Source organism: Falsochrobactrum tianjinense, assembly GCF_019100495.1.
In the GTDB taxonomy this organism is placed as follows: Bacteria; Pseudomonadota; Alphaproteobacteria; order Rhizobiales; family Rhizobiaceae; genus Brucella; species Brucella tianjinense.
The window spans coordinates 684,346-740,217 of the sequence record NZ_JAHRVA010000001.1; the positions used below are offsets into that span (position 1 = coordinate 684,346).

The following is a 55,872-nucleotide window of genomic DNA, read 5'->3' on the forward strand; positions in this document are numbered from 1 at the left end:
TGTGGTCGATGAAAGCGACCTGCGGCGCGGCAAAAGCACTGCGCGCATGATCTGGGGTAATCAGGCCAGCGTGCTGGTCGGCGATTTCCTTCTCGGCCAGGCTTTCAAGATGATGGTTGATGTTGGCTCGCTCGCAGCCCTCGACGTTCTGGCGACCTCGGCTTCGGTGATCGCCGAAGGCGAAGTGATGCAGCTCGCCGCCGCCAAGAATATGGAAACCACTGAAGACGAATATCTCGCCGTCATCAAGGCCAAGACCGCAGCGCTCTTTTCGGCTGCCGCCGAAGTCGGACCGATTATAGCCGATGCGCGGCGCTCCGACCGCGAGGCTCTGCGTGATTACGGCCTCAATCTTGGCCTTGCCTTCCAGCTTGTCGACGATGCACTCGATTATGGCGGCTCGGCTGCGGATTTAGGCAAGAATACCGGCGATGATTTCCGCGAAGGCAAGATCACCCTGCCGGTTATTCTCAGCTATAGCCGCGGCAGCGATGACGAGCGCGCTTTCTGGAAACATGCCATTGAGGATGGCGCGAGCGATGATGCTTCGCTACAAAAGGCCATTGGAATCATGACGCGCCATGGCGCGATTGCCGATACAGTGCAGCGCGCCCGCGATTTTGGCGAGATGGCGCGCAATGCTCTTGCGCCGCTCGAAGCAAGCCCGCAGAAGGATGCACTCATCGAGGTCATCGATTTCTGCATCAGCCGCGTTAATTAATGCGTTTTCCGCTTTGCCATCCCACAAACGCCATGCTTGGGGTGCCTTGTTCCAGTGGAGGAAAGCGATGCCCGTTGGGGTCGCCAAAGGAATAGAAGGAAGGACAGGCTTTATGCGGCAAGGATCGAAATATCGCTCCATTTACGGTTTGCTGCTCGCGCTTGCGGCAGGGATGGCGCTGCCGTCAGGTGGGGCGCAGGCGAAAACCGCAGCCGAGCCTGCAATGCAGGTGCGCGCTGGTTCTTTCGCCGGGGCCTATCTCGCGGCACGGACTGCCGAATCCGGGAATGACCTTGAGGCGGCCGTGGATTTCTACCGTCAGGCCATGGCTTTCGATCCGAACAACAGCACGATCCGGCAAAATCTGCTGCTGGCACTGCTCACCGAAGGCCGTTTCAAGGACGCATTGCCGCTGGCCGAGGAACTCAGGAACGATCCTGAAATCGAACGCTTTTCGCGTGTGGCGCTTGCTATCAACGCCATTTCCCATAAGCAGTACCGCAAGGTCGGCCCGCTTCTCATGCTCTCGCTTCAATCCGACATGGACATGCTGGCGACCTCCCTGATGAAAGCATGGGTCAAGGTCGGGCAGGGCAATCCCAAACAGGCACTGGCCGATGTGCGTCGCATTGATGGGCCGGAATGGTACGGCTTGTTTCGTACCTATAATGCCGCTTTGATCGCCGATATCGCGGGTGACAAGCAGAATGCGCGCAATTTCTACCAGCAAGCCATTGATGACCGCCCCGGCGGCGGGGCCGCGCCCGACACTTACGAGCGCATCGTCATGGCCTATGCGTCTTTCAAGCTGCGGCAGGGCGACAAGGATGGCGCGATCAGCCTTCTCGAGCAAGCCGAGGAACTGCTCAACGGTCGCATGACGATTACCGAAATGCGCGAAAAGATCGAAGCCGGCCAGAAATTCGGACGCCTGGTCGAAACCGCGCAGCAGGGCGTGGCCGAAGCGCTTTATACGCTGGGTACTGCGATCAATCGCGGCGGGGCGGAGGCTTTCGCCAAGCTTTACTTGCAGATGTCGATGCCGTTGCGTCCCGATTACGACGCGACCCTCTACCAGCTTGGCGATATTTCCGCGAAACTGCGCCAGCCGGAAAAAGCCATCGAATATTATGGCCAGGTACCTGAAAAATCGCCCTATCGGCGCGATGCGGAAATGCAGCGCGCGCTGAACCTTGCGGACAGTGAGCAGACGGAAAAGGCGATTGCGCAGCTCAAGACCCTGCTCGAACGCGACAAGACCGACATGCGTGCCTATCTGGCGCTGGGCGGCGTCTATGCGCAGGACAAGAATTTCGCCGAAGCAGCGAAGGTCTATGATGCGGCGGTAGGGCAGATTGCGACGCCCGAACGCAAGGATTGGCCGCTTTTCTACCAGCGCGGCATCGCCCATGAACGGCTGAAGGAATGGGACCAGGCGGAGCCCAGTTTCAAGAAGGCGCTGGAGCTTTATCCCGATCAGCCGCAGGTGCTCAACTATCTGGGCTATTCCTGGGTCGATATGGGCATCAATCTCGATGAAGCGCTCGACATGATTCGCAAGGCGGTGGAGCTGCGCCCGCAGGACGGCTATATCGTCGATTCGCTGGGCTGGGCCTATTACAGGCTCGGACGTTATGACGACGCGGTGGTGGAACTGGAAAAAGCGGTGAAGCTGCGCCCGGAAGATCCCACCATCAACGATCATCTGGGCGACGCTTATTGGCGCACCGACCGGCAGCTTGAGGCGACCTTCCAATGGAATCACGCCATTGCCGGCAAACCGGAGCCGGAAGAACTCGCGAAGATCGAGGAAAAGCTCAAAAAGGGTCTTGCGCCTGAACCTGCGCCGACAAAGGCCGAGGCGGTCAAGCCAGATACGAACTGAACGGGCCGATCATGAGCGGATTTTACCGCCTTCCATGGCTCCGCGCTTGACCCTGCGGGGCTGACAAATTAGACCGGGCCATCATTTCAATTACGAGGCCCGCACGGTGTCCAGTTTGTCCAGCACGTTGCCAGCGCATATGCATCCCACCCGTTCCTTTCAGGGTCTTATCCTGACGCTCCATAATTACTGGGCGGAACGAGGTTGCGCGATCCTGCAACCTTACGACATGGAAGTGGGTGCGGGGACTTTCCACCCGGCAACGACGCTGCGCTCGCTGGGGCCGCGCCCGTGGAAAGCTGCCTATGTGCAGCCTTCGCGCCGCCCGACGGACGGGCGCTATGGCGAAAACCCCAATCGCTTGCAGCATTATTACCAGTATCAGGTGATCCTCAAACCGTCGCCGCCCAACCTTCAGGATCTTTATCTCGGCTCGCTGCGCGCCATCGGTCTCGATCCGACGCTGCACGATGTGCGTTTTGTGGAAGACGACTGGGAAAGCCCGACGCTTGGCGCATGGGGTCTTGGCTGGGAATGCTGGTGCGATGGCATGGAAGTCTCGCAATTCACCTATTTCCAGCAGGTCTGCGGCATTGAATGCTCGCCCGTCGCAGGAGAGCTGACCTATGGTCTGGAACGCCTCGCCATGTATGTGCAGGGCGTGGATAATGTCTATGACCTCAATTTCAACGGGCTGGAAGGCGACGAGAAAGTCACCTATGGCGATGTGTTCCTGCAAGCTGAACAGGAATATTCGCGTTACAATTTCGAGATGGCGAACACCGATATTCTGCATCAGCATTTCATCGATGCCGAACGCGAATGCGAGGCCATCCTGAAAGCAGGCGGCACCGGCGAAAACTCACTCCATAAATGTGTCCTGCCTGCCTATGACCAGTGCATCAAGGCCAGTCACGTCTTCAATCTGATGGATGCGCGCGGCGTCATCTCCGTGACCGAGCGCCAGAGCTATATCCTGCGCGTTCGCAATCTCGCGCGCCAATGCGGCGAGGCGTTTTTGCTCACCGATGCTGGTGGTTTTAATTATAAAAACGAGGCTGTGTAATGCCCGATTTATTGCTTGAACTTTTCTCCGAGGAAATCCCGGCCCTGCCGTCCGACCGCAGCGAAGCGAGGACGGACAAAGTAAATAATGTGCATGCGGAAGGCGTACGCTGATGCCCGATTTATTGCTCGAACTTTTTTCCGAGGAAATCCCGGCCCGCATGCAAAGGAAGGCTGCAGGTGATCTCAAAAAGATGATTGCCGATGGTCTGGTCGATGCAGGCCTCACCTATGAAGCCGCGACCGCTTACTGGACGCCGCGTCGTCTGACGCTTGATATTCGCGGCCTGACGGTACGCTCGAAAGACGTGCATGAAGACATCAAGGGTCCGTCGGTCTCGGCCCCCGAACAGGCCATTGCAGGCTTCTTGCGCAAGGCGGGCCTCACGGATGTTTCTCAGGCCCATGTGCATTCCGACCCCAAAAAGGGTGATTTCTACGTCGCCCATCTGACGAAGCCGGGCCGGGCTGCGGAAGAGATTGTTGCCGAACTGGTGCCGCAGGCGATCCGCAATTTTCCATGGCCGAAATCCATGCGCTGGGGTGCTGCTTCCGCAAAGCCGAGCGCATTGCGTTGGGTGCGCCCGCTGCAATCTATCCTGTGCACCTTCGGTCCTGAAACCGAAGAAACGCAGGTCATCGACTTCGACGTCGATGGTGTCAGATCGGGCAATATCACCTATGGCCACCGTTTCCTGAGCAACGGCGAGCCGATCAAAATCCGCCGTTTCGAGGATTATGTCGCAAAGCTTGAAAAAGCTTTCGTCGTGCTCGATGCCGAGCGCCGCAAGGAAATGATCTTACAGGACGCGCGTAATCTCGCTTTCGCATCCGGCCTTGAACTGGTCGAGGATGCGGGGCTGCTGGAAGAGGTTTCCGGCCTTGTCGAATGGCCGGTGGTGCTGATGGGCGAATTCGAGGAAGAATTCCTTGAAATCCCGCCGGAAGTCATCCGCCTGACTATCCGCGCCAACCAGAAATGCTTCGTCACCCGCAAGCAGGGCGAGGCGGAAGCGCTTTCAAACAAGTTCATTCTGGTGTCGAATATCGCCGCGCGCGATGACGGCGCGGAAATCGCTTATGGCAATGGCAAGGTGGTGCGCGCGCGCCTTTCCGACGCGCTTTATTTCTGGCACACCGATCAGGGCGATCTGCCCGATCTTAACCGGCTTGATGCTTCTGCGAAAAAATTCAGCCTCGATCTGAAAAAACCGCTCGATCAGCGCATGGCCCGTCTGGATGCATTGAACGTCACCTTCCACGCCAAGCTTGGAACGCAGGGCGCGCGCGTTGAGCGCATTCGCTTGCTTGCAGAGCAGATTGCGTCGCTGGTCGGTGCCGATCCGAAACTTGCCGCGCGTGCTGCCGTGCTTGCCAAGGCCGATCTGACCACTGAAGTTGTGGGCGAGTTCCCCGAGCTTCAGGGTGCGATGGGCCGCAAATATGCGCTTTTGCAGGGCGAAGATGAATCCGTTGCGGCAGCGCTGGAAGAACATTACAAGCCGCAGGGCCCGTCTGATTTCGTGCCCAAAAACCCGGTTTCGGTTGCGGTCGCGCTGGCTGACAAGCTCGATACGCTGGTCGGTTTCTGGGCGATTGATGAAAAGCCGACCGGCTCGAAAGACCCTTATGCGCTGCGCCGTGCGGCTCTTGGCGTCATTCGGTTGCTGCTTGAGAATGATGTTCGTGTGCGACTAGGCCATGTCTGCTTTATTGCGATGAACAATTATGCGCAGATAAGCAGCGCAGAGAAACGCGAAGAAATTTTCGGCGACCTGCTTTCCTTCCTCCACGACCGTTTCAAGGTCTATCTGAAAGACGAAGGCGCGCGCTATGACGCCATCGATGCGGTGCTGACGCCGGAAGCGGATAATCTGCTGCTGGTCGCTCGCCGTCTTGAGGCGCTGATCGTCTTTATCAATGAGGAAGACGGCAAGAACCTGCTGGCCGGAACCAGGCGCGCCGCCAATATTTTGGCTGCCGAAGAAAAGAAGGGCACGAAGGTTGCGGAAAGTGTCGATGTTTCTCTTCTGAAGCTCGATGAGGAAAAGGCGCTGTTTGAAGCCGCAACTGTGGCCTCCAAAGAGACCGAGGAGGCTATCGCCCGCGAGGATTTCCACGGTGCCATGCTGGCGCTCGCCAAGCTGCGCGGCCCGGTCGATACTTTCTTTGAACAGGTGCTGGTCAATGACGAGGATGAGAATATCCGCGCCAATCGCCTGGCGCTGCTCGATCGTATCCGCGCTGCCACCAGCAAGGTAGCCGATTTCTCGAAGCTCGCGGGTTAGGACGGACAAAACCTTTGACGCAGATCGTCAAATTCGATGACAATGCCGTTGCGGGCGCAGTCGAAATCCTGCGGCGCGGCGGGCTTGTCGCGATCCCGACCGAAACGGTCTATGGCCTCGCTGCCGATGCTTCCCATGGCGAGGGGGTGGCTGGTATTTTCGCCGCCAAGGGCCGTCCGCAGTTCAATCCTCTCATCGCTCATGTCGCAAACATCGATATGGCGGAACGCTATGTGAATTTCGATCCGCTCTCGCGCAAGCTGGCCGAAACCTTCTGGCCAGGGCCGCTGACCCTCGTGCTGCCGCTAAAAGAAAAGCAGGGTACGGATCGCCCCATCCACCCGCTTGTGACGGCTGGGCTTGATACTCTGGCCATCCGCATGCCGCATGGCCGCGTGCGTGATGTTATTAAGGTTCTCGACAGTCCCGTTGCGGCTCCAAGCGCCAATAGGTCGGGCCGTATCAGCCCCACGAGCGCTCAAGCCGTTTATGACGGTCTGGGCGGCAGGATCGATATGATACTTGATGCCGGGCCCTGCGGCGTCGGCGTCGAATCCACCATCGTCAAGGTCGAAGGCGACACCTTGCGTCTGCTGCGCCCCGGCGGGCTTGCAGCGGAAGAGATCGAAACCGCTATCGGCGCAAGGCTCGAACGTACTGCCCATGCCGCTGCCATTCAGGCGCCTGGTATGATGGCTTCGCATTATGCGCCCGATGCCGCCATGCGGCTCGATGTGCGTGAAGTGAGGCCGGGCGAGGCGCTGCTGGCTTTTGGCCCGGATCGTGTGCGCGGGGCCGGCAAAGCGAAAGCGCTACTCAATCTGAGCGCGACAGGCAATCTGCGCGAGGCGGCGAGCAATCTTTTCGACTTTATGCGCAAGCTGGATGCGGCAGGGGCTGCGACCATTGCCGTTGAACCCATTCCCTCCGGCGGCCTCGGCGAGGCCATCAATGATCGCCTGAAACGCGCAGCCGCTCCCCGTGACGAATATTCCTGAATGAGATTGAAGAGAAGCACATGCTGGACAAAACACTGATCGAACGTTTTAGCGCCATTGTGGGCGAGAAGAACGCCCTGACTGCGCCCGATGATATCGCGCCCTATCTCGTCGAGCCGCGCGACCTTTATCAGGGTCGCTCGGCCTTGGTCCTGCGCCCCGGCTCGACGGAAGAAGTCTCGGCCATCATGAAGCTGGCACATGAAACCGGAACGTCAGTGGTGCCGCAAGGCGGCAATACAGGCCTTGTCGGCGCGCAAACGCCCGATGAAAGCGGCGCGACCATCGTGCTTGCCCTTGGTCGCATGAACAAGATCCGCTCGCTCGATCCGGTCGGCAATCTGGTGACGGTCGAGGCGGGTGTCATTCTCAAGAACTTGCAGGACGAGGCGGAAAAGGCAGGCCGTCTGTTCCCGCTTTCGCTGGGGGCGGAAGGCTCTTGCCAGATCGGGGGCAATCTGGGTTCCAATGCGGGCGGCACGGCGGTGCTGGCCTATGGCAATATGCGCGAGCTTTGCCTCGGCCTCGAAGTGGTGTTGCCCGATGGCAAAGTCCTCGATGATCTTCGCTATCTGAAAAAGGACAATACCGGCTACGACCTCAAGGACCTGTTCATTGGTTCGGAAGGCACGCTTGGCATCATCACGGCTGCGGTGCTGAAAATCTTCCCGCAGCCCAAAGGCAAGGGCGTGGCCTATGCGGGTCTGAAAAGCCCCGAAGATGCGCTGCGCCTGTTTCAGCTTGCCAGCGAACATGCAGGCCCGTCGCTGACCGGCTTCGAGCTGATGCCGCGTATGGGCGTGGAATTTACCGTGCGTCACGTCGATGGTGCGCGCGACCCGCTGGAAAGCCCGCATGACTGGTATGTGCTGATCGATATTTCTTCCGCGCGCTCGGAAGAAGATGCCCGCACCACGCTCGAAACCATTCTGGGCGAGGCTTTTGAAGCCGATATTCTTCAGGATGCCGCCATTGCCGAAAGCGTGGCGCAGGCCCAGTCCTTCTGGAGAATGCGCGAGGAAATGTCCTGGGCGCAAAAGCCCGAAGGCGGCTCGATCAAGCACGATATTTCGGTGCCGGTCGCTTCGATCCCGGCCTTCATTCGGGAAGCGGATAAGGCGGTTCTGGAAATGATTCCCGGCTCGCGCATTGTCTGTTTCGGCCATATTGGCGACGGCAACCTGCACTATAATATCTCGCAGCCGGTGGATGCCGACAAGCAGGCTTTCCTTGCACGCTGGGACGAGATGAACCATCGCATTCACACAATCGTCGCAAGTTATGGTGGCTCCATTTCCGCCGAGCATGGCATTGGTCGCCTCAAGCGTGACGAACTGGTCCATTTCAAGCAGGCGCTCGCGCTGGATCTGATGCGCCGCATCAAATCGGCCTTTGATCCGAAGGGCATCATGAACCCTGGTAAGATGCTGTAGTTTAAGCTATTTGCAGACTTTAAAGGCGGATAGGAAACTGTCCGCCTTTTGCATTAGTAAATACAAATTTAGAAGAATTGCCGAAACCTTACACCCGGTTGCAATCTGATAACCAAATGAAAAAGCAGGGAAAAGTTAACCCAACTCATTAAGGTGGTCGGTAAGGATCTGCGCCTATTCTCTGTCTCAACAAGAGCAAGCATGCTCGCAAAGAGAAGCCGGATAACCGGCTCTTTAAAGAGACAGAGGCGTTGAAAATGATGAACAAGGAACTGAAAAAGCCCGAATGGGCTGGCCGTGAATTGCGGCTTGATCCGTTTCACTTCCCACAGGTCGTAACCTATGCCGCAGATGACGGGCGGACAGACATCACTTTTACGATCAACGAACGCGGCGCAGTGATCCGGCAGGTTCTGCCCTCAAGTGGCCTGCCTATGTCGATTGCTTTGCCGATCAATGCGTTCGTCGGCGTCACGGCCCGCGCGGTCGAGGACGAATATGGCGAAATCACTGTCACGCTGGAACTGATGCATAAGGATGCCCAGCTTTCCGTGCCGCTGCTTGTGGCGCACGACCTGACCGATGTTGCCGCCGACTGGCGGGCATGGGCGCAAGCCTTCAATCTGCCGATGATGCTGGTGGAAGAGGACGGCATAGCCCGTCCGCTTTATGAAAGCACTGGCCCGGTGCGCACGGGAGAGCCGCAGGCGCGCCGTCAGGGGCAGGAGCCGCGTCGCCGTCGCCCGCGCTTTCTCGCCCGTCGCAAGACCGGAACGCTGGGCGTGCGCATGGTGATCGAAGGGAAGGAAATCATCGCCAGGAATTGACAAGAGAGGGTCGCCAGTTACTGGCAGCCCCGTAAAGAATTCGGCTGACCTCCAAAAAGCCCCCGGATGTTTCACAACATCCGGGTTTATTTTTTGCGCGTCAGAAATGCCATCACGGCTTGGCGCGCTTCATCGGATTTGAGCTGCTCACCGAACTGTCTGGCCTCGCGCATGATCCGCTCGGACACCTTTTCAGCAGGCATACGCATCAGGCTACGTGCGATCTGCATGGCTTGCGGCGGCTTCGAGGCGATTTCGTCGGCGGCTTTCATCACTTCCGCCTCAAGTTCCGCACTTTCGACGATTCGATAAACAAGCCCCGCTTCAAGTGCGGCTTCGGCATTAAAGCCATGGCCCAGCGCCAGCAGTGCGAACGCTTTCTGATGGCCCATCAGCGGCGGGGCAAGCAGGCTGGACGCTGCTTCCGGCACCAGCCCGAGATCGACGAACGGTGTGCGGAACAGCGCGTGGCTCGTGGCGAATGTCAGGTCGCAATGCAGATGGATGGTCGTGCCGATGCCGATAGCCAGCCCGTCCACGCCGGAAACGATCGGCTTCTTCGCGTCCGAAAGTGCGCCGAGAAAATCGAGGATTTCCTGTCCAAGATTGCCGCCCGTTGCCGCAACCATGAAATCCTGCATGTCGTTGCCGGAGGAAAAAGCGCCCGGATGTCCGAGGAATACATGCACGCGCACCGCTTCGTCCGCGTCGCCGTCACGCAAGGCCGCAGCCATGGCAGCATACATGGCGCGGGTGATGGCGTTCTTTTTCTCGGGCCGGTTGAGGCGGATGATCTGCGCCGCGCCTCCCTGAATGTTTTGGGGGCGCTCGATGAGAATATGCTCGCTCATGTTCACGCCTCCAGCGCTGATTTTGCAGCCGCAAGGCTGGATGCGCCGGTGACGACGGTGTCCTTCAGCGCAGTAACTTCCGCCAGCATGTTTTCGGCATAGAAACGGCAGAGCGCGGAGCGGCCTGCATCCTCGCCCGCAAGCGCTGCGCGGGCAAGATAAGCGCCGCCGGAAACGAGCGACAGCAGCCGCTGGTAAGGCGTGGCGCCTGAAAGCGCGTCTTCTGTGCGGCCGTCGGCAACGGTCTTTTGCAGCCAGTCGCTCGCCTCGCAGGCGTCCGCGATAGCCTTCGCAAGGCGGCTGCCGGTCTCGCCCAGTTCCGGGCGGTTGGAGGCGGAAGCCTTGTCGGCGTCCTGATGCAATTCTGCAAGAAAGCCCTTGATATGCTCGCCATTTCCAAGCGGCAGCTTGCGCATCACAAGGTCGATGGCCTGAATGCCGTTCGTGCCTTCGTAGATCGGGGTGATGCGGGCATCGCGCAGCAATTGCGCCGCACCCGTTTCCTCGATGAAACCCATGCCGCCGTGGACCTGCACGCCCAGCGAAGCAACGTCCACGCCCGCATCGGTGGCAAAACTCTTGGCAAGCGGGGTCAAAAGGCCGGCGCGGTCCGTCCAGAACTGTGCGTCAGCGCCTTCGCTCACATGGCTCATGTCGATGGCGTGGGCGCAGGCATAGGTGATGGAACGGGCAACCTGCGTCAGCGCCTTCATGGTCAAAAGCATGCGCTGCACATCGGGATGCTCGATGATCGGACTCATCGTTTCTTTCGCCCCGATAGCGCGGCCCTGCTTGCGCTCCTTGGCATAGGCAAGTGCCTGTTGGTAGGCGGCTTCCGCCACACCGACGCCCTGAATGCCGACGAGAAGGCGGGCATTGTTCATCATGGTGAACATGCAGGCGAGACCGCGATTTTCCTCGCCGATCAGATAGCCGACAGCACCCTGTTCCTCGCCCTTCACGAAACCGTCGCCATAGATCATGGTGCAGGTGGGGGAGGCGTGAATGCCCATCTTGTGCTCAAGGCTGGAGCAGAAAAGATCATTGCGACGACCGAGCGAACCATCCGCATTGACGAGAAATTTCGGTACCAGAAACAGCGAAATGCCCTTGGTACCGGGAGGTGCATCGGGCAGACGCGCCAGCACCAGATGCACGATATTGTCGGTCAGGTCGTGTTCGCCATAGGTGATGAAAATCTTCTGGCCGAAAATGCGATAGGTGCCGTCGTCGCGGCGTTCGGCGCGTGACCGCAGCGCCCCCAGATCGGACCCCGCCTGCGGCTCGGTCAGGTTCATCGTGCCCATCCACTCGCCGGAAATGAGCTTTTCGAGATAGATGTCTTTCAGCTCTTTCGAGGCGTGCCTTTCCAGTGCTTCGACAGCGCCCATAGTGAGCGTCGGTGCAATGGCAAACGCCAGCGTGCCGGAATTCCACATTTCGTTCACCGCCACCGACATCATGGTCGGCAGGCCTTGGCCGCCATAGTCCGGCGTGCCTGTGAGCGAATTCCATCCGCCTGCGATCCAGTCGCGGTAAAGCTCTTTCCAGCCCGGCGCGGTGGTGACGATGCCGTCCCTGACAGTTGCGCCCTGTCGGTCGCCGGTGATGCGCAAAGGCTCGACGCGCTCGGCGGCAAACTTGCCCGCTTCTTCGAGAATGGCCTCAGCCAGATCGGCAGAAAATTCCGGGAAACGGTTGTCATCGAGCGCTTTTTCAAGCCCCGCAACCTTCATCAGTGTGTGGGAAATTTCAGAAACCGGCGCGCGATACATCTTTCCTCCTCAGGCCTCTCCCGGACCGTCTTCTTTTGCTCCGCGCTGCATCTGCCTGCAACTTTCAGCGGAGGCAGAAGAATGCCTCGATACAGAGCTATCGACTTATTACGTAAACGTCAATATTTCATGTCTGTTTCACATTCACTTATTCCATCGGACACGTTAACGATATTAGAGACTGCTTAACGAAATTTTTTCCGCACGATGATATGCTTCGCGATGGCTGGGGGGTTGTTCGCTCATGATGCTTGTGTCGTTTTTTCTGACGGTTCATCTGACGATAGCGTGTCTTTTTGTGCTGACTTTCGCTTTCGTGTCTCTTCAGGAGCCAAGCCATCAGGCACCGCGCTGGTTCACGCTTGCCTTCGCCAGCTCCGCGACCATGCCGCTTCTGGGGTTCTGGATACCCGTCGCCGCCTATCCGCGTCTCATTGTTCTGGCGTCTTTCGCTGCCATCATGATGGCCCTCACATCAATGGTGATCGGCCTGCACAAGACCTATAAGCAACCGCCGAACTGGCCCTTGCTCGGCGTGCTTTTCGCGGGGGCGATCCTCTGCAACGCGCTGATCTTTGAACTGCCGAGGGCGTCGTTCCTGCATCGTTTTCTCTATCAGTTGCCGCTTTGCCTGGTAGAGCTTCTGGTCATCCGCGTGATCTACCGTTCCGGTATGCCGCGCCTGGTGGACAAGCTGCTGATGGTGCTGGCGGTGCTCAGTTTTGTCCATTTCTTCTCGAAAACATTCCTGATCGTCTGGCCCGGTGCGGATGTGCGTCCGCAAGACCACAGCGATGGCGAGCATTTGCTCTTTTCGCTTTCCACAGGCGTTTTCATTCACGTAGCCACGGGGCTGCTTTTGCTGCTGCGCACATTGTCGCGTCTGGTGGGCGACGCCAGCGAACAGTCCGAGATCGACGCTTTATCACAGATTTATAACAGACGCGGTTTTGACCGCCATGTTGCGCGCATTCTTGCGCGCAACGGGCCTTCCATACCCTTCGCCGTGATCATGAGCGATCTGGATTATTTCAAGCGTGTCAACGATACCTATGGCCATGATGGCGGCGACCGCGTGATCGCGGCCTTCGGTGGATTGCTCAAAGCGCATCTGCCCAAATCGACGATCGCTGCACGCATGGGTGGCGAGGAGTTCGTGGCTTTCCTGCCCGGTGCGGATATGCACGACGCGCATCATCTGGCGCAGACCTTGCGCACTGCCATGGGGACACTCGGTTTTGTGGTCGGCGATTCTGACTGGAGACCGACGGCCAGTTTCGGCGTGGCCGAGAAAATCGCCGGTGAAAGCCTTTATGAAACCATGCGCCGCGCCGATTGCGCGCTTTACGATGCCAAGAAGGCGGGACGCAATCGCGTCCACACGTCGGAAGGTCAGGAACCGGATTCCTCGCGCTCGACCGCTCTCCAGCCGATATCTGACCGATAGAAACCTTCCGGCCAGTCGATCTTTTTCACGGCGTCATAGGCCTTGGCCTGTGCTTCGGCGACGGTCCTGGCGATGGCCGTGACATTGAGTACCCGCCCGCCATTGGCGACAAGCTCCCCGTCCTTTTGCGCCGTACCCGCATGGAAGATCTTTACGCCTTCGACGTCTGCGAGCTTGTCGATGCCGCGAATGATGCTGCCCTTCTTCACATTGGTCGGATAGCCATCGGCAGCCATCACCACCGTCAGCGCGGGCTGGTCTTTCCAGTCGATGGAAATTTCGTCGAGCCTGCCATCGACGGCGGCATTGATGATTTCGAGCAGGTCGCTTTCCATACGCATCATCAGCACCTGGCATTCCGGGTCGCCAAAACGGGTGTTGTATTCGATGAGTTTTGGACCGTCCTTGCCGATCATCAGGCCGAGGAACAGGATGCCGGAGAAGGGAGCACCGATTTCGGCCATGCCGCGCATCGTGGGTTCGATCAGCTCGCGCATGGTACGTTCTACCATTTCCGCCGTCATGACTGGGGCAGGGGCATAGGCCCCCATGCCGCCCGTGTTGGGGCCGGTATCCCCATCGCCGACGCGCTTGTGATCCTGCGCGGAACCGAGCGGCAGCGCCGTTTTGCCATCGCAGATGCAGAAGAAGCTTGCTTCCTCGCCATCGAGAAATTCTTCCACCACCACTTCCGCGCCAGCCGAACCGAACGCGCCTTCAAAGCAGGCATCCACCGCATCGAGCGCCTCTTCCAGCGTCATGGCGACGACCACGCCCTTGCCGGCGGCCAGACCGTCGGCCTTGACGACAATCGGCGCGCCATGCTGGCGGATATAGGCCTTGGCCTTGGGCGCATTGTTGAAGCGGCCATAGGCGCCGGTCGGAATGTCAAAGCGTGCGCAAAGGTCTTTGGTGAAGCCTTTCGAGCCTTCAAGCTGGGCTGCGGCTTTCGAGGGGCCGAACACGCGGATATTTTCAGCGCGCAGATCGTCGGCAAGGCCCGCCACGAGCGGCGCTTCCGGGCCGACAATGACTAGATCGATCGCCTTTTCGTTGCAAAAAGCGATGACGGCCCGGTGGTCGCTGACATCAAGCGTAACAAGCTCGGCTGCTTCCGCAATGCCCGGATTGCCGGGCGCACAGTAAAGTTTTGTGAGCGAAGGCGAGGCCGTCAGTTTCCATGCAAGCGCGTGCTCGCGGCCGCCCGAACCGATCAACAGGACTTTCATGCCTTGCTCCCTGCGCGTGATATAAGTAAATGTTTATTCAACTTGGGTCTCTATTGCCCATCGTCCGTACGGGCAAGGGTGCGTCCGCGATTTTTTCATGGAAAGCGGGCAGAACCGGATCATTTTCAAGAAAGCAGACGGTCATGCAGCAATCTCATTCCAACACCGGGGCCAACACCGGGGCCAATTCGGATGTCCAGTCGCGCGATACGCGCGGACGGGTGAAGGATGCGCCCTCCGGCCATTGGGTCTATCGCATTTTGCCGCAGTCGCTCTGGCCCTATGCGCAGCTTGCGCGCTGGGACCGCCCCATTGGCTGGCAATTGCTTCTGTGGCCCTGCTGGTGGTCGGCGGCGCTGGTTGCAGGCGCAGGCGCAAAGCCCGGCGACGGCGTATGGTCGATCATGCCTTCCCTGTGGCATCTGCTGCTGTTTTTCATCGGTGCCGTCGCCATGCGCGGCGTAGGCTGCACCTATAATGATCTGGTCGATCAGGATATTGACGATAAGGTGGATCGCACCCGTTCGCGCCCGCTGCCTTCTGGGCAGGTCACACGCGCGCAGGCGAAGCTCTTTCTTGTCTTACAGTCGCTGGTCGGCCTTGCGGTGGTTCTGCAATTCAACTGGTTTTCGATTGCTCTGGGCATCGCCTCGCTGCTGGTCGTCGCGGCCTATCCTTTCATGAAGCGTATTACCGACTGGCCGCAATTCGTGCTGGGCCTCGCTTTTTCGTGGGGTGCGCTGATGGGCTGGGCGGCCGTGGAAGGCTCGCTCTCGCTCCCTCCCGTGCTGCTTTATATCGGCGCGATCATGTGGACGATTGGCTATGACACGATCTATGCGCATCAGGACAAGGAAGATGACGCATTGGTCGGCGTGCGCTCGACGGCGCGGCTGTTCGGGCGCCACACCAAAACCGCGCTGTTGGTTCTGTATGGCGGTGCACTTGGCTGCTTTGCGGCTGCTTTCGCGGTCGCTCAGGTGCCAATGCCCGCACTGGCTGGCCTGCTGGCGGCGGGTGCGCATATGTATCGCCAGATTCTGGTGCTCGATATCGACAACCCCGACCAGTGCCTGCGGCTTTTCAAGTCCAACAGCTTTGTCGGTCTGCTGATCTTCCTCGGCCTTGTGCTTGGAAGCCTCTGGGTGGCGGTCAAGCCGCTGGTCTGATGAATCTTTACGGGTACAGCCGCTCTTTATTCCAGTCTCCGTCCGGCGTGGGGCGGGTGAAAAGCACCCGGTCATGCAGGCGGAAAGGGCGGTCGTGCCAGAACTCGATCGATATCGGCCGAATGCGGAAACCCGACCAGTAGGGTGGCCGCGGAATATCGCCGATGACGTGTTTCGCGGTATATTCGGCCACGGCCTTTTCCAGTGCGAAACGGCTTTCAAGCGGGCGCGACTGTTTGGAGGCCCATGCGCCGATACGGCTGCCGCGTGAACGCGAGGCATAATAAGCATCGGCTTCGGCGTCGCTGACCTTCTCGACAGGACCGCGTACGCGCACCTGGCGGCGCAGCGATTTCCAGTGAAAGCACATCGCAGCCTTTCCGGCAGACAGGATTTCCTGCCCCTTCCGGCTTTCATAATTGGTGTAGAAAACGAAGCCCTGCTCGTCGAAATCTTTCAGCAGCACCATGCGCACATTGGGCAGACCGTCAGGATCGACGGTGGCGAGCGCCAGCGCACTGGGATCATTGGGCTCGCTCTTGCCGGCATCATCGAGCCATTGCGCGAAGAGCCTGAACGGTTCGGTGCTTTGGGTGAAGTCGTCGTTGGTATCTGTCATTACCGCTATTTTCAATTCTGTACAGGAAACTTTATGCGAAACGGAGCTTCTTCCAATTCGCCGATTTTGTCCATGCCCGCCCGGTCCGGTTCATGCTGCAATCCCAAAGCTGAGGGAAGTACTTTGCAGGCATTGTGCTGCAATAATGATTTGTTTACCTTGCCGACACACCGCTTGTTAACTTCACTTCGCCATAATCCTTGCATCCATAGCGTGTATATTAAGGGATGAACGTTGGCCGCCGAAACTGCTCGCCGCGAAACACATGATCTGACGTTGAAATCTGGCACTGCGCTGCTGCGCGGAGCGATGGTTGGCGCGGTTATTCTTTCGCTTGCCGGATGCGCGATGGGTGGTTTCAGCCTCGAAAAGGCTGTGCCTGACTCGTCCACTATCACCGGTTCGGTGAAGCCGGTTCATAAGACCGAAATCGATACAGGCAAGCTTTCTGACCAGTCGGCGATCAAAAGTATTGTTTCAGCGCTCGATTTCACCCAATGGGGCAAGAATCCGGTGCCATGGGCCAACCCGGATACCGGCAGTCAGGGCACGATCACCACGATTGCGGAAACCAAGTCCGAGGACGTACTGTGCCGTCAGTTTGAAACCTCGCGCGAAGCCTTCGACGGGGTTTCCATCTATCGCGGCGAGACCTGTATGCAGCGCGGCGGCAACTGGACACTCACCTCTTTCGCGCCGATCTGATTGTTTTTCATACAACTCTGGAACTTTTCCGTTTCCGTGCGCATATTAGGGTCAACGAGTCTTACGGCTGATAGTACAGTCAAATTTCCTGAATGAGGATTATATGCGCGATCCCTATAGCGTGCTGGGCGTCGCCAAAACGGCGAAGCCAGAAGAAATAAAATCGGCTTTCCGCAAGCTGGCCAAGAAGCATCATCCGGACCAGAACAAGGACGATGCGAAAGCGCAGGAGCGCTTTTCCGAGCTTAACCAGGCCTATGAGATCATCGGTGACAAGGACCGCCGCGCGCAATTCGACCGTGGCGAGATCGATGCCGAGGGCAAGCCGCTGTTTCAGGGCTTCCCGGGGGGCGGTGCTCACGGCGACCCGTTTGCAGGTTTTCGGCAGGGCGGCGCCAATAGCCATTTTGAGTTCCGCACCGGCCCCGGCGGCGGCCATCAGGGCGGCTTTGGCGGCGCGGAAGATATTCTCAACGATCTTTTTGGCGGCGCTTTCGGCGGCGCGCGCGCCGGTGCGCGCCAGCGCGGGCCAGCCAAGGGGGCCGATCTGGCTGCTTCCATCACCATCAGCCTTTCGCAGGCGGTGGGCGCGGAAAAGGTCGAGGCTATTTTCCCGAATGGCAAGCATCTCAAGATCAAGTTGCCCAAATATGTCGAGGACGGTCAGACGATTCGTCTCAAGGGGCAGGGCGAGCATCTTGTCGGCGGAACTCCCGGCGATGCGCTGGTGACGATCCGTTTCAAGCCCAGCGCCCGTTTCCGCCTTGAGGGACGCGATGTGCATGTCGATCTGCCGGTCGAGCTTGCCGATGCGGTGCTCGGCGGCAAGCAGGAGGTGGAAACGCTCGATGGCCGCATCGCCATCAAGGTTCCGGCCTGGTCGAGTTCCGACCGCATTCTGCGTCTCAAAGAGAAGGGCCTGCCGCTGAAAGCCGGTGGCCGTGCCGATCTCTATGTGCATATCCGCATCATGCTCCCCGAAGGCGGCGATACGGAACTGGAGGAATTCCTGCGCAACCGCACTGGTGGCTGAGCCCTTTATGGTTGGCCGCAATTGCCCTGTTGCGTCAGGAAAGTGACAATACCCCCGCTTTTTGTCGCCTATTGCTTGAAGGGAATGCAAGCCTGTGCGATAGGGCAACAAGCTGATTATTTTCAATGAGGACCCTTAATGACCGCAAAGTCAGGTTTGTTGCAGGGCAAGCGCGGATTGATTCTGGGCGTAGCCAATAACCGTTCCATCGCCTGGGGTATTGCCAAAGCCGCACATGAAGCCGGTGCCGAACTCGCATTCACCTATCAGGGTGAAGCAATGAAGAAGCGCGTCGAGCCGCTGGCTGAAGAGCTGGGCGCCTTCGTTGCCGGACATTGCGATGTCACCGATGACGCAAGCATGGATGCCGTTTTTGCGGCGCTTGAGCAGAAATGGGGCAAGCTCGACTTCCTCGTTCATGCGATCGGCTTCTCCGACAAGGATGAACTGACCGGACGCTATGTCGATACGTCGGCGGAAAACTTCTCCAATACGATGCTGATCTCGGTCTATTCGCTGACGGCGGTTGCCCGGCGCGCCGAAAAGCTGATGGATGGCGGCGGCTCGATCCTGACCCTGACCTATTACGGTGCCGAGAAGGTCATGCCGAACTACAATGTCATGGGCGTCGCCAAGGCGGCTCTCGAAGCCAGTGTCAAATATCTCGCCGTCGATCTGGGACCGCAGAATATCCGTGTCAACGCGATTTCCGCAGGCCCGATCAAGACGCTCGCAGCGTCTGGCATTGGCGATTTCCGCTATATTCTCAAGTGGAACGAATATAATGCGCCGCTGCGCCGCACCGTCACCATCGATGAGGTGGGTGATGTCGGCCTTTACATGCTTTCCGACCTGTCGCGCTCGGTCACGGGCGAAGTCCACCATGCCGATAGCGGCTATCATGTCATCGGCATGAAAGCGGTGGACGCGCCGGATATTTCGGTCGTCAAGGACTGAGGAAAGATTGTGGCACGGGAAATCATCTACTTCTCGCGTCACGGCGAGACGGACTGGAATGTTTCGCAGCGTATTCAGGGGCAGCTTGATATCGACATCAACGCCCATGGTCGCACGCAGGCGGATCGCAATGGCGATCTGCTCAAATCGCTGATCGGTGAAGGTGCGGGCTTCGACTTTGTCGCAAGCCCGCTGCGCCGAACCCGCGAAACCATGGAGCGCATCCGTTTGCGCATGGGACTGGACCCTTATGATTTCCGCACCGATCCGCAATTGATGGAACTCAATTTCGGTGACTGGCAGGGCTTCATGCTCGAAGACATCGCGCGAGAAGGCGAGGTGCTGGTCAAGGCGCGCGCCCACGACAAGTGGAATTTCGTGCCGCCGGGCGCTTCCGCCGAAAGCTATATGGCGCTTTCGCACCGCATCGGTCGCTGGGTGGAAGCGGTCGAATGGCCCACTGTCTGCGTGACCCATGGCGGCTGTATGCGCACGCTGTTCTATCTTTATGGCGATATGGACGGCCACGATGCCGCCAATCTCTCCATCCCGCAGGACAAGATTCTCAAATTCGCAAATGGCAGGCTTGAGTGGATTTAGAGCATTTCCAGCAAAAGTGTGAAACGGTTTTGCGTCAGGATAATGCGTAAAACGTTTTAACCTCCCTTTCGCGTCATTATTTGCCATTTGGCATAAAGATGATATTATCTTGCCAGAAAGCGAGGTGCAGGATGGAGCTTCAGCCCATTATTGCCACGCCAGCAGGTGAGCGGACCGCGATCAGCGATGAAGAAGCGGGCGCACTGGCGCGGACTACCGTCAATCTGTTCAGGGCATGGAAATTGTCCGATGCGGAAGCCTGCACATTGCTGGGCGGCATGTCGCCGCGAACCTGGGCACGCTGGAAAGAAGGCGAGATCGGCCGCACCGACCGCGATCTGCGTATGCGCATGGCCCATCTGATGGGCATCCACAAGGGGCTGCGCTACCTGTTTCGCGATGCGGCGCGCGGCTATGCCTGGATAAGAAAACCCAATGCGGCCTTTGGCGGCCTGTCGGCGCTCGATCTGATGCTGCGCGGCGAAATTGCCGATCTTGCCGTCATGCGTGACTGGCTCAATGCGGAGCGGGGCGCGTGGTGAGCGCCCTCCGGCGCGGCGTGCGCTGGCCGCAGACTTATCGCATCATCCGTTCCATTCATCCGCCGATCGACCTGTTCGAGGATATTGCCGATCCGCGCGACTGGGAAGCGCTCGCAGCGATCGAGGAAAAGACCAACCCGCGCATTCGTTTTGAAATCGGCGATCTTGGCAAGGTGCCAGCCCACAGGCGGGTGTCGGGGCAGGGCGCGAGCTATGTGATGGCGCCTTTTGTGCATTGTTCGCCGCTCAGGCCGGGTCGTTTTTCCGATGGCAGTTACGGCATCTATTATGCGGGCGACCGCGAAGAGGTGGCCTTGGCCGAAACCATCCATCATCACGCAAAATTCATGCGCGCCACGCAGGAAGAACCGGGCTGGACCTCGGATTTTCGCGTGCTGGTCGGAAGCATCGACCGGGACTTGCACGATGTGCGCGCCATGTCCGGTGTGCTCGATCCCGATGATTATACGGCCTCGCAGATTGCGGGTCGCGAATTGCGCGCCGCGGGCAGCGATGGGCTTTTATGGCCCAGCGTGCGTATGCGGGGCCGCTTGTGCATCGGCATATTCTGGCCGGATGTTATAACGATTCCTATTCAGGGGCGGCATTACAGCTATCACTGGAACGGAAGCCGTGTCGATTTCGTCCGCCAATATGATACGGGCAAAGTTCTTTCGGTAAGTTGAGCCTGTATTACGGGGCTTCCTGAATATCGGTGACAAAGCGGGTATTGTCGGCCACATCATAGAGAATAAGAACCTTCATGCCCTTGTCGATGGCCGAATAATCGAATTCGCCCGGCAATTTATAGACGCTGCCGTCGTCAAGCGTGATTGTTTCCTCATCCGGGTTGATGCCGGTAATCTTGCCTTCGGCATCGCCCGCCATGGCGACGGTCGAGAAAAGCGAAGCAATGATGAAGAGCAGTCCCACCAGATAATGCATGGCTGTCTTCCTTCTTCCTGATTCGACATGTTTGACTGTTGCCGAGCATTTGCGGCAACGCGATTGTAAGGTTATTTAGCGGGTGGAATGTGTCAAAAAGAATACGGGAACCGGGTCATCCGAAGGAAATTCCGTGAACCCGCAAGCCTTGATTTGACCATGGCCGAAAAGCCCAATAAAACCAGCCATTATCCTGCCTGAAAAGGCGCATCCGTAATCGGGTCTGGCAATGTCTCATAATAGTTTCGGTCACTTGTTCCGCGTAACCACCTGGGGTGAAAGCCATGGTCTGGCGCTTGGTTGCGTGGTGGATGGCTGTCCGCCGGGTATCACCTTCACTGAAGCCGAAATTCAGGCCTATCTCGACAAGCGCAAGCCCGGCCAGTCGAAATATACTACCCAGCGCCGCGAGCCCGATCAGGTGCGCGTGCTTTCGGGCGTGCTTCTCGGTGATGACGGCGTGACCATGACCACCACCGGCACGCCCATCTCGATGATGATCGAGAACACCGACCAGCGCTCCAAGGATTATGGCGACATCGCCCGGCAATACCGCCCCGGCCATGCCGATTACGCCTATGACATCAAATACGGCATCCGCGACTATCGCGGCGGCGGGCGCTCTTCCGCGCGCGAAACGGCGGCGCGCGTGGCCGCAGGCGCCATTGCGCGCAAGGTGGTTCCCGGGCTGGAAGTGCGCGGCGCGCTGGTGGGCATGGGAATCCATGACATCGACCGCAGCCGCTGGAACTGGGATGAAGTGGACAACAATCCATTTTTCACGCCCGATGCCGGTTCGGTGGAACTCTTTGCCGGCTATCTCGACGGCATCCGCAAGAACGGCTCGTCCGTTGGCGCGATCATCGAGATTGTGGCGGAAGGTGTGCCGGCGGGCATCGGCGCTCCGATTTATGGCAAGCTGGATCAGGATATTGCCAGCTATCTTATGTCGATCAACGCTGTGAAGGGCGTGGAAATCGGCAACGGATTTGAAGCTGCGCGCCTCACCGGCGAGGAAAACGCCGATGAAATGCGTATGGGTAATGACGGCAAACCCTTCTTCCTGTCGAACCATGCGGGCGGGGTGCTGGGTGGCATTGCGACAGGCGCGCCGGTCGTGGCGCGCTTCGCGGTCAAGCCCACATCGTCGATCCTGACCCCACGCCGTTCCATCGACAAGGACGGCAAGGAAGTCGATGTGATGACCAAGGGCCGTCATGATCCTTGCGTGGGCATCCGTGCCGTGCCGATTGGTGAGGCGATGGTTGCTTGCGCAATCGCAGATCATTATTTGCGGCACCGTGGCCAGACTGGAAGAGGCTAGGAATAGATGAGCTATAATCAGAAACAGGTTGTCGATGCGCTGCGTGCTTTCGAGCGTGGCGAAATCGTCGTGGTCATGGATGATGACGGGCGCGAAAACGAGGGCGACCTGATCGTCGCAGCCGTCCATTGTACGCCGGAAAAGATGGCCTTCATCGTACGCCATACTTCGGGCATCGTCTGCACGCCCATGACGCGCGAGGAAGCAAAGCGCCTCAACCTCGCCCCGATGGTCGCCGAAAACGAATCCGCGCATACGACAGCCTTTACAGTCACCGTCGATTATCGCCACGGCACCACCACCGGCATCTCGGCGGAAGACCGCACGCTGACGGTGCGCAATCTTGCCAATCCGAACGCAGGTGCTGCGGATTTCGTCCGCCCCGGTCATATTTTCCCGCTGGTGGCGCGCGAGGGCGGCGTGCTGATGCGTTCCGGCCATACGGAAGCCGCAGTCGACCTTTGCAAGCTTGCCAACCTGCCGCCCATCGGCGTGATCTGTGAACTGGTCAATGATAACGGCTCGGTCATGCGCGGTCCGGACGTAAAGGCCTTTGCAGAAACGCACAAGCTGCACCGTGTCACGGTTGCCGATCTCATTGCCTATCGTCAGCGCAAGGAAACGCTGGTCAGACGCGTCGGCGATGCGCCGGTCAAGACCTGCGCCGGTCCGGCCCATGCCTATACCTATGAGTTGCCATGGGAGCCGATGCAGCACGTGGCGGTTGTCTTCGGCGATATTCGCGACGGCGAGAACGTGCCGGTGCGCCTGCATCGTGAAGATGTGCTCAACGATGTGTTCGGAAAAGGCGGCAGCAATCTCGATGCCATCATGGAGCGCATGGGCAAGGAAGGTCGCGGTGTTCTGGTCTATTTGCGTGAAGGCTCGGTCGGCGTGCGCGCCGATCACCACGACACGCGCAGCCGCGATGCGATCCAGCCCGATCATGAGGCTCATGCGGAAGCTGTCGCGCGCGAGGAAGAGTGGCGCCAGATCGGACTTGGCGCCCAGATCCTGAAGGATCTGGGCATTTCGTCCATCGTGCTGCTTGCCTCGCGTGAGCGCCATTATGTCGGGCTTGAGGGCTTCGGTATCGGCATTGCCCGCACCGAGATTATCTGACGGTTCTGGCGCGAAGGTGCTATAGAGACGGCATGACGACACGGCTTTACTGGCATCCGATCTACCTCGAACATCTCGTGCCGCCGGGGCATCCCGAGCGGCCCGATCGCATCCGCGCACTGATGAGCGAGCTGGAAGGGCCGGATTTCTACCGGCTCGACCGCGTGGAAGCACCCCGCGCTGATGAATCCGCCATCCTGCTCGCCCATCCGGAAGAGCATCTGCAAGCAGTGCGTGCCCGTTTGCCGGACCCTGTGGACGATGAGGAGGCGCCCCAGCCCATCGTCAAGTTTGACGGCGATACTTATCTAAGCCCGAAAAGCTGGGATGCGGCGCTGACCGCCATCGGCGCTGCGACCGCCGCAGTGGACGATGTGTTTTCAGGTGATGCCCACAATGTGTTCATCGCCGCCCGCCCACCCGGCCATCATGCAGAACGCAACGTGGCGATGGGCTTTTGCCTGTTTAACACTATCGCCATTGCCGCGCGTCACGCACAGCAAAAACACGGTGTCGAGCGTGTGGCGATCGTGGACTGGGACGTGCATCATGGAAACGGCACGCAGGATATTTTTGAGCGCGATGAGAGCGTTCTTTTCTGCTCGACGCACCAGTTTCCGCTTTATCCGGGCACGGGAGCAAGGGATGAAACCGGCGTCGGCAACATCGTCAACGCGCCGCTTTCCCCCAATACCGGAAGCCGTGAGTTCCGCGAGGCGTTTATTAGTCGTGTATTGCCCGCTTTGGACAACTTCCGGCCAGATTTGATCCTTATTTCGGCTGGCTTCGACGCTCACCACCGCGACCCGCTCGCCGAGCTTAATCTCGACGAGGCGGATTTCGATTGGGCGACGGGCAAGCTTATGGAACGGGCGGAACGGTTCTGCGATCACCGTTTGGTGAGTGTGCTTGAGGGTGGATATGATCTTGAGGGCTTGTCGCAGTCCGCGTCTGCGCATATTACGCGGCTGTTGAAAGGATAAATTATGGTAAGTGAACCGTCCAACGCCGACATTGCAGTCATGAGCTTCGAGGAAGCGCTGAAGCAGCTTGAGAAGATCGTCGATGATCTGGAACGCGGCGACGTGGCTCTGGAAGAATCCATCCGTATCTATGAGCGCGGCGAAGCGCTGAAAAAGCATTGTGACGCTCTTTTGAAGTCGGCGGAAGACAAGGTCGAAAAAATCCGCATCGGTCGCGACGGCCAGCCGGCCGGTACCGAGCCGCTCGACGCGGAGTAATTCATAACAGCAATGATTTGAGGTGGGCAGCATAAGGCGCAAGCACGCCGCTCAGCATATAGGGGCCAAGGCCCCAGACGAGTGTCCATCCGGCAGCGCCTACAAGATTTGCGCCAAGAAAATGGAGCGGGTTCATTTTCATCGAACCCGCGATGATGCCGTTGAGTTGGCGCAGAAGCACGACAAAGCGCGCTGTGGCGACGACATAAATGCCCTTTCTGTCGAAAAGTTTTTCGAAATGGTCCAGCCGTGCCGGCGTCAGCTTGACCAGATGACCATAGCGCAGGATCAGCCTGCGCCCGCCGTAGCGCCCGATCAGATAGCCGGTGCAGTCGCCAAGTACCGCGCCGATGAACACCGCCAGCAGAACCGCTTCGATATGCAATGTGCCATGCAGCGCCAGAAACGAGCTTGCGATAAGCGCGCTTTCGCCAGGAAGCGGCGCGCCGAAGGATTCGAAATAGACTATGACGAAAAGCGCCATCGCGCCATAGGCTGCAATATAAGGTGCGATAAACCCCATTGAAATAACGCCGCTTTCTGCCGGCCACGAAAAAGCTCCGGCGCGAACCGGAGCTTTATCCTGTATATATTTTATCAGCCAATGGAACGTTTTCCGGTAATGGCGTGGTAAAGCCACAACACGACAATCGAACCGATTATGGCGACGATCAGGCTATAGATATTCAGCCCAGTCACACCGCTTGCACCGAAGAAAGTGAAAATGACGCCACCGATAATGGCGCCCACAATGCCGAGTGCAATATCGATGAACATGCCCTGGCCGCTTTTATTGACGATCTTGCTGCCGATGAAGCCAGCAATAAGGCCAAGGATAATCCAGCTTATAACAGACATCTAATATCTCCTATCGCGCAAATAAAATTTTGCATCAGGCGATTAGAAAATTTTCACAATAGTTTCGATTTGGCAAGGTATAATGCTTGTCAAAACCGGAAATCTATTTAACTTTGACTTATTGCATGAGGAAAGACCCAGCGAACAACAGGGAGTATCGCGCTATGGGAAGCTTTGACGATAACTCGGGTAACTCGCCGATCCCCGGCGGCAGCCTTGCCAAGCCGATCATGATTGCGCTCGGCGCATTGCTGGTCGGAAAAATGTTGAAGGGCCACAGCGATGAGCCTGCCGAGACGCAGACGCAGCCCGTGCCCGATCAGTCGGCTGGAGGTGGTCTTCTGGGAAGTGTTCTTGGCGGTCTCGGTGGCCTTCTCGGCGGAGCCGCAGCGGGCAATGCATCAGCCGCGCCGGCGCCCGGTCCGCTCAGCGGCGGCCTTGGTGGTCTTCTGGAACAACTGACGCAGGCCGGCCACGGCGACAAGGTCGATTCCTGGGTCGGACAGGGTAACAATACGCCCATCGAGCCGGGCCAGCTTGGCGACGCCATCGGCCAGAAGTCGCTCAGCGAAATCGCCCAGCATGCCGGTATCGACCAGCAGGAGTTGCTCAACCAGCTTTCGCAGGTTTTGCCCGGACTGGTGGACAAGCTCACGGCAAGCGGCAAGGTGCCCGATGCCAGTGAATTGTCCAAGCTGTTGCAGAACCGCTGACCGGGCATCATATTAGCGCATAAGGGTTGCACCGGCGGGTTGCCCGCCGGTGCGCTTTCATTTGAAGGCGGTGTGTCCCCAAGGCGGAGTATCCGATGAGTTTCTTTCCATGCCCCGATCCCATTCTTGGTGACAAGACGACCGTGGATGCCATTGAAACTTTGGTCATTCCGCGCACCAGCGATATTGGCGGGCTGGAAGTGCGCCGCGCCCTGCCGACCGTGCGCCGCCGTCTGGTTGGGCCGTTCATCTTCTTCGACCGCATGGGACCGGCGATACTGCGCGACGGTGAGGCGTTGGATGTACGCCCGCATCCGCATATCGGTCTTTCGACCGTGACCTATCTCTTTGATGGGCACATCCGTCATCGCGACAGCCTCGGCACGGAAATGGTCATCAGGCCCGGCGACGTGAACCTGATGACGGCTGGTCGCGGTATCGTGCATTCCGAGCGTTCGCCGGAAGAGGAGCGCAATGGTCCGTTATCGATCTCCGGCGTGCAGACCTGGCTGGCGCTTCCCGAACCGCTTGAGGAAATCAATCCGGAATTCTTTCACACCAATGCGCCTGATCTGCCCCTGATGGAGGACCGCGATTTTTCCGGTCGCCTGATCATCGGTTCGATGTACGGCGTGTCGTCGCCGGTCGTCCAGCACGCCGAAACGCTCTACGCGGATATTCGCATCAATCCGAACGGACGTTTTCACATTCCGCCCACCACGGAAGAACGTGCGATCTATACGCTGAGTGGCAATGTCGGCATTGCTGGCGAGGTGTTTCCGCCGGACCGCCTTCTGGCTTTCCGCCCCGGTGACGATATTGTAGTGCAGGCTGGCCCTGAAGGCGCGCATATCATGCTTTTTGGCGGCGCAGCACTTGGCTCGAAACGCTATATCTGGTGGAACTTTGTCTCATCATCCCGGGAGCGTATAGAACAGGCCAAGGAAGAATGGCGCACGGGCCGCTTCGATATTGTGCCCGGCGACGAGAACGATTTCATACCTTTGCCGGAATAGACTTCTATTCCAGCGAAAGCACATTGGCTTCCGTGTGCCGTTTCCGCAAAATCGGTCCCCGCTTTTGCGAGGCATGCGTTAGGCTTGATCTCGGCCCCCAGATTGTTATAGGGCCTTTCATACCGCATTTGGTTTCAGTCCCAATAAAACAGATAGGCTATTGCGATGTCCCGCCCCTCAACTCCACTGCTCGACAAGGCGCCGACCCCGGATCGCCTGCGCGCATTGCCGGAATCGGACCTGCCGCAGCTGACTCAGGAATTGCGCGCCGAACTGGTGGATGCCGTATCGACCACCGGCGGGCATCTGGGCGCGGGGCTTGGTGTGGTTGAACTGACGGTTGCGTTGCATCACGTCTTCGATACGCCGCATGACCGCATCATCTGGGATGTCGGCCATCAGGCCTATCCGCACAAGATTCTGACCGGCCGCCGCGACCGCATCCGCACGCTTCGGCAGGAAGGGGGGCTTTCGGGCTTCACCAAGCGCGCGGAAAGCGAATATGACCCGTTTGGCGCGGCGCACTCTTCCACGTCCATTTCCGCCGGTCTCGGCATGGCGGTGGCCAGCGACCTTTCCGGCGAAAAACGCAATGTGATCGCCGTCATCGGCGATGGTTCCATGTCGGCGGGCATGGCCTATGAGGCGATGAACAATGCCGGAGCGCTGGATGCGCGGCTGATCGTGATCCTCAACGACAATGATATGTCCATAGCGCCGCCAACCGGCGCGATGAGCGCCTATCTGGCGCGCCTCGTTTCTGGCCGCACTTATCGCAGTGTGCGCGAAGCCGCCAAGCAGGTGGCGCAGAAACTGCCGAAATTCCTTCAGGACAAGGCTCGCAAGTCGGAAGAATATGCCCGCGCTTTCTTCACTGGCGGCACGCTGTTCGAAGAGCTGGGCTTTTATTATGTCGGCCCTATCGACGGGCACAATCTCGACCATCTTCTGCCAGTGCTCAAAAATGTTCGCGATACGCAGAAAGGCCCGGTGCTGATCCATGTCGTGACGCAGAAGGGCAAGGGCTATGCTCCCGCCGAAGCTGCTGCGGACAAATACCACGGCGTCAACAAGTTCGACGTCATCACCGGCAAGCAGGCCAAACCGCCTGCGAATGCACCGAGTTACACCAAGATATTCGGCACCAGCCTGATCGAGGAAGCACGCCACGACGACAAGATCGTCGCCGTCACCGCCGCCATGCCCACAGGCACCGGGCTTGATCTTTTCGGTGAAGTGTTCCCGAAGCGTACGTTCGATGTGGGCATTGCCGAGCAGCACGCCGTCACCTTTGCCGCCGGCCTTGCCAGCGAGGGGTTCAAGCCGTTCTGCGCCATCTACTCGACCTTTTTGCAGCGCGGTTACGATCAGGTCGTGCATGATGTGTCGATCCAGAATCTGCCCGTGCGCTTCCCCATCGACCGCGCCGGTCTGGTGGGCGCCGATGGCCCGACCCATGCTGGTTCGTTTGATACGGGCTTTCTCGCAGCCCTGCCGGGCTTTGTGGTTATGGCCGCTTCCGACGAGGCGGAGCTGCGCCATATGGTGCGCACTGCTGCCGAATATGACGAAGGCCCGATCTCGTTTCGCTATCCGCGCGGAGACGGGGTAGGCGTCGATCTGCCGGAGCGCGGATCGCTGCTTGAAATCGGCAAGGGCCGCATCGTGCGCGAAGGCACAAAGGTTGCGCTGCTGTCGTTTGGCACCCGATTGCAGGAATGTCTTGCCGCAGCGGAAGAATTGGGCGCTGCCGGTCTTTCCACCACGGTTGCGGACGCCCGCTTCGCCAAGCCGCTCGATCACGATCTGATCCGCCGTCTGGCGCGCGAGCATGAAGTGCTCGTCACCATCGAGGAGGGCGCAGTCGGCGGCTTCGCTTCGCATGTGCTGCAATTCCTCAGCTCTGACGGTCTTCTGGATCGCGGCCTGAAAGTGCGCGCGCTGACCTTGCCTGATACCTATCAGGATCACGGCAAGCCCGACGCCATGTATGCCGGCGCCGGCCTGGATCGTGCCGGTATTGTGCATACGGTTTTTGCCGCTCTCGGACGCGAGGAAATCGCGGCGCCGTTCCGCGCCTGATTTCATGAACGGCCAGTCCGCCGATAAAAGCCCGCGCCTTGACCAGTTGCTGGTGGAGCGCGGCCTGTTTGCGACGCGCTCCCGCGCCCGCGATGCGATCCAGCGCGGCACGGTCAAGGTGGATGGCAAGGCTGTCACCAAGCCGGGGCAGACGGTGGCGCGTGATTGCGCGCTTGCCGTGGATGACCCGGCGAGCGCTTATGTATCGCGGGCCGCGCTGAAGCTTATTGCAGCGCTCGATCATTTCAATCTTGACGTTGAGGGCCGCACGGCGCTCGATATTGGCGCGTCAACGGGCGGCTTCACACAGGTGCTGCTGGAGCGCGGCGCAAAGCATGTACTCGCCATCGACGTCGGTCACGACCAGTTGCATGAAAGCCTGCGCAGCGACAATCGCGTGACCAACAGGGAAGGCGTCAATGCCCGCGCGCTGGAGTTTGTCCACCTTGATGGGCGTGATGTCGATTGCGTGGTGTCGGATGTCAGCTTCATCTCGCTGAAGCTCGCGCTGCCCCCGGCATTGGCCTTCGCGCAAAAAGGTGCTATCTGCGCGCTTCTCGTAAAGCCGCAATTCGAGGCCGGACGTGAGGCCATCGGCAAAGGCGGCATTCTGCGTGATCCCGCGCAGGGCGAACGCATTGCAGAAGAACTGAAATCATGGCTTGAGACGCAGCCTGGCTGGTGCGCTTTGGGTCTGTGTCCGTCGCCCATCGAAGGCGGTGACGGCAACCGCGAATATCTCCTGGCAGGAAAGAAGAACAAATGACGACGCCAAAGATGGTGCAAACAACAATCCGCTCGATAGGTGCGGGCGGCGATGGCGTCGCCAATCTCCCGGACGGCCAGATTTATGTGCCTTTCACGCTGCCCGGTGAACGGGCCAATGTGGCGCGCGAGAAAAACCGTGCGACGCTGATGGCGCTGCTGGAGTCCTCGCCCGAGCGGCAGGCCGCCGCTTGCGAGCATTTCGAAGCCTGCGGCGGCTGCGCCCTGCAACATTGGCAGGACGAGCCCTATCGTCTGTGGAAGCGTGAACTGGTGGTCTCGGCGCTCAAGGGCAGGGGCCTCGATGTGGAGGTGGACCCGCTGCTGGCCTGCGCGCCGCGCTCGCGCCGCCGTGCCGTATTTGCCGTCCGCAAGACCGAGCGCGGCATGCTGCTCGGCTTCAACCGGCATTTGAGCCATGAAATCATCGATATCGTCGAATGCCCCGTCACGGTGCCGGAGATCATCTCGCGGCTGGACGATCTGCGGGATGTGGGTGCCCTGCTCGCGCCCGGTTCCAAACCGTTCAAACTGGCCGCCACGCTGACGGAATCCGGCCTCGACCTTGCAGCGAGTGATTGCGGCAAGCTCACCGACGAGCAGCGCCGCGCCCTGACGGCGCTGGTCATCAAGAAGGGTTTTGCACGCCTCTCACATGAGGGCGAAATCATCGTTGAGCCGAAAAAGCCGCTGATCCATTTCGGCAAGGTTCCGGTTCCAGTTCCGCCCGGCTGCTTCCTGCAGGCGACCGCCGACGCCGAAGAGGCGATGGTTGCGCTGGTGCTCGCTCACACGGGCAAAGCCAAGCGCGTGGCCGATCTTTTCTGCGGCGTCGGCACTTTCGCGCTGCGCATTGCGGAAAAGAGCGCTGTTCATGCGATTGAAAACGATGCACCGGCTCTTGCCGCGCTTGATCGCGGCATTCGGCATGTGCAGGGCCTGAAGCCGGTCTCGGTCGAACGGCGCGACCTGTTTCGCCGTCCGTTGCTGCCGCGCGAGCTGACACCTTACAACGCGGTCGTGTTCGACCCGCCGCGTGCCGGTGCTGAGGAGCAGGCATTGGAGCTCGCCAAATCCAAGGTCGAGAAGGTTGTCGCGATTTCGTGCAATCCGGTGACGCTTGCCCGCGACCTTTCCATTCTGGTGAAGGGCGGCTACCGCATCACGCGCGTCACGCCGATTGACCAGTTCCTCTGGTCTCCGCATGTCGAAGCGGTGGTGACGTTGGTAAAGAAGTAGCCCTTTTACCTGCCAACCTCACATCTTCTCGATAATCGCCTGGTCGCCTTCATGCGCCCTGCCATTGGCGGCGAGAATGGCGGGGACGATGTCTTCCGCCTTGTCGATTACCAGCGGCTGAACCTGATGCGCGGTGTGAAGGAAGCCTTCCGCGCGCATATGGTCGAGCAGGGACAGCATAGGCTGCCAGAAATTGTTGATATTGGCGAAGACCATCGGCTTTCGATGCTTGCCGAGCTGTGCCCAGGTCATCATTTCCACGATTTCTTCCACCGTGCCGATGCCGCCGGGCAGCGTGACGAATGCATCCGACTTCTCGAACATCAGATGCTTGCGCTCGTGCATGTCGTCAACCACAATCAGCTCGGTCAGCTGTTCGGCCTTTTCGAGGCTGGCTTCCTTGTCGAGCAGGAAGGTCGGGATGATGCCGGTGACTTCGCCTCCGGCCTCCATCACGCCTTGCGCGACCGCGCCCATGATGCCACGCGTACCGCCGCCGTAGACAAGGCGCACGCCGTGTTCGGCAATGGAGCGACCAAGCGCCACGCCAGCTTCACGATAAATGGGGTTCAGGCCCGTTGAAGAGCCGCAGTAAACACAAATGGATCGAATCTGGGACATGTTGTTTTTTTGAGCCTTTAGCGCGCAAGCGTCAAGCATCCAGAAGCCGCAAAAGCATGGTTTGCGGGTGGACATTCCGGCTGGGCCGTATATCTGGAGAAGCAGGAATTTGATAGGGAGTGGAACGTCTCATGAAAAAATGGATTTTGCTGCTGGGGCTTTCATTGGCCACTTCGACGGCTGCGGCGGGAGAAATCACCATTGCACTGCCGGACGATGTGGAGGTGACCGTCAATTCAGTTCTCTATCAATGCGGCGAGCAGAATATCGCCGCGACCTATCACAATGCAGGCGATATTTCGCTGGTGGAACTGGAAATGGAAGACCAGACGATTGTTGCGGCCAATGTGATTTCGGGTTCGGGTGCGCGATATGCGGGCGGAATTTACATCTGGTGGACCAAAGGCGAAACCGCCGATCTTTATAACCTGATCGAAGATCCAGAACAGGAAAAGCCTGTAAGCTGCGTAGAAGAATAACTTTCCAGCAGATTTCTTGTCGGTTGAAGAAAAAACAGATAAAGCCGATAATATAATAATCTGATGTGGATTTCGAAGCGAAATGCAAAAGTACAGCTATGGGTTGCTCGGCTTTCTGCTCGTCCTCGTTCTGGGCGGCGGGGCGCTATATTGGTCTTCGCTGATGCCGCCGGCTGAAACGCCGAAGCCGGACGCAGCATCTGTGGCCACGCCCCAGCAACCCGTAGAGGAAAAGCCTGCCGAACCACAGGAACCTCTCGCATCTCAGCAGCCCGTGCAGGCCGAGGCGGAGCCGCAAAATGCCGATGCGCAGGCGCAGGCTGCAAACGAGGCGCCTGACACAGCAATCGACACGGCAACTGGCACGGCAACAGTTCCCGCCTTCGATATTCTGCGCGTCGAGCCGGACGGCTCGGTCGTGATTGCCGGGCGTGCGGCCCCCAATGCCGATGTCGATGTGGTCGCCGGTTCCAAAGTGCTGGGCACGACCACGGCCGGTGAAAACGGAGATTTCGCCGTTGTTCTCGATCGCGCCCTGAAGCCGGGCGATCACCAGCTTGTGCTGCGCGCCAGCGGCGCGGGGGCAAATGTTGCCACCTCCTCGCAGACAGCGATCGTATCCGTGCCGGAAAATTCCGGCGGTCAGGTACTTGCCCTGGTGGAAGAACCTGGACAGGCGAGCCGCCTCATCACAAGACCGGAAGGCGAAACGCAACCGGCACCAGCGCCTGCAACCGGCGCGCAAACGCCATTGACGCCCGGCGCGGCTGAACAGGCAAAGCCCGAGCCGCAGGCTTCATCTGTTGCCGATATTCCCATTGCCATTGAAGCTGTCGAGATTGAAGGCCAATCAGTCTTTGTGGCGGGCAGCGCCAAAGGCGCGAAGGGCGACGGCAATAGCGTGACCGTGAAGGCCAATGAAATCCTGCTTGGCTCCAGCACGGTTTCACCCGAAGGCCGCTTTCTGGTGCAAAGCCAGAAGCTGCTGGCCGTGGGCGATTACATCATCCGCGCTGATCTGCTGGACGCTAGCGGTCGGGTGATCGCAACGGCGCGCGTGCCCTTCCGGCGCGTGGCAGGCGAGAATATCTCGGCAATAGCGTCGGGGGTAAGCGGACAGGCCGAAGAGGTACAGGATCCTGCGTCTCCTGCCGCACTGCAAAAGGTCGAGGGCTCGGTCATTATCCGCCGCGGCGACAATCTCTGGACCATTTCCAAGCGCACCTATGGCAAGGGCACGCGCTACACGACGATCTATCTTGCCAATCGCGATCAGATTCGCAATCCAGACCTGATCTGGCCGGGACAGGTTTTCGTTATGCCACAGGAGCCGCTGCCGGACGCGGAAGTGCAGCGCCGCTTGCACGAATCCGTAAACTGACAGGCTGGTTTTTTTCTGAAACATGGGTTGCGAGAAAAATTCTCCGCCATATGTTGATGTCACGGGAACAATCGTATATCGTCGATATACGATGAATGTTTCAGTTGAGAAGCAATCCGAGGTCCTTGAAAAGGAGCGCGGTGTGGCGATAGACGATGATGATGCCGCGCGCATTTATGCAGCGCTGGGTCATCCCGTGCGCGTCGCCATTCTCAGGCAGTTGATTTTGGAAGAAGCTTGCTGCTGCAAGGATATTGTTGGTCGGCTTGATCTGGCTCAGTCTACCGTTTCGCAGCATCTCAAAGTGCTGGTGCAGACGGGGCTTATCGACTATCGACCGGAGCGTCAGACCTCTCGTTATAGCGTCAACCGGCCTCAGCTCCATGCTATTTGCGACCATTTGACTGCGCTCACGACCAATTGCTGTAGCGCTGTTTGACTTGAAAGAACATAACTATGAGTTCCCCCAAGACGGTTTCTGCTGATTCCGGCGAGACGCTTAGAACATTGCGCAATTTATGGCCCTATATGTGGCCGTCCGACCGCCCCGATCTGCGCATGCGGGTCGTATGGGCGACGGTGTTTCTGGTCTTTTCGAAGATCGTTCTGATCCTCGTTCCCTATTTCTTCAAATGGGTGACGAATGCGCTCAATGGGCAGCTTGATGCGCCCGATTACATACCGCTGTTCCTCATTGGCGCGGTCATGCTGGTACTGGCCTATAATGGCGCCAAGATCGTGCAGGCGGGCCTCAATCAGTTGCGAGATGCGCTTTTTGCCAGCGTTGGCCAATATGCCGTGCGCCAGCTCGCCTATCGCACCTTCGTGCACATGCACCAGCTTTCGCTACGCTTTCATCTGGAAAGACGCACTGGTGGGCTTTCGCGGGTTATAGAGCGCGGTACCAAGGGCATTGAAACCATTGTCCGTTTCACCATTCTTAACACGCTGCCGACCATTCTGGAATTCGCGCTGACCGCGATCATCTTCGCTTTCGCCTATGGAATATCCTATCTCCTGGTGGTGGCGGCGACGGTGTGGGCCTATACGTGGTTCACCATCAAGGCGAGCGACTGGCGTATCAATATTCGCCGCGAGATGAACGATTCCGATACCGACGCCAATACCAAGGCCATCGATTCGCTGCTCAATTTCGAGACGGTCAAATATTTCGGCAACGAGGCCATGGAGGCTCGGCGCTTCGACGGGGCGATGGCGCGTTACGAAAAGGCCGCGACGCAGACCTGGACTTCGCTTGGCTGGCTCAATTTCGGGCAGGCCGTGATTTTCGGCGTCGGCATGGCCGCCGTCATGGTCATGTCGGCGCTGGAAGTACAGAAAGGTACGCAGACCCTTGGTGACTTCGTTTTCATCAACGCGCTTTTGATGCAGCTTTCGATCCCGCTCAATTTCATTGGCTTCATCTATCGTGAAATCCGGCAGGGTCTCACCGATATCGAACAAATGTTTGACCTGCTCGATGTCAAGCAGGAAGTCGTGGACAGGCCGGGTGCACAGGACCTGCGAGTGGACAAGGGTGCGATCCGCTTTGAGGACGTGCATTTCGCCTATGATCCCAGCCGCCCGATCCTTAAAGGCATAAGCTTTGACGTTCCGGCTGGCCATACGGTGGCTATTGTCGGTCCGTCAGGCGCGGGAAAATCGACTATCTCGCGGCTGCTTTTCCGTTTCTATGATATCCAGTCGGGCTCGATCACCATTGACGGGCAGGACCTGCGCGGCGTTCGCCAGGAAAGCCTGCGCAAGGTGATCGGCATGGTGCCGCAGGATACGGTGCTGTTCAACGACACTATCTCCTATAATATCCGTTATGGCCGCACCGATGCGAGCGAAGAGGATGTGGAAAGGGCAGCCGAGCTGGCGCAGATTTCCGGCTTCATCAGCCATCTGCCCGAGGGCTACCAGTCGATGGTCGGCGAGCGCGGCCTGAAACTTTCCGGCGGCGAGAAGCAGCGCGTGGCCATAGCCCGCACCATCCTCAAGGCGCCGCCGATCCTGATCCTCGACGAGGCAACTTCGGCGCTCGATACCGCGACCGAACAGGAAATCCAGTCGGCACTCGATATTGTCAGCCGCGGCCGCACCACATTGGTGATCGCTCACCGGCTATCAACAGTGATTGGTGTCGATGAGATCATCGTGCTGAAAGACGGTATGATTGCCGAACGCGGCAACCATAGAGAGCTCCTGCGACATGGTGGGCTTTATGCTTCGATGTGGGATCGCCAGCGTGAAGCCAGCGAGGCCGAAGAGCGCCTGCGCAAGGTGCGTGAAAATGATGATATGGGTGTGGTCCTGCGCGGCACACCTGCGGCTGAATAATCAAATCCAACTGTAGTCACATCCAAAAGTCTAACAGTATACCTTGCTCGTAAAGGTAGTATATTTGAGCTTTTGGAGGTGATGATGCTTTTACATTATAATTTTCCATTTGGGCCTGTCCCGGAATCTCTTTTTGAGGGCCTGTTAAACCAACGACGGCAGATGTTGAACATGGGGTTGGATGATAGTCCAACAATGCTTGAACGCGGGCCACAAATTTTTATAGCGGATAATGTTGAGCGCGCGACGTGGCGTGGTAGACAGGGCTTCTACACAAAAAGATATATTGAAAACGTAAGGAGCGGGTTTAATGGGGCGTCTAATATAAAAATTGGGAGTTTTGATGAGGTTGGTGTAACAAAGTCATTTACGTTTTATGATGAATATCATGGGGCCCCACGATTTAATATAGTCGCGCATGGCTCTCCTGGTGGCGGTCGAATATGGTTTGACGGCATCCCGTACGATGCACAAAAACCTATCGAAATTGCTACTGCCGCTAAACAAGAAAGAGATTTTTCCTCCATACGACTTCTCACTTGCTATGGCGGGGAGGGTGGAGAAGAGTCCTTGGCCTTCAAAATATCACAGCATATGCATACTCCTGTAAAAGCTTACAAGGGAAAGGTCTTGGGCAGCGCTCTCAGAGCGAACCCGAAGGACATTCAGGAAAAGGGTGCCGTCAAAGCGGCCACAGCATTAGAAAGAACCGCAGAGGGGATGACTCTGGGGCGGGTTAAGATCGTCAAGGAAATTGAAAATGGGCAATTCATGGCTAACGACGAAGGATCAGTCCTCGTAGGTGCAGAATTTTTTGATCTTTGAGACAGGAATTGCCTATGGCGCAGAGGTTAGTTGAAGAAGATCAGCGCTCACACATGCCGTTATGTGCTTGATCGCCGCTGACAGCCGTGAATAAACTGCGAAACTGTTTCTGATTTCGGGCGGGATGGGGTAAATACGGCGAAACGCGAGGAATATGCGATGAGCCTGTCTGATACTATCCGTAATACGTTCGTGCCGATCCACCGGGAAGGCTATCCTTTCATAGCGGCGTTTTTCGTGGTTTCGCTCATTCTGGGCTGGCTGTGGGAACCGCTGTTCTGGATCGGCTTGGTTCTGACCGTATGGTGCATCTATTTTTACCGCGACCCCGAGCGCATTACTCCGATTGATGACGATCTCGTCATCAGCCCTGCCGATGGCAAAGTGTCCTTTGTCGGGTTTGCCGTGCCTCCCGCAGAGCTCGATTTGGGGGCCGAACCCCTGATGCGCGTTTCGGTGTTTATGAACGTATTTTCCGTGCATATCAACCGTGCCCCGGTGCGTGGGCGTATCGAAAAGATCGTGCACCGCCCCGGCAAATTCCTCAATGCCGAGCTTGACAAGGCCAGCACCGATAATGAGCGCAACAGTGTCCTGCTTGACACTACGCATGGCAAGGTCGGTGTAGTGCAGATTGCAGGTCTGGTGGCGCGCCGCATCGTCTGCTGGTCGCGCGAAAGCGATAGCCTTTCGGTGGGCGAGCGCTTCGGGCTCATTCGCTTCGGTTCGCGGGTGGATGTCTATCTGCCTGCCGGTGCTGCAGTGCGGGTCGCCGTTGGCCAGACGGCGATTGCGGGCGAAACTGTGCTTGCCGAATTCGGCAACGTGCGCGCCGAACCTGTCGTGCGGGTTGCCTGAACCGATGGAAACACCTTTCCCGCCCTTTGAGCCGAATGGCCGCGCGGATTCCTCGCGCGGCCCCAAGCTTTCGCAGATACCGCTGCGTATCGTTATTCCCAATGTCATCACCGTCCTTGCGATCTGCGCCGGCCTGACCGGGGTTCGCCTTGCGTTCGAGCATCGTTTCGAGATGGCCGTGGTGATGGTGCTGGTCGCAGCCTTCCTCGACGGTGTTGACGGGCGTGTCGCACGCATGATGAAAGGCTCGTCCAAATTCGGTGAGCAGATGGATTCGTTGGCCGATATCGTCAATTTCGGCGTCGCCCCGGCGCTGGTTCTCTATGCCTTTGTGCTTGATGAGGCGCGTTCCTTTGGCTGGATTGCAGCCCTTCTTTACGCTATTGCCTGCTGCCTGCGTCTGGCGCGCTTCAATGTGATGCTGGAAGATGCCAACCGCCCGACATGGCAGAACAACTATTTCATCGGCGTTCCCGCACCGGCGGGAGCCATGCTGGTTCTGTTGCCGGTCTATCTTGGTTTTCTGGGGCTTACGCCAGGCAAGTGGCTGGCTTACGGCGTCGCGGTCTATACCGTCGCCATCGGCTTTCTTCTGGTCAGCCGCCTACCGGTCTATAATGGAAAGACCGCCGGAAGCCTGATCCGCCGCGATTTCGTGGTGCCGCTGATCCTGCTCGTCGTCGCCTATGTGGCCTTCTTGATGAGCTTTACCTGGTACACGCTCACCCTTACGGCGCTGGCCTATGTGGCCCTTCTGCCCGTCAGCCTGATGGCGTGGAACCGCCGCGATGCGGCGGATCGCAAGGCGGCACAAGAGGCCGAAACGTCCTCAGACAAAAACTGACGGCAGCCGATCTTCGATGAAATCGACGCGCTTCTTGACCGATGACTTCGGCAGGAGCGCGACTTCATATCCAAACCGGCGATAGGTCTTTTCCATCGCCTCGAAGGTTCGTACGGCTTCATCGAAATTCTGTTTGCGCTCGGCATCCTGCGCGAAAATCTCCGCCCATGGCGGGGCGAGAAATACCGTTCTGTTATATCGAATCCGGCTCGCTGCTTCCTCTATATGCGAGGGCACCGGTAGTCCGCACAGTGTCAGATAGCCGATGACGTCAGGCACGCCGCGGTCGAAAAACACAGGCCCTTCAAGATGCTGCGCAAGCATGTGCGACCGCATTTCCCATGAGAGCATCAGCTCGGCAAAAAGCGCACGGTCGGCCCAGGGCAGGGCGGGGCCGTTGATGGCGACCTGATCCTGTATGATGGCGCGCCCTGCTTCTTGCGTGCGTGCGAAACCTTTGCGTTCCAAAGCGTCGATCAGCGTACTTTTGCCCGATCCGGGCCCGCCGCTGACGACAATAAAGCGCTGGTGATTTTTGGTCATAAGGCATCCAATGGCAAAGTGAAATGCGCGCCAAACCAGTCAGCGCGTGATGAATAGTTCTGAAAGGGGAGAAGGGACGCTGAAAAAATGAGCCGCAAGACGGCAACAGCATCAGCCCGAAAATCGTAATTGATTTTCGGAAAGCACGCACGGCGCTCTACGCGGGAAGATCAATCAATAAATAGAACCGGCCCTGCTTATAGGCAAGGCCGGAAGAAATAAATCAGCTTGGCAAGTGGTAGTCGAGGAAGCGGTCCTGACGCACATCGAACAGCTTTCCGGTGACACCGAGCGCCGGATCGGCGAGCTTTACGATCTTTTCTGCGACCGATTGCGGCGTGGGCAGGGTATCGGGGTCTTCGCCCGGCATCGCCTGCGCGCGCATGGCGGTGCGGGTTGCGCCCGGATTGACCGAATTGACTCTGAGCTTCATCTGCTTTGTTTCTTCGGCCCAGCTTCGCGCCATCACTTCCACCGCAGCCTTGGAAGCTGCATAGGGCGCCCAGAAAGCACGGCAGGAATGGGCAACACCCGATGAAAGCAGGATTGCGCGGCCCGCATCGGAGGCGCGCAGCAGCGGGTCGGTCGAGCGGATCAGCCGCCAAACGCTGGTGACATTGACATTCATGACCTTTTCGAAGGTCTTGGCTTCGACATGGCCGATGGGCGAGATCGTGCCCAGTACGCCCGCATTGGCGACCATGATGTCGAGCTTGCCCCAGCGCTCATGAATGGAGCCGCCCAGACGGTCGATGGCTTCCATATCGGTGATGTCGAGTGGCACGAGCGTGGCATTGCCGCCGATCTTGCGGATATCGTCGTCAAGTTCTTCCAAGCCCCCGACCGTGCGCGCAACCGCGATCACATGCGCGCCGCGCTTGGCGAGTTCGAGCGAAAGGAAATAGCCAATACCGCGCGATGCGCCCGTTACCAAAGCCAGCCGGCCTGTAAGGTCGATAGTCATTTCTGTCCCCGGATTACCTGTTGAAAAAGGCGAGGCGGCCTTTGGGGCCGCCTGCGTGAATGATGACGATCAGCCGTTGGAGGCGAGAAGCGACAATGTATGCACATTGCTTTCGCCTGCCTGATCAAGAAGGCGGGTCGGATATTCACCCGTGAAATAATGGTCAGTGAAGGCGGGAGCCTTCGGATCACGCGGCTTCCCGCCCACGGCCCGGTAAAGCCCGTCAATGGAAAGGAAGGCCAGCGAATCCGCGCCGATGTAGCGGCACATGGATTCGAGATTTTCGTGCTGGTTGGCCAGCAGCTTGTCGGCGTGAGGCGTATCGATGCCGTAAAAATCCGGATGATAGATCATCGGGCTTGCAACACGAATATGCACTTCCTTCGCGCCCGCATCGCGGATCATCTGCACGATCTTGACAGAGGTCGTGCCGCGCACGATGGAATCATCCACCAGCACCACGCGCTTGCCTTCGATCATGGCGCGATTGGCCGAATGCTTGAGCTTCACGCCAAGCGCGCGAATCTGCTGCGTCGGCTCGATGAAGGTGCGGCCCACATAGTGATTGCGGATGATGCCATATTCGAACGGAATACCGCTGGCCTGTGCATAGCCGAGCGCGGCGGGTGTACCGCCATCGGGCACCGGCACGACGACATCGGCTTCGACACCGGCTTCCGCTGCCAGATTGATGCCCATATTCTTGCGCGCGACGTAGATGCTGCGTCCGCCGACAACCGAGTCGGGTCGGGCGAAATAGACATATTCGAACAGGCACAACCGTTCGGGCTGCGGGTTTTCCGGCTTGATAGATTCCGTGGTGATGGAACCGTCTTTCTGAATTTCGCAGACGATCACTTCGCCATTCTCGACGTCGCGCACATAGGTCGCGCCGATAATATCGAGAGCGCAGGTCTCCGAACAGAAGATCGGCTTGCCGTCGAGTTCGCCCATGACGAGCGGGCGGATGCCGGTTGGGTCACGCGCGGCGATGAGCTTGGTGCGGGTCAGCGCCAGCATGGCGTAGCCGCCCTCGACCTGACGGATCGCATCCACGAAACGGTCCGACGACGAGGTGAAGCGCGAACGTGCGATCAGGTGCAGCACGACTTCCGAATCGGAAGTGGCCTGAAAGATCGCGCCCGACGCGATGAGCTGCCTGCGCAGCGTGATGCCGTTGGTGAAATTGCCGTTATGCGCAATGGCGATGCCGCCGACTTCCAGCTCGGCGAAAAGCGGCTGCACATTGCGCAGGATCGTTTCGCCGGTAGTGGAATAGCGCACATGGCCCATTGCGCGGTTGCCGGGCAGGCGGTGCAGCGTTGCAGGGTCGGTGAAGTGGTCGCCGACCAGTCCCATATGCCGTTCGGAATGAAAACGGCGGTGATGATAAGAAACGATACCCGCTGCTTCCTGACCGCGATGCTGAAGAGCGTGTAGCCCCAGCGCAGTCAAAGCGGCGGCGTCCTCATGGCCGAGAATGCCGAATACACCGCACTCTTCATGCAGCGTGTCATCGTCCAGCGAAAAGGACGTCTCATCATGCGATTGTTGGAACATTGTCCGCAAGGCCTTTCGATTGCGGGTTGTTAAAAGCAACCTTTACATGAAAGGGCGCTTTTTTGAAAGCAATCCCTTGCACGCGGCATGGTCTCCCCCGCTATATAAGACTTATTGAGGCTAAAAACAGACATAACCGGCAGCTTGGGCTGCCGGTCGGTAAAATTGCATTTCGGATCAGTTCGCAGCCGGTGTGTCGTCGGGCACGGGCGTTTCAGTCTGGCCTTCAGGTGTGGCTGGGGCTTCCTGTCCGGTCCTGAATTTCTTGATCGCCGATTCCGGATCGGCGGGCAGCAGGTCGATGAGTTGCTGCCCGAAGGAATCGAGCATCGGCTTGGATTTGGCATTGCTGACCCATGCCGGCTGATTGGCCGGAACGAGCCAGTTGAAAAACAGCATGGCGACCACGACCAGAAGAACGCCGCGCGCAGCCCCGAACAGAAAGCCCAGCGTGCGGTCGAGCGCACCGATGCGGCTGTCGATGATGAAATCGGCGATTTTCATGGTAATCAGCGAAACGACGATCAGAACCACAAGGAAAACCGCGCCTGCGGCGGCGATCTTGGCGATGGTCTCGTTGCTGATATAGGGCTGCACAAAGGGCAGGACCGGCATGTAGAACAGGTAGGCAGCTACCGCCGCCGCTGCCCATGATACCAGCGAAAGCACTTCGCGGGAAAAACCGCGCACCATCGCCAGAACGGCCGAAACCAGCGTTATCCCAAGTAAAATTCCATCAAGCATGGTAATCGGCATTCTGGCCTGTCCTCAATCTGGGGGCGTCCGGCGTGTCTTTCGGTCTGCCGGGCGGTCAAACTTGCCGGAATATAACATGGGAAGGTTGACGAAATCTTCCATTGTCAAATCCCATTAAATTCGGGGTCTGCAACCCGCAGGCTACAGATAGTGCTTATTTTTTGCCCGGACCCGATGCAGCGATGCGCGCAACGAGATCGGACAGGGCGGTGGTTTCCATAAGGCCGAAATCGCGGTCTTTCCACAATTCGCGGCTTCCGCCGGGCACCACTGCTTGCTGGAAGCCGAGCTTTTCTGCTTCCTTGAGCCTCTGTACTGCATGTGACACCGCACGAACAGCACCGGAAAGGCTGATCTCGCCGAAATAAACACAATCTGCGGGCAGGGCAAGACCGGCCATCGATGAAACCAGCGCCGCAGCCACTCCAATATCGGCAGCCGGCTCGCTGATGCGATAACCGCCAGCCACATTGAGATAGACATCATGGTTCCCAAAACGCACCCCGCAATGCGATTCGAGAACGGCAAGGATCATGGCGAGACGGCTGCCGTCCCAACCCACGACCGCCCGGCGCGGCGTGCCCAGCGAGGAGGGGGAAACCAGCGCCTGTATCTCGACCAGAACGGGCCTTGTGCCTTCCATGCCTGCAAAGACCGCAGCGCCCGGCGCCTTGGCGTTGCGCTCGCCCAGAAAAAGTTCTGATGGATTGGAAACTTCGCGCAGGCCCCCATCCGACATTTCAAACACGCCGATTTCGTCGGTCGGGCCGAAACGGTTTTTCACTGTGCGCAGGATGCGATATTGATGCCCGCCTTCGCCCTCAAAATAAAGCACGCCATCGACCATATGCTCGACCACGCGCGGACCGGCGATCTGCCCGTCCTTGGTGACATGGCCCACCAGCACCACGGCGGCACCCGTCTGCTTGGCATAGCGGATCATCGCCTGCGCCGAAGAGCGCACCTGCGTCACGGTGCCGGGAGCCGAATCCGCCATATCCGTCCATAGCGTCTGGATGGAATCGATAATGACGAGATCGGGCCGCTTGCCATCGGAAATGGTTGCGAGAATGTCCTCGACATTGGTTTCTGCTGCAAGCTCCACGGCGCTGGATGCCACGCCCAGACGCTGTGCGCGCAGCCTGATCTGTGCCACGGCTTCTTCGCCCGACACATAGACGACGCGATGGCCGCGATTGGCAAGGGCTGCTGCGGCCTGCGTCAGAAGGGTGGATTTGCCGATGCCCGGATCGCCGCCGATCAGCACCGCTGAGCCGCGCACGAAGCCGCCGCCCGTCACCCGGTCAAGCTCGCTGATGCCCGAAACGATGCGCGGCGCATCTTCTATGTCGCCCGAAAGCGAGGTGAGCGCCACCGCGCGGCCCTTGCGTTTGCTCAGCATGGAGCCAGGGCCGGAGCCGATCCCGCTATTGGTGCCTTCCTCGACAAGCGTATTCCACTCGCCGCACGAATCGCATTTGCCGCTCCAGCGCGAATGCACCGCACCGCAATTCTGGCAGATGAACTGAACGCGCGACTTGGCCATGCTTCCCCGATTCTGCTTTTGCAGAATCTGTGGTAAATGAGAACAAAACAGGAATCAAGAGGCTGAGGCCCAGTGGCTTTCATTGTCCCGCATTTTCACTCAAGACAAAAGAGAATCAGCCCGTTATAGCGGGCGGATGAAAAAGGAATTTTTGTCAGGCACGCGCGTGATGATACCGCTGATTGCAGCCGTCATCCCCATCGGGGTGATCTATGGCGCGGTCGCGGCAGGCAAGGGGCTTTCGACGCTCGAAGTGGTGTTGATGAGCGCTCTGGTCTTCGCGGGCGGTTCGCAATTCGTGGCGATGGATATATGGACCCATCCCGCAAGCTGGACGGCGGTGGGCTTCGCGGCTCTCCTCGTCAATTTGCGCCTTGTGCTTATGTCGGCCTCGATCAGCCCCCACATCGGGCAGTTCACCGGCTGGCGCAAATATGCGGCGATCCTGTTTCTCACCGATGAAATATGGGCGATTGCGGAATTGAAAGCGCGCGAAGGCAGGCTGACGCCGATCTGGTATGCCGGTATTGCGCTGCCCTTTTATGCGGCATGGGTGCTGTCGTCGCTGTTTGGCGCGCTTGTCGGCAACACGCTGGGCGATCCGGCCTTGATCGGGCTGGATTTCGCCTTTCCGGCGGTCTTTATCGTCCTGATGATGAATTTCTGGAAGGGACGGCGCACGGGTGCGGTGCTGCTGGCCAGCGCAATTGCCGCAATCGCTGCTCATCAATTGCTCGGCGGCGTCTGGTATATTGCAGCCGGCGCGCTTGCGGGTCTTGCCGTCGCCATGGTCCACGAACCAGCCGCACAGGAGGAAAACGCGCCATGATGCTCGATTTTTCCACGCTGATCGCCATTCTCGCCATGGCCATAGCCACGGCATTGATCCGGCTTTCGGGGCTTGTGATGATGCGCTATGTCAAATTGTCGGCACGCGCGCAGGAAGCGCTGACAGCCATTCCGCCCGCCGTACTGATGGCGGTGGTTGCGCCTACCGCGCTGATGACCGGCGCAGCCGAAACGATCAGTTGCGCCATCACTGCATTCGCCGCTCTGCGCCTGCCATTGCTTGGCGCAACCGCGCTCGGCGTTGCCTGCGTTGCGCTGCTGCGGTTTCTTGGTTTTTAAAAAAACCTATTCGTATTGTTCGGGCAGGTAGGAACCCTCGGCCAGATCGGCAAAGCGCGTATATTCGGCCTGGAAGGCGAGCTTGACGGTGCCGGTCGGTCCATGGCGCTGCTTGGCAATGATGACATCGGCCGTGCCGCGCACTTTTTCAAACTGCTGCCGCCATTCTTCGTATTTCGGATCGAATTCGTCGCGCGGTTCGAGATTCTTGACGTAATATTCCTCGCGAAACACGAACAGCACCACGTCGGCGTCCTGCTCGATGGAGCCCGATTCACGAAGGTCGGAAAGCTGCGGGCGTTTGTCGTCGCGGCTCTCCACCTGACGAGAGAGCTGTGACAGCGCAATGATGGGAACATTGAGTTCCTTGCCGAGCGCCTTGAGGCCAGTGGTAATTTCGGTGATTTCCTGCACGCGGTTCTGCGATGACGCCTTGGACGAGCCGGTCATCAGCTGCACATAGTCGATCACCAGTACGTCGAGGCCGCGCTGGCGCTTGAGACGGCGCGCGCGCGCCGCAAGCTGTGCAATGGAAATGCCGCCGGTCTGGTCGATATAGAGCGGGATTTTCTGCATGACCTGCGAACAGGCGACGAGCTTCTCGAAATCGGTTTCGGTAATATCGCCGCGGCGGATTTTCGATGAGCTGACTTCCGTCTGCTCGGAAATGATACGGGTGGCGAGCTGTTCCGCCGACATTTCCAGCGAGAAGAAGCCAACCACGCCGCCATTCTTGGCCTTTATCGATCCATCCGCCTGCTGCTCGGACTCATAAACGCTTGCAATATTGAAGGCGATATTGGTTGCAAGCGAGGTTTTACCCATGCCCGGACGTCCTGCCAGAATGACAAGATCGGAGGGCTGCAAGCCGCCCATCTTGTTGTCCAGCGCATGGATGCCCGTGGAAATGCCCGACAGATGGCCGTCGCGCATGAAGGCGGCATTGGCCATGTCGACGGCGGTTGTCACTGCATCCTTGAACGGCTGGAAGCCGCCATCGTAACGGCCTGTTTCGGCAAGCTCGAACAGGCGGCGCTCGGCGTCCTCGATCTGTTCCTGCGGGGCATTGTCGACCGGGGCGTCATAGGCGACATTGACCATGTCCTCGCCAATGCCGATCAGCGCGCGGCGCGTCGCAAGATCATAAATCGCGCGGCCATAGTCCTCGGCATTGATGATGGTGACGGCCTCGGTGGCAAGACGCGCGACATATTGGAAAACCGTCAGATCGCCGATCTTGCCCTCATTGGGCAGGAAGGTCTTCATCGTGACCGGATTGGCCATCTTGCCGACGCGGATCAGATCGGTCGAGATTTCATAAATGCGCCGGTGCAGCGGCTCAAAGAAATGGGTTGGCTTGAGAAAATCCGAAACCCGGTAGAAAGCGTCATTATTGATAAGGATTGCGCCCAAAAGCGCCTGCTCCGCCTCAATATTGTGAGGAGCCTCGCGATAAAGCGTGTCCTTTTGATCGCGCATATCGTCGAGTTTGCGTAATGCCGCTTCCGCCATGATTCTCTGATCCTGTCCCTGATCCTTTCAGCTAGCGCCTAAGTGGCGTCAAAGGCAACGCCGCCTGGCCCAAGTTTTGCTGAAAGAGGGAAAGCATACCATGATTCACAGTCATCCACAGAGCGGAGGAAACCACGCACAATATGTTCTTGACGTGCGCTGGCGCACATCAGGCTTTTATGCTTTTCCTTGCTGATTCCGTTTCGCTGTTTGCTCCCTTGGGGGCGCTGTCGAGGCGCTTGAGCCGCTTTTCCTCCGCTTCGATATAGTTGCGGGTTAGCGGTACGGACTCCTGCTTGTGGGCGATCTGGATATGGAAGACCATCATGTTCTGCCAGCGGAAGGCGCTTTCGGAGGCGGCCAGATAAAACTCCCACGTGCGGCAGAAGCGTTCGTCATAAAGCGCTTTGGCCCGATCGCGATTTGCCATGAAGGCCTTGCGCCACTCTTTGAGCGTTTCGGCATAATGCAGCCGCAGGATTTCGATGTCGGTCACGTAAAGCCCGGCTTTCTCGATATGCGGCAGTACTTCCGAAAGCGCGGGAATATAACCGCCGGGGAAGATATATTTGCGGATAAAGGGATTGGTTGCGCCGGGACCGTCGGCACGACCGATGGCGTGCAGCATAAAAATGCCGTCAGGCTTCATCAGCCGCGCCGCATGCTCGAAATATTCGGCGAAATGACCCACGCCGACATGCTCGAACATGCCGACCGAGACAAGCCGGTCGAATTTGTCATCGATCTTGCGATAGTCGGTAAGTTGAAAATTCGCGCGGTCGGCAAGTCCTTCTTCGGCTGCACGCTTGTTGGCGATGGTATATTGCTCTTCCGAAAGCGTGACCCCCGTTACATTGGCCTTGAGGAAGCGGGCGAGATAAAGCCCCATTCCGCCCCAGCCGCAGCCGATATCGAGAACCTTGTGCCCCTCTTTAAGGAGAAGCTTTGCTGCAATATGGCGCTTTTTGGCAAGCTGCGCTTGTGGCAGCGTTGCGTTGGGCGGATCGAAATAGGCGCAGGAATATTGCTTGTCGGGGTCGAGGAACAGATCGTAAAGCTCGCCCGAAAGATCGTAATGACTTTTAATGTTGTTGGACGAGCGGGTGAGCGTATTCATCTGCTGGAAGCGGCGGAACAAAATGCGTAGATGCCCCATCGCCCGCATCCACGGCTCTTTTGCCGCTGTGGGGCCGGTATTTTCAAAGACGATCTGGAGCAGCGTGTAAATGTCGCCTTCCAGAAAATCGATCTCACCATCCATGAAACATTCAGCGAGCTTGAGTTCGGGATTGAAGGCAACCGCGCGCTCGGCATGGGCGGAATTGAAGCGGATGTGTACGGGCGTGCCGGTTTTGTCGCCATAGGAGAACCGTGCACCGTCCGCATCAGTGACCGCGAGGTCGCCGGTTTTGATCATATGGTTGAGAACAACACGCAATGTCCCATTCATTGCCCCATCTCCCTTCTGGGGATTGAAGCAGTGCATACATTCATGTTGCATGACAGGCGGTTTTCAATGCCAGTGCAGCATGAATGTTCCCTTCAGCACCTCTCCAATCTTGAACCTGTAATAGTACTGATATGAAGAATAGGCACTTTTCCCGTTCTGGAAAGAGAAAAAGCCCGGCAGAGGCCGCCGGGCTTGATCATATAAAGTTTACTACCGTTGGAAGCATGCCTTAAAAGGCCAGGCTCCCGATGACCTGAGAGGCGATTATGCCTCTTCTTCGCCTTCAGCTTCTTCGTCTTCGTCGAAATATTCTTCGGCAAGCGGCTGTTCTTCGATGCCGTAGATGGCTTCGATGGTGGTCAGGTCTTCACCCTTTGACTGACGTTCGGCTTCTTCGGTCGAACGGGCAATGTTGATCGCAACCGTCACTTCGACTTCCGGATGCAGAGAAATGACGATCTGATGCACACCGATGGTCTTGATCGGGTGGTTCAGTTCCACCTGGTTGCGGTGCAGGCTGAAACCGTTTTCAGTAACGATTTCGGCAATGTCGCGGGTTGAGACAGAACCGTAAAGCTGGCCGGTTTCACCAGCCGAACGCACGACGACGAAACTTGTGCCATTGAGCTTTTCAGCAACGGCATCGGCTTCCTTCTTGCGTTCCAGGTTCTGGGCTTCGAGCTGTGCGCGCTGGCCTTCGAACTTCTTCTTGTTGGCTTCATTGGCGCGCAGCGCCTTGCCCTGCGGCAGCAGGAAATTGCGTGCATAGCCGTCCTTGACCTTGACGGTTTCGCCCATCTGGCCGAGACGGCCAATACGTTCCAGAAGAATGACGTCCATTGGAGTTTCCTTTCGAGTTTTAATTTGGTCTAATGAGTGCCGGATTCCGGCATTTTCGAAACGGGTGCGCCGCGCGATGTGTCGAAAAGCCCGAAAACCATGAAAACAAAAAGCAGGAATGCGAAAAGCAGGATCGCCACATAGACGAACCACAGTACCACCGGGCGCCACGCCTTGCCGCGTGTGCGCTGATGGAAAATCGCAAGTCCCGCCATCATGAAACCGGCGCTCAACGCACCGGCGACAACGGTCGCAATCACGCCGGCTGTGCCGGGGAGGAAAGCGACCGCGAGAGCGACCGCAAAGACTAAAAGCGCCTGGCGCGGCATACGAAGCGTCGAGGGCCAGTCGTCACGCGGGCGGCGCAGGCGGCCCGACAGGGCAGTGAGCCGCAGCGCCAGATAGAGATTGCCGACCAGAATGGCCACGCAGGTTGCGGGCTGGATCGCAGGCAATGCGATCATCAGCAGGGCTGTGACACTCTGCCGCATTTCGTCGCCGGGGGTGAATTGCGGATCGGCTTCGGCAATCCGGTCGATCAGTGCGCTTGCCAGTTCCCCGACCATATCAGGCCCGAAACCGATGATTGCGCCGATGACGATGAAGCTGGCTGCGACCATGAGGGCCAGACGGAAAGTGATATCCGAAAGCGGATACCACACCATCACGTCCTTAGGGCCGCCCAGTTCGTCGGCGGGACGCGCGAGTCCGGACAGGTAGGCGCCGACCGCAGCCGGAATATAACTCGTCAGCGCCATTAGCAGCGCCGCCATAGGTACCGCGAAAATACCAACTGCGATTGTGGCAATGGCTGCGGCGAGAATACCCGCGCTCGAACCCCAGCCAAGCGCTGCGGCGAAAATAGGCAATGGCGTGAGGAAATAGAGTACCATCGCCAGGCCCGATTGGGTGATGACGCCGGACGACATCAGAGCCGAAGCAAGCCCCGCCACTATGCCGACACCGATGATGGCTCCATTGAATCTCATATTCTCGCTGTCCTGCTCCGGCTTTGCCGGTTTTGCAGTTAGAGGCGGCGATCAGGCGCTGCACCTCAACTTGGGGTTTTTAATACTGCGCTGCGCCCACCGCAACGCAGGACAGGAGGCGGGAAACCGCCCCCTGCAATTCTTCTTACTTTACGATGTAAGGCAGTAGGCCGAGGAAACGGGCGCGCTTGATCGCCTTGGCGAGTTCGCGCTGCTTCTTCTGGCTGACAGCCGTGATACGGGAAGGAACGATCTTGCCGCGCTCGGAAATGTAGCGCTGCAAAAGCTTGATGTCCTTATAATCGATCTTCGGCGCGTTGGAGCCGGAGAACGGGCACGTCTTGCGACGGCGATGGAAAGGACGGCGGGTCGGGATCTGATTGATATCAACCATGATTATGCTCCTTCACCAGCTTCATTGTCGCGCGGACGGCGCGGGCCGCGATCACCACGGTCGCCGCGATCGAAGCCGCCTTCGCGCGGACGGCGCGGGCCACGATCATCATCGCGGTCGCGACGGTCGTCACGGCGCGAAAGCATGGCCGACTGGCCTTCTTCAAGCTCTTCCACGCGGATGGTCATGAAGCGCAGAACGTCTTCATTGATGCGCATCTGGCGTTCCATTTCGGCAACGGCTGCTGCCGGAGCGTCGATGTTGACGAGCGTGTAATACGCCTTGCGATTCTTCTTGATGCGGTAGGTGAGGGGACGCAGACCCCAGCTTTCGACCTTACCGACTTTGCCGCCATTAGCTTCGAGAACACCCTTGAACTGTTCGACGAGAGCGTCGACCTGCTGCTGGGAGATGTCCTGGCGGGCAAGAAGCACATGTTCATAAAGAGCCATTGGCTTTGCCTTTCTTCTTCTGTTGCATCATGCCAGACACCAACGGCTAAGCCTCTGCGACTTCTCTTTTGCCGGAAAACCGGAGAAGAAAGGACGCGCAACTTGAGACGGTCGAGAGCGGAGACACGGGAGGAGAAGCGCTTTAGACTTCACGGACCAAAGATCCGGCCCTCCGTTCAGCCCCCAGCTGATGCCAAGCACGAACGGGCCGCTCATTACGTGTTTTTCCCCCGGTTTGCAAGCCGCATATCGTGCAAAAACCGACAAATACTTGACTTTCCGACCCTGACTGGGGCACATCGCGCCAAATAATTGCGAGAAACGAGGCATTCATGGCGGTAGCATTTACCTTTCCTGGGCAGGGCAGTCAGGCAGTGGGCATGGGCAAGGCTCTGGCCGAACAGTTTGCGGAAGCGCGCGCCGTTTTCGATGAAGTGGACGCAGCACTTGGCGAAAAGCTTTCCGCTACCATGTTCGAGGGCCCCGAAGACGTGCTGACGCTCACCGCCAATGCGCAGCCCGCGCTGATGGCGGTTTCTATTGCAACCGTGCGCGTGATGGAAGCGCGCGGCTTCTCGCTCAAGGACAAGGTTTCCTATGTCGCTGGCCATTCGCTCGGCGAATATTCAGCCCTTTGCGCGGCTGGCACCTTCTCGTTGGCCGACACCGCGCGTTTGCTGCGCATTCGCGGTAATGCCATGCAGAAAGCAGTTCCTGTGGGCGAAGGCGCGATGGCTGCGATCATCGGTTTGGAGCATGGCGACGTCCAAGCCATCTGCACGGAAGCTCGGGCGTCGGGTTCGGTTCAGATCGCCAATGACAATGGCGGCGGACAGCTTGTGATCTCAGGCTCGAAGGCAGCGGTCGAACTGGCTGCTTCGCTTGCGTCAGAAAAGGGCGCAAAGCGCGCCATCATGCTGCCGGTTTCCGCTCCTTTCCATTCAACCCTGATGGCGCCTGCCGCCGAGGCCATGCGCGAGGCGCTGGCGGCGGTCGAGAAACGCAATCCGGTCGTGCCGCTGATCGCCAATGTGCGCGCCGCCCCGGTGACCGATGCCAGCGAGATCACCGATCTTCTGGTGGAGCAGGTGACGGGCCAGGTGCGCTGGCGCGAAACCGTGGAATGGTTCGCGGCCAATGGCGTCACAACACTTTATGAAGTAGGTTCTGGCAAAGTTCTGACTGGTCTTGCGCGGCGCATTTCCAAGGATGCGACTGGCGTGACCGTAGGTTCAGCCGAAGAAATCGATGCAGCTCTCGCTGCGCTTAATGCTTAAAAGGATCCAAGATGTTTGATCTGACTGGCCGTAAGGCTCTGGTGACTGGCGCGACCGGCGGTCTGGGTGAAGCAATTGCCCGCGCCCTGCACGCACAGGGCGCTATTGTCGGCCTGCACGGCACTCGTGAGGAAAAGCTGCAGGAATTGGCAGCCGAACTCGGCGAGCGTACCTTCATTTTCCCGGCCAATCTCTCTGATCGTGAAGCCGTCAAGGCTCTGGGCCAGAAGGCGGAAGAGGAAATGGGCGGCGTTGACATTCTGGTCAACAATGCCGGGATCACCCGTGACGGCCTTTTCGTGCGCATGAGCGACGAGGACTGGGATGCGGTGCTCAATGTCAATCTGACATCCGTATTCAACCTCACGCGCGAATTGACCCATCCGATGATGCGTCGCCGTCAGGGCCGTATCATCAACATCACCTCCATTGTCGGCGTGACCGGCAATCCGGGCCAGGCAAATTATTGCGCTTCCAAGGCGGGCCTTATCGGTTTCTCGAAATCGCTGGCGCAGGAAATCGCAAGCCGCAACGTGACCGTGAACTGCATTGCTCCGGGCTTCATCGAATCGGCCATGACCGACAAGCTCAACGAAAAGCAGAAAGAGGCGATCATGGGCAATATTCCCATGAGGCGCATGGGCGTGGGCACCGATATTGCTGCCGCCGTGGTCTATCTGGCGAGCGACGCGGCAGCCTATGTGACCGGTCAGACGCTGCATGTTAATGGCGGCATGGCGATGATCTGAACGGCTTTTCCCCCCAAATTATGGTAAATAATGCCTTAACACGGGGGGCTGAAAGGGAAAATGCGCTTTGCCTTGCTCAAGAAGCATGGTAATGCGCCGACGAGAATTGCGGTATTTGATGAAATGTGCCGTGATCCGGTTCCGAAAGGAATATCCACAGGATGACTGACAGGGCGGGTTCGTTCGCAACTTGGCAGGCATCTTATAACTTGATTACAATCCTGCATGCCGCTAACCAAGGCAGAGCAACAAACAAACAGGTCGAGGTTCCGACATGAGCGATACCGCAGAGCGCGTCAAGAAAATCGTTGTTGAGCATCTGGGTGTAGATGCCGACAAGGTCACTGAAGGCGCAAGCTTCATTGATGATCTTGGTGCAGACAGCCTCGACACCGTCGAGCTGGTCATGGCTTTCGAAGAAGAATTCGGTGTTGAAATTCCTGATGACGCTGCCGAAACGATCCTCACGGTCGGCGACGCTGTGAAGTTCATCGACAAGGCTTCCGCGTAATCTATATTGCCGGGGCCGGGATTCTTATAAATCCCGGCCCCGCTCGTTTTGGCCTTCTGGGCTTGGCTGCAATCGCGCGGCCCGGATCGCGATCGAAGCGTCATCCGCCTAGAGCCGATGGCTCGGTGGAGTGCGAACCATAAAGTTCTAAGGGGTGAATATGAGGCGTGTCGTTATCACCGGTCTCGGTCTGGTGTCACCGCTCGCAAGCGGTGTCGAAGAGACTTGGAAACGGCTTATTGCCGGTGAAAGCGGTGCCCGCCGCGTTACGGAATTTGAAGTGGATGATCTGGCCTGCCAGATTGCCTGCCGCATTCCTGTCGGTGATGGTACGAACGGCACGTTCAATGCCGACCTCCATATGGAGCCCAAGGAACAGCGAAAGGTAGATCCTTTCATCGTCTATGCGGTCGGCGCAGCTGATCAGGCGCTGGACGATGCTGACTGGCATCCCCAAAGCGACGAAGATCAGATACGCACCGGTGTTCTCATCGGTTCGGGTATTGGCGGCATCGAAGGCATTGTAGAGGCGGGCTACACGCTGCGCGACAAGGGCCCCCGCCGTATTTCTCCATTCTTCATTCCCGGTCGTCTGATCAATCTGGCTTCCGGCCATGTGTCGATCAAGCATAAGTTGCGCGGGCCGAACCATGCGGTCGTCACCGCCTGCTCCACCGGCGCGCACGCCATTGGCGACGCAGCCCGTCTTATCGCTTTCGGCGATGCGGACGTAATGGTGGCTGGCGGTACGGAATCGCCGGTGAGCCGCATTTCGCTGGCTGGTTTTGCGGCCTGCAAGGCGCTTTCCACCAAGCGCAATGACGATCCGACCGCAGCATCGCGCCCCTATGACGAAGACCGCGACGGCTTCGTAATGGGTGAGGGCGCTGGTGTCGTGGTTCTCGAAGAACTCGACCATGCCCTGGCGCGCGGTGCGAAGATCTATGCGGAAGTCATCGGCTACGGCCTTTCGGGCGATGCCTATCATATCACTGCGCCGACTGAAAACGGCGAGGGTGCGCAGCGCTGCATGGAAGCTGCGATCAAGCGCGCTGGCATCACGCCCGGCCAGATCGACTACATCAATGCGCACGGCACTTCGACCATGGCCGACACGATCGAGCTTGGCGCGGTCGAACGGGTGGTGGGCGATGCGGCGCCGAAAATTTCCATGTCTTCGACCAAGTCGTCCATCGGTCATCTGCTGGGCGCTGCCGGTGCTGCGGAAGCGATTTTCTCGACGCTTGCCATCCGCGACAATATCGCGCCTGCGACGCTCAATCTCGACAATCCAGCGGTCGAAACCAAAATCGATCTGGTGCCGCACAAGCCGCGCGAGCGCAAGATTGACGTGGCCCTGTCGAATTCGTTCGGCTTTGGCGGAACCAATGCATCGCTGATTTTGCGCCGCTACGTCTGAACCGAACGGCGATAACATCTGATGAAGAATAAAAACGCGGGGATTTCTCCGCGTTTTTGCCAAAATAAAACCGGATGCGATGTTTAAAATCGCCGACAACGTTTAATGTAGTCGCGATTCAAAAGGGTTCGCAAATCCCCGGACCCGGCCCAATAGCAAAAACTCCGCCTTGAGTATTCATACTTGAGCATTCATGGCATCGAATCGGGCAAGCGACAGGACGAGGTGATGGAGTGAGTTCAGAGGAAAAGCCCGGAACCAATCCTGCTGGAGAGCAGCCGCATTCAGCCGCGCCCGGACAGGCCGCGGAAAGCAAACCCTTCGTGCCGAAATCGGCATCCGAAGCTTTGCGGCCAGAACCGGGAACGCCGCCGCCGCGCAAGCGTTCGCGCCATGCGCGCAGCCAGATCGTGGTGTTCATGAATTTCATGCTCTCGCTGGCCGTGCTGGTGCTTTTGGGCGCGTCGGCGTTGTTTTATTTCGGCAAGGTTCAGTTTGACGCTCAGGGGCCGTTGACGACGGAAACGACATTTCTCGTCAAGCGCGGCGCTGGCGTTTCGGAAGTTTCCAACAGTCTCGAAAACCGCGAAATCGTCACCGATGCGCGCATTTTCCGTTATGGCATGCGCGCCTATGGGCACGAGAACGACCTGAAGGCTGGCGAATACGCCATTCCGGCAGGCGCCACGATGCGCGATGTGATGAACATCCTCATCAGCGGCAGATCAATCATGTATCCGCTGACCATTCCCGAAGGGCTCACCGTCAAGCAAATATTCGACCGCATCGCCGCCGACCCGATTCTGGTTGGCGATATGCCCAAGGAAATGCCTGCCGAAGGCGCGCTGTTTACCGACACGCTCAATTTCACGCGCGGCACGTCGCGCACGGAAATCATCACTCGCATGATCGCTTCGCAGAAGAAGCTGATCGATGATATATGGGCCAAACGCCGTCCTGACCTGCCGGTCAAGGACAGGA

Annotated in this window: 57 protein-coding genes (2 of these 57 cut by a window edge); 38 read left to right on the plus strand and 19 right to left on the minus strand. The window is 58.3% G+C overall.

Annotated elements, in window-relative coordinates; translation table 11 throughout:
- From KUG47_RS03200 to KUG47_RS03230, 7 genes are all read left to right on the plus strand, one after another.
- Positions 1-721 carry the 3' portion of a polyprenyl synthetase family protein gene (locus tag KUG47_RS03200; RefSeq protein ID WP_217676966.1) on the plus strand. 296 nt of this gene lie to the left of the window's left edge, so only the last 721 of its 1,017 coding nucleotides appear in the window; its start codon lies beyond the left edge, outside the window; it ends in the stop codon at positions 719-721.
- A gap of 112 nt (positions 722-833) precedes the next feature.
- Complete coding sequence (locus tag KUG47_RS03205; protein WP_217676488.1) at positions 834-2,606, plus strand: tetratricopeptide repeat protein; 1,773 nt, start codon at positions 834-836, stop codon at positions 2,604-2,606.
- Between the two features lie 139 nt (positions 2,607-2,745).
- The gene (locus KUG47_RS03210) at positions 2,746-3,672 is read left to right on the plus strand and encodes a glycine--tRNA ligase subunit alpha (protein WP_217676967.1); all 927 of its coding nucleotides are present in this window, start codon (positions 2,746-2,748) and stop codon (positions 3,670-3,672) included.
- Between the two features lie 112 nt (positions 3,673-3,784).
- On the plus strand, positions 3,785-5,959 hold the full coding sequence (gene glyS, locus KUG47_RS03215; RefSeq protein WP_217676489.1) for a glycine--tRNA ligase subunit beta: 2,175 nt from the start codon (positions 3,785-3,787) through the stop codon (positions 5,957-5,959).
- Between the two features lie 14 nt (positions 5,960-5,973).
- Positions 5,974-6,957, plus strand: a complete 984-nt coding sequence (locus KUG47_RS03220) for an L-threonylcarbamoyladenylate synthase (protein WP_217676490.1) — start codon at positions 5,974-5,976, stop codon at positions 6,955-6,957.
- A gap of 20 nt (positions 6,958-6,977) precedes the next feature.
- Positions 6,978-8,390 carry an FAD-binding oxidoreductase gene (locus KUG47_RS03225; protein WP_217676491.1) on the plus strand — a complete coding sequence of 471 codons (1,413 nt, stop codon included), beginning with the start codon at positions 6,978-6,980 and terminating at the stop codon, positions 8,388-8,390.
- Positions 8,391-8,647: 257 nt separating this feature from the next.
- Complete coding sequence (locus KUG47_RS03230) at positions 8,648-9,217, plus strand: DUF6101 family protein (RefSeq protein ID WP_217676492.1); 570 nt, start codon at positions 8,648-8,650, stop codon at positions 9,215-9,217.
- A gap of 86 nt (positions 9,218-9,303) precedes the next feature.
- Here KUG47_RS03230 and KUG47_RS03235 read toward each other — a convergent pair whose 3' ends face one another.
- Together KUG47_RS03235 and KUG47_RS03240 are read right to left on the minus strand one after the other, a co-directional pair.
- On the minus strand, positions 9,304-10,068 hold the full coding sequence (locus tag KUG47_RS03235) for a crotonase/enoyl-CoA hydratase family protein (protein WP_217676493.1): 765 nt from the start codon (positions 10,066-10,068) through the stop codon (positions 9,304-9,306).
- Between the two features lie 2 nt (positions 10,069-10,070).
- On the minus strand, positions 10,071-11,843 hold the full coding sequence (locus KUG47_RS03240; protein ID WP_217676494.1) for an acyl-CoA dehydrogenase family protein: 1,773 nt from the start codon (positions 11,841-11,843) through the stop codon (positions 10,071-10,073).
- 244 nt (positions 11,844-12,087) lie between these two features.
- Between KUG47_RS03240 and KUG47_RS03245 the strand changes: the two genes are divergently transcribed.
- Positions 12,088-13,290, plus strand: coding sequence for a GGDEF domain-containing protein (locus KUG47_RS03245; RefSeq protein WP_217676495.1), 1,203 nt, complete (start codon positions 12,088-12,090; stop codon positions 13,288-13,290).
- On the opposite strand, the gene purD is transcribed toward KUG47_RS03245, so the two are convergent.
- Positions 13,236-14,519, minus strand: coding sequence for a phosphoribosylamine--glycine ligase (gene purD, locus KUG47_RS03250; RefSeq protein WP_217676496.1), 1,284 nt, complete (start codon positions 14,517-14,519; stop codon positions 13,236-13,238). The genes KUG47_RS03245 and purD overlap by 55 nt on opposite strands.
- Positions 14,520-14,662: 143 nt before the next feature.
- Here purD and ubiA point away from each other — a divergent pair, with 143 nt between their 5' ends.
- The gene (gene ubiA, locus KUG47_RS03255) at positions 14,663-15,688 is read left to right on the plus strand and encodes a 4-hydroxybenzoate octaprenyltransferase (RefSeq protein WP_217676497.1); all 1,026 of its coding nucleotides are present in this window, start codon (positions 14,663-14,665) and stop codon (positions 15,686-15,688) included.
- Positions 15,689-15,695: 7 nt separating this feature from the next.
- Here ubiA and pdxH read toward each other — a convergent pair whose 3' ends face one another.
- Positions 15,696-16,307: a pyridoxamine 5'-phosphate oxidase gene (gene pdxH / locus KUG47_RS03260; protein WP_217676498.1), complete on the minus strand. Its 612-nt coding sequence runs from the start codon at positions 16,305-16,307 to the stop codon at positions 15,696-15,698.
- Positions 16,308-16,541: 234 nt separating this feature from the next.
- Between pdxH and KUG47_RS03265 the strand changes: the two genes are divergently transcribed.
- The 6 genes from KUG47_RS03265 to KUG47_RS03290 all read left to right on the plus strand — a co-directional run bounded on the left by KUG47_RS03265 (position 16,542) and on the right by KUG47_RS03290 (position 20,830).
- Positions 16,542-17,012 (plus strand): RT0821/Lpp0805 family surface protein, encoded by a 471-nt coding sequence (locus tag KUG47_RS03265; protein ID WP_254799259.1) that lies wholly within the window; start codon positions 16,542-16,544, stop codon positions 17,010-17,012.
- A gap of 103 nt (positions 17,013-17,115) precedes the next feature.
- Entirely contained in the window at positions 17,116-18,045 is a 930-nt protein-coding gene (locus KUG47_RS03270) for a DnaJ C-terminal domain-containing protein (RefSeq protein WP_217676499.1), read from the plus strand.
- A gap of 138 nt (positions 18,046-18,183) precedes the next feature.
- Positions 18,184-19,002, plus strand: coding sequence for an enoyl-ACP reductase FabI (gene fabI, locus KUG47_RS03275; RefSeq protein ID WP_217676500.1), 819 nt, complete (start codon positions 18,184-18,186; stop codon positions 19,000-19,002).
- A 9-nt stretch (positions 19,003-19,011) separates the two neighbouring features.
- Positions 19,012-19,602 (plus strand): histidine phosphatase family protein, encoded by a 591-nt coding sequence (locus KUG47_RS03280; RefSeq protein ID WP_217676501.1) that lies wholly within the window; start codon positions 19,012-19,014, stop codon positions 19,600-19,602.
- A 131-nt stretch (positions 19,603-19,733) separates the two neighbouring features.
- Positions 19,734-20,144 (plus strand): MbcA/ParS/Xre antitoxin family protein, encoded by a 411-nt coding sequence (locus KUG47_RS03285; protein ID WP_217676502.1) that lies wholly within the window; start codon positions 19,734-19,736, stop codon positions 20,142-20,144.
- Positions 20,114-20,830, plus strand: coding sequence for an RES family NAD+ phosphorylase (locus tag KUG47_RS03290; RefSeq protein WP_254799308.1), 717 nt, complete (start codon positions 20,114-20,116; stop codon positions 20,828-20,830). Before KUG47_RS03285 ends, KUG47_RS03290 begins: the two co-directional genes overlap by 31 nt.
- 7 nt (positions 20,831-20,837) lie before the next feature.
- On the opposite strand, the gene KUG47_RS03295 is transcribed toward KUG47_RS03290, so the two are convergent.
- Entirely contained in the window at positions 20,838-21,089 is a 252-nt protein-coding gene (locus KUG47_RS03295; protein WP_217676504.1) for a DUF1344 domain-containing protein, read from the minus strand.
- Between the two features lie 229 nt (positions 21,090-21,318).
- Here KUG47_RS03295 and aroC point away from each other — a divergent pair, with 229 nt between their 5' ends.
- The 4 genes from aroC to KUG47_RS03315 are packed head-to-tail and all read left to right on the plus strand — an operon-like array spanning position 21,319 to position 24,776.
- A complete protein-coding gene (aroC, locus tag KUG47_RS03300) occupies positions 21,319-22,413 on the plus strand; it encodes a chorismate synthase (protein ID WP_185917592.1) in 1,095 nt (364 codons plus the stop codon).
- Between the two features lie 6 nt (positions 22,414-22,419).
- Complete coding sequence (ribB, locus tag KUG47_RS03305; protein WP_217676505.1) at positions 22,420-23,535, plus strand: 3,4-dihydroxy-2-butanone-4-phosphate synthase; 1,116 nt, start codon at positions 22,420-22,422, stop codon at positions 23,533-23,535.
- 32 nt (positions 23,536-23,567) lie between these two features.
- Positions 23,568-24,518: a histone deacetylase family protein gene (locus KUG47_RS03310; RefSeq protein WP_185917594.1), complete on the plus strand. Its 951-nt coding sequence runs from the start codon at positions 23,568-23,570 to the stop codon at positions 24,516-24,518.
- A gap of 3 nt (positions 24,519-24,521) precedes the next feature.
- Positions 24,522-24,776 carry an exodeoxyribonuclease VII small subunit gene (locus KUG47_RS03315; RefSeq protein ID WP_217676506.1) on the plus strand — a complete coding sequence of 85 codons (255 nt, stop codon included), beginning with the start codon at positions 24,522-24,524 and terminating at the stop codon, positions 24,774-24,776.
- Between the two features lies 1 nt (position 24,777).
- On the opposite strand, the gene KUG47_RS03320 is transcribed toward KUG47_RS03315, so the two are convergent.
- Positions 24,778-25,299 (minus strand): DedA family protein, encoded by a 522-nt coding sequence (locus KUG47_RS03320; RefSeq protein WP_217676507.1) that lies wholly within the window; start codon positions 25,297-25,299, stop codon positions 24,778-24,780.
- 74 nt (positions 25,300-25,373) lie between these two features.
- Positions 25,374-25,634 carry a GlsB/YeaQ/YmgE family stress response membrane protein gene (locus KUG47_RS03325; protein WP_217676508.1) on the minus strand — a complete coding sequence of 87 codons (261 nt, stop codon included), beginning with the start codon at positions 25,632-25,634 and terminating at the stop codon, positions 25,374-25,376.
- 164 nt (positions 25,635-25,798) lie between these two features.
- Between KUG47_RS03325 and KUG47_RS03330 the strand changes: the two genes are divergently transcribed.
- From KUG47_RS03330 to KUG47_RS03350, 5 genes are all read left to right on the plus strand, one after another.
- The gene (locus KUG47_RS03330) at positions 25,799-26,347 is read left to right on the plus strand and encodes a YidB family protein (protein WP_185917597.1); all 549 of its coding nucleotides are present in this window, start codon (positions 25,799-25,801) and stop codon (positions 26,345-26,347) included.
- A gap of 95 nt (positions 26,348-26,442) precedes the next feature.
- Positions 26,443-27,363: a pirin family protein gene (locus KUG47_RS03335; protein ID WP_185917598.1), complete on the plus strand. Its 921-nt coding sequence runs from the start codon at positions 26,443-26,445 to the stop codon at positions 27,361-27,363.
- A 165-nt stretch (positions 27,364-27,528) separates the two neighbouring features.
- The gene (gene dxs, locus KUG47_RS03340) at positions 27,529-29,445 is read left to right on the plus strand and encodes a 1-deoxy-D-xylulose-5-phosphate synthase (RefSeq protein ID WP_217676509.1); all 1,917 of its coding nucleotides are present in this window, start codon (positions 27,529-27,531) and stop codon (positions 29,443-29,445) included.
- Positions 29,446-29,449: 4 nt separating this feature from the next.
- Positions 29,450-30,211: a TlyA family RNA methyltransferase gene (locus KUG47_RS03345; RefSeq protein WP_217676510.1), complete on the plus strand. Its 762-nt coding sequence runs from the start codon at positions 29,450-29,452 to the stop codon at positions 30,209-30,211.
- A complete protein-coding gene (locus tag KUG47_RS03350; protein ID WP_217676511.1) occupies positions 30,208-31,449 on the plus strand; it encodes a class I SAM-dependent RNA methyltransferase in 1,242 nt (413 codons plus the stop codon). Before KUG47_RS03345 ends, KUG47_RS03350 begins: the two co-directional genes overlap by 4 nt.
- An 18-nt stretch (positions 31,450-31,467) precedes the next feature.
- Here the strand turns inward: KUG47_RS03350 and KUG47_RS03355 are convergent, their stop codons facing one another.
- Positions 31,468-32,070, minus strand: a complete 603-nt coding sequence (locus tag KUG47_RS03355; RefSeq protein WP_185917602.1) for an LOG family protein — start codon at positions 32,068-32,070, stop codon at positions 31,468-31,470.
- A gap of 131 nt (positions 32,071-32,201) precedes the next feature.
- Between KUG47_RS03355 and KUG47_RS03360 the strand changes: the two genes are divergently transcribed.
- The 7 genes from KUG47_RS03360 to pssA all read left to right on the plus strand — a co-directional run bounded on the left by KUG47_RS03360 (position 32,202) and on the right by pssA (position 38,800).
- Positions 32,202-32,549, plus strand: coding sequence for an MliC family protein (locus KUG47_RS03360; protein ID WP_217676512.1), 348 nt, complete (start codon positions 32,202-32,204; stop codon positions 32,547-32,549).
- Positions 32,550-32,631: 82 nt separating this feature from the next.
- A complete protein-coding gene (locus KUG47_RS03365) occupies positions 32,632-33,930 on the plus strand; it encodes an Ig-like domain-containing protein (RefSeq protein ID WP_217676513.1) in 1,299 nt (432 codons plus the stop codon).
- A gap of 91 nt (positions 33,931-34,021) precedes the next feature.
- Entirely contained in the window at positions 34,022-34,369 is a 348-nt protein-coding gene (locus tag KUG47_RS03370) for an ArsR/SmtB family transcription factor (protein ID WP_217676514.1), read from the plus strand.
- 17 nt (positions 34,370-34,386) lie between these two features.
- Complete coding sequence (locus KUG47_RS03375; RefSeq protein ID WP_217676515.1) at positions 34,387-36,273, plus strand: ABCB family ABC transporter ATP-binding protein/permease; 1,887 nt, start codon at positions 34,387-34,389, stop codon at positions 36,271-36,273.
- 81 nt (positions 36,274-36,354) lie between these two features.
- Positions 36,355-37,098: a hypothetical protein gene (locus KUG47_RS03380; protein ID WP_217676516.1), complete on the plus strand. Its 744-nt coding sequence runs from the start codon at positions 36,355-36,357 to the stop codon at positions 37,096-37,098.
- A 90-nt stretch (positions 37,099-37,188) separates the two neighbouring features.
- Positions 37,189-37,956, plus strand: coding sequence for a phosphatidylserine decarboxylase (locus tag KUG47_RS03385; protein ID WP_340162784.1), 768 nt, complete (start codon positions 37,189-37,191; stop codon positions 37,954-37,956).
- Positions 37,957-37,960: 4 nt separating this feature from the next.
- The gene (pssA, locus tag KUG47_RS03390; protein ID WP_217676518.1) at positions 37,961-38,800 is read left to right on the plus strand and encodes a CDP-diacylglycerol--serine O-phosphatidyltransferase; all 840 of its coding nucleotides are present in this window, start codon (positions 37,961-37,963) and stop codon (positions 38,798-38,800) included.
- Here the strand turns inward: pssA and KUG47_RS03395 are convergent.
- From KUG47_RS03395 to radA, 5 genes are all read right to left on the minus strand, one after another.
- Positions 38,786-39,343, minus strand: coding sequence for an AAA family ATPase (locus KUG47_RS03395; protein WP_217676519.1), 558 nt, complete (start codon positions 39,341-39,343; stop codon positions 38,786-38,788). The two genes, pssA and KUG47_RS03395, sit on opposite strands and share 15 nt — an antisense overlap.
- Before the next feature lie 223 nt (positions 39,344-39,566).
- The gene (locus tag KUG47_RS03400) at positions 39,567-40,307 is read right to left on the minus strand and encodes an SDR family NAD(P)-dependent oxidoreductase (protein ID WP_217676520.1); all 741 of its coding nucleotides are present in this window, start codon (positions 40,305-40,307) and stop codon (positions 39,567-39,569) included.
- 69 nt (positions 40,308-40,376) lie between these two features.
- The gene (gene purF, locus KUG47_RS03405; RefSeq protein WP_217676521.1) at positions 40,377-41,867 is read right to left on the minus strand and encodes an amidophosphoribosyltransferase; all 1,491 of its coding nucleotides are present in this window, start codon (positions 41,865-41,867) and stop codon (positions 40,377-40,379) included.
- 177 nt (positions 41,868-42,044) lie between these two features.
- Positions 42,045-42,623, minus strand: a complete 579-nt coding sequence (locus tag KUG47_RS03410) for a CvpA family protein (RefSeq protein ID WP_217676522.1) — start codon at positions 42,621-42,623, stop codon at positions 42,045-42,047.
- Between the two features lie 154 nt (positions 42,624-42,777).
- Positions 42,778-44,169: a DNA repair protein RadA gene (gene radA, locus KUG47_RS03415; RefSeq protein WP_217676523.1), complete on the minus strand. Its 1,392-nt coding sequence runs from the start codon at positions 44,167-44,169 to the stop codon at positions 42,778-42,780.
- 136 nt (positions 44,170-44,305) lie between these two features.
- Here radA and KUG47_RS03420 point away from each other — a divergent pair, with 136 nt between their 5' ends.
- Complete coding sequence (locus KUG47_RS03420) at positions 44,306-44,998, plus strand: AzlC family ABC transporter permease (RefSeq protein WP_217676524.1); 693 nt, start codon at positions 44,306-44,308, stop codon at positions 44,996-44,998.
- Positions 44,995-45,297, plus strand: a complete 303-nt coding sequence (locus KUG47_RS03425; RefSeq protein ID WP_217676525.1) for an AzlD family protein — start codon at positions 44,995-44,997, stop codon at positions 45,295-45,297. Before KUG47_RS03420 ends, KUG47_RS03425 begins: the two co-directional genes overlap by 4 nt.
- A gap of 6 nt (positions 45,298-45,303) precedes the next feature.
- Here the strand turns inward: KUG47_RS03425 and KUG47_RS03430 are convergent, their stop codons facing one another.
- From KUG47_RS03430 to rpsF, 6 genes are all read right to left on the minus strand, one after another.
- Positions 45,304-46,809, minus strand: a complete 1,506-nt coding sequence (locus tag KUG47_RS03430) for a replicative DNA helicase (RefSeq protein WP_217676526.1) — start codon at positions 46,807-46,809, stop codon at positions 45,304-45,306.
- 169 nt (positions 46,810-46,978) lie between these two features.
- Positions 46,979-48,259: a cyclopropane fatty acid synthase gene (locus KUG47_RS03435; RefSeq protein WP_217676527.1), complete on the minus strand. Its 1,281-nt coding sequence runs from the start codon at positions 48,257-48,259 to the stop codon at positions 46,979-46,981.
- A 264-nt stretch (positions 48,260-48,523) separates the two neighbouring features.
- The gene (gene rplI, locus KUG47_RS03440) at positions 48,524-49,099 is read right to left on the minus strand and encodes a 50S ribosomal protein L9 (protein ID WP_217676528.1); all 576 of its coding nucleotides are present in this window, start codon (positions 49,097-49,099) and stop codon (positions 48,524-48,526) included.
- A gap of 29 nt (positions 49,100-49,128) precedes the next feature.
- On the minus strand, positions 49,129-50,088 hold the full coding sequence (locus tag KUG47_RS03445; RefSeq protein ID WP_217676529.1) for a DUF2232 domain-containing protein: 960 nt from the start codon (positions 50,086-50,088) through the stop codon (positions 49,129-49,131).
- A 145-nt stretch (positions 50,089-50,233) separates the two neighbouring features.
- Positions 50,234-50,482, minus strand: coding sequence for a 30S ribosomal protein S18 (rpsR, locus tag KUG47_RS03450; RefSeq protein ID WP_217676530.1), 249 nt, complete (start codon positions 50,480-50,482; stop codon positions 50,234-50,236).
- 2 nt (positions 50,483-50,484) lie between these two features.
- Positions 50,485-50,934, minus strand: coding sequence for a 30S ribosomal protein S6 (rpsF, locus tag KUG47_RS03455; RefSeq protein ID WP_217676531.1), 450 nt, complete (start codon positions 50,932-50,934; stop codon positions 50,485-50,487).
- A gap of 332 nt (positions 50,935-51,266) precedes the next feature.
- Between rpsF and fabD the strand changes: the two genes are divergently transcribed.
- The 5 genes from fabD to mltG form a co-directional block, all read left to right on the plus strand.
- Entirely contained in the window at positions 51,267-52,211 is a 945-nt protein-coding gene (gene fabD, locus KUG47_RS03460; RefSeq protein WP_217676532.1) for an ACP S-malonyltransferase, read from the plus strand.
- An 11-nt stretch (positions 52,212-52,222) separates the two neighbouring features.
- Entirely contained in the window at positions 52,223-52,960 is a 738-nt protein-coding gene (gene fabG / locus KUG47_RS03465; RefSeq protein WP_185917620.1) for a 3-oxoacyl-[acyl-carrier-protein] reductase, read from the plus strand.
- A 274-nt stretch (positions 52,961-53,234) separates the two neighbouring features.
- Positions 53,235-53,471 carry an acyl carrier protein gene (locus KUG47_RS03470; RefSeq protein ID WP_002963616.1) on the plus strand — a complete coding sequence of 79 codons (237 nt, stop codon included), beginning with the start codon at positions 53,235-53,237 and terminating at the stop codon, positions 53,469-53,471.
- A gap of 160 nt (positions 53,472-53,631) precedes the next feature.
- The gene (fabF, locus tag KUG47_RS03475; RefSeq protein WP_217676533.1) at positions 53,632-54,891 is read left to right on the plus strand and encodes a beta-ketoacyl-ACP synthase II; all 1,260 of its coding nucleotides are present in this window, start codon (positions 53,632-53,634) and stop codon (positions 54,889-54,891) included.
- A gap of 233 nt (positions 54,892-55,124) precedes the next feature.
- Positions 55,125-55,872, plus strand: the 5' portion of a protein-coding gene (gene mltG / locus KUG47_RS03480) for an endolytic transglycosylase MltG (protein ID WP_217676534.1). The gene runs 440 nt beyond the window's last position; the window shows 748 of its 1,188 coding nt (coding positions 1-748); its start codon is at positions 55,125-55,127; its stop codon lies beyond the right edge, outside the window.

What these genes read in the sequence shown, in the direction of transcription:
- fabG (WP_185917620.1), top strand. Translation starts at nt 52,223, where the DNA reads ATGTTTGATCTGACTGGCCGTAAGGCTCTGGTGACTGGCGCGACCGGC.
- KUG47_RS03270 (WP_217676499.1), top strand. Translation starts at nt 17,116, where the DNA reads ATGCGCGATCCCTATAGCGTGCTGGGCGTCGCCAAAACGGCGAAGCCA.
- dxs (WP_217676509.1), top strand. Translation starts at nt 27,529, where the DNA reads ATGTCCCGCCCCTCAACTCCACTGCTCGACAAGGCGCCGACCCCGGAT.
- KUG47_RS03330 (WP_185917597.1), top strand. Translation starts at nt 25,799, where the DNA reads ATGGGAAGCTTTGACGATAACTCGGGTAACTCGCCGATCCCCGGCGGC.
- KUG47_RS03420 (WP_217676524.1), top strand. Translation starts at nt 44,306, where the DNA reads ATGAAAAAGGAATTTTTGTCAGGCACGCGCGTGATGATACCGCTGATT.
- pssA (WP_217676518.1), top strand. Translation starts at nt 37,961, where the DNA reads ATGGAAACACCTTTCCCGCCCTTTGAGCCGAATGGCCGCGCGGATTCC.
- aroC (WP_185917592.1), top strand. Translation starts at nt 21,319, where the DNA reads ATGTCTCATAATAGTTTCGGTCACTTGTTCCGCGTAACCACCTGGGGT.
- KUG47_RS03310 (WP_185917594.1), top strand. Translation starts at nt 23,568, where the DNA reads ATGACGACACGGCTTTACTGGCATCCGATCTACCTCGAACATCTCGTG.
- KUG47_RS03295 (WP_217676504.1), bottom strand. Translation starts at nt 21,089, where the DNA reads ATGCATTATCTGGTGGGACTGCTCTTCATCATTGCTTCGCTTTTCTCG.
- KUG47_RS03285 (WP_217676502.1), top strand. Translation starts at nt 19,734, where the DNA reads ATGGAGCTTCAGCCCATTATTGCCACGCCAGCAGGTGAGCGGACCGCG.
- KUG47_RS03235 (WP_217676493.1), bottom strand. Translation starts at nt 10,068, where the DNA reads ATGAGCGAGCATATTCTCATCGAGCGCCCCCAAAACATTCAGGGAGGC.
- ubiA (WP_217676497.1), top strand. Translation starts at nt 14,663, where the DNA reads ATGCAGCAATCTCATTCCAACACCGGGGCCAACACCGGGGCCAATTCG.
- KUG47_RS03395 (WP_217676519.1), bottom strand. Translation starts at nt 39,343, where the DNA reads ATGACCAAAAATCACCAGCGCTTTATTGTCGTCAGCGGCGGGCCCGGA.
- rplI (WP_217676528.1), bottom strand. Translation starts at nt 49,099, where the DNA reads ATGGACGTCATTCTTCTGGAACGTATTGGCCGTCTCGGCCAGATGGGC.
- KUG47_RS03470 (WP_002963616.1), top strand. Translation starts at nt 53,235, where the DNA reads ATGAGCGATACCGCAGAGCGCGTCAAGAAAATCGTTGTTGAGCATCTG.
- KUG47_RS03410 (WP_217676522.1), bottom strand. Translation starts at nt 42,623, where the DNA reads ATGCCGATTACCATGCTTGATGGAATTTTACTTGGGATAACGCTGGTT.
- radA (WP_217676523.1), bottom strand. Translation starts at nt 44,169, where the DNA reads ATGGCCAAGTCGCGCGTTCAGTTCATCTGCCAGAATTGCGGTGCGGTG.
- fabI (WP_217676500.1), top strand. Translation starts at nt 18,184, where the DNA reads ATGACCGCAAAGTCAGGTTTGTTGCAGGGCAAGCGCGGATTGATTCTG.
- KUG47_RS03430 (WP_217676526.1), bottom strand. Translation starts at nt 46,809, where the DNA reads ATGGCGGAAGCGGCATTACGCAAACTCGACGATATGCGCGATCAAAAG.
- KUG47_RS03350 (WP_217676511.1), top strand. Translation starts at nt 30,208, where the DNA reads ATGACGACGCCAAAGATGGTGCAAACAACAATCCGCTCGATAGGTGCG.
- KUG47_RS03375 (WP_217676515.1), top strand. Translation starts at nt 34,387, where the DNA reads ATGAGTTCCCCCAAGACGGTTTCTGCTGATTCCGGCGAGACGCTTAGA.
- KUG47_RS03315 (WP_217676506.1), top strand. Translation starts at nt 24,522, where the DNA reads ATGGTAAGTGAACCGTCCAACGCCGACATTGCAGTCATGAGCTTCGAG.
- purD (WP_217676496.1), bottom strand. Translation starts at nt 14,519, where the DNA reads ATGAAAGTCCTGTTGATCGGTTCGGGCGGCCGCGAGCACGCGCTTGCA.
- purF (WP_217676521.1), bottom strand. Translation starts at nt 41,867, where the DNA reads ATGTTCCAACAATCGCATGATGAGACGTCCTTTTCGCTGGACGATGAC.
- KUG47_RS03205 (WP_217676488.1), top strand. Translation starts at nt 834, where the DNA reads ATGCGGCAAGGATCGAAATATCGCTCCATTTACGGTTTGCTGCTCGCG.
- KUG47_RS03240 (WP_217676494.1), bottom strand. Translation starts at nt 11,843, where the DNA reads ATGTATCGCGCGCCGGTTTCTGAAATTTCCCACACACTGATGAAGGTT.
- KUG47_RS03345 (WP_217676510.1), top strand. Translation starts at nt 29,450, where the DNA reads ATGAACGGCCAGTCCGCCGATAAAAGCCCGCGCCTTGACCAGTTGCTG.
- KUG47_RS03435 (WP_217676527.1), bottom strand. Translation starts at nt 48,259, where the DNA reads ATGAATGGGACATTGCGTGTTGTTCTCAACCATATGATCAAAACCGGC.
- KUG47_RS03320 (WP_217676507.1), bottom strand. Translation starts at nt 25,299, where the DNA reads ATGGGGTTTATCGCACCTTATATTGCAGCCTATGGCGCGATGGCGCTT.
- KUG47_RS03335 (WP_185917598.1), top strand. Translation starts at nt 26,443, where the DNA reads ATGAGTTTCTTTCCATGCCCCGATCCCATTCTTGGTGACAAGACGACC.
- rpsR (WP_217676530.1), bottom strand. Translation starts at nt 50,482, where the DNA reads ATGGTTGATATCAATCAGATCCCGACCCGCCGTCCTTTCCATCGCCGT.
- KUG47_RS03400 (WP_217676520.1), bottom strand. Translation starts at nt 40,307, where the DNA reads ATGACTATCGACCTTACAGGCCGGCTGGCTTTGGTAACGGGCGCATCG.
- KUG47_RS03380 (WP_217676516.1), top strand. Translation starts at nt 36,355, where the DNA reads ATGATGCTTTTACATTATAATTTTCCATTTGGGCCTGTCCCGGAATCT.
- pdxH (WP_217676498.1), bottom strand. Translation starts at nt 16,307, where the DNA reads ATGACAGATACCAACGACGACTTCACCCAAAGCACCGAACCGTTCAGG.
- KUG47_RS03425 (WP_217676525.1), top strand. Translation starts at nt 44,995, where the DNA reads ATGATGCTCGATTTTTCCACGCTGATCGCCATTCTCGCCATGGCCATA.
- KUG47_RS03230 (WP_217676492.1), top strand. Translation starts at nt 8,648, where the DNA reads ATGATGAACAAGGAACTGAAAAAGCCCGAATGGGCTGGCCGTGAATTG.
- KUG47_RS03360 (WP_217676512.1), top strand. Translation starts at nt 32,202, where the DNA reads ATGAAAAAATGGATTTTGCTGCTGGGGCTTTCATTGGCCACTTCGACG.
- rpsF (WP_217676531.1), bottom strand. Translation starts at nt 50,934, where the DNA reads ATGGCTCTTTATGAACATGTGCTTCTTGCCCGCCAGGACATCTCCCAG.
- ribB (WP_217676505.1), top strand. Translation starts at nt 22,420, where the DNA reads ATGAGCTATAATCAGAAACAGGTTGTCGATGCGCTGCGTGCTTTCGAG.
- KUG47_RS03445 (WP_217676529.1), bottom strand. Translation starts at nt 50,088, where the DNA reads ATGAGATTCAATGGAGCCATCATCGGTGTCGGCATAGTGGCGGGGCTT.
- KUG47_RS03325 (WP_217676508.1), bottom strand. Translation starts at nt 25,634, where the DNA reads ATGTCTGTTATAAGCTGGATTATCCTTGGCCTTATTGCTGGCTTCATC.
- fabD (WP_217676532.1), top strand. Translation starts at nt 51,267, where the DNA reads ATGGCGGTAGCATTTACCTTTCCTGGGCAGGGCAGTCAGGCAGTGGGC.
- KUG47_RS03210 (WP_217676967.1), top strand. Translation starts at nt 2,746, where the DNA reads ATGCATCCCACCCGTTCCTTTCAGGGTCTTATCCTGACGCTCCATAAT.
- KUG47_RS03365 (WP_217676513.1), top strand. Translation starts at nt 32,632, where the DNA reads ATGCAAAAGTACAGCTATGGGTTGCTCGGCTTTCTGCTCGTCCTCGTT.
- KUG47_RS03370 (WP_217676514.1), top strand. Translation starts at nt 34,022, where the DNA reads ATGAATGTTTCAGTTGAGAAGCAATCCGAGGTCCTTGAAAAGGAGCGC.
- KUG47_RS03225 (WP_217676491.1), top strand. Translation starts at nt 6,978, where the DNA reads ATGCTGGACAAAACACTGATCGAACGTTTTAGCGCCATTGTGGGCGAG.
- glyS (WP_217676489.1), top strand. Translation starts at nt 3,785, where the DNA reads ATGCCCGATTTATTGCTCGAACTTTTTTCCGAGGAAATCCCGGCCCGC.
- fabF (WP_217676533.1), top strand. Translation starts at nt 53,632, where the DNA reads ATGAGGCGTGTCGTTATCACCGGTCTCGGTCTGGTGTCACCGCTCGCA.
- KUG47_RS03355 (WP_185917602.1), bottom strand. Translation starts at nt 32,070, where the DNA reads ATGTCCCAGATTCGATCCATTTGTGTTTACTGCGGCTCTTCAACGGGC.
- KUG47_RS03245 (WP_217676495.1), top strand. Translation starts at nt 12,088, where the DNA reads ATGATGCTTGTGTCGTTTTTTCTGACGGTTCATCTGACGATAGCGTGT.